Source organism: Streptosporangium sp. NPDC050855, from assembly GCF_044456585.1.
Lineage (GTDB): Bacteria > Actinomycetota > Actinomycetes > Streptosporangiales > Streptosporangiaceae > Streptosporangium > Streptosporangium longisporum.
The window spans coordinates 1-57671 of sequence record NZ_JBITFY010000024.1 but is presented as its reverse complement, the minus strand read 5'-3'; the positions used below and the strand labels follow the sequence as shown (position 1 = coordinate 57671).

37 protein-coding genes and 4 tRNA genes (1 of these 41 running past the window's edge) are annotated in these 57671 nt (G+C 73.2%); 16 read left to right on the top strand and 25 right to left on the bottom strand.

From position 1 onward, the window contains the following. The 4 genes in view from ACIBCT_RS34760 to pgsA are tightly spaced (at most 12 nt apart) and all read right to left on the bottom strand, a layout consistent with a single transcriptional unit that may run on beyond the window. Positions 1 to 160, bottom strand: partial view of a hypothetical protein gene (locus ACIBCT_RS34760; RefSeq protein WP_399196018.1) — the start only. 377 nt of this gene lie to the left of the window's left edge; 160 of the gene's 537 nt are visible here — the first part of the coding sequence; the start codon lies at positions 158 to 160; its stop codon lies beyond the left edge, outside the window. Further along, positions 157 to 1473, bottom strand: a complete 1317-nt coding sequence (locus ACIBCT_RS34755; RefSeq protein ID WP_399196016.1) for a glycosyltransferase family 4 protein — start codon at positions 1471 to 1473, stop codon at positions 157 to 159. The genes ACIBCT_RS34760 and ACIBCT_RS34755 overlap by 4 nt, the downstream gene beginning before the upstream one ends. Continuing rightward, positions 1470 to 2384 (bottom strand): phosphatidylinositol mannoside acyltransferase, encoded by a 915-nt coding sequence (locus ACIBCT_RS34750; protein WP_399196014.1) that lies wholly within the window; start codon positions 2382 to 2384, stop codon positions 1470 to 1472. The genes ACIBCT_RS34755 and ACIBCT_RS34750 overlap by 4 nt, the downstream gene beginning before the upstream one ends. Positions 2385 to 2396: 12 nt before the next feature. Next, positions 2397 to 3014 (bottom strand): phosphatidylinositol phosphate synthase, encoded by a 618-nt coding sequence (gene pgsA / locus ACIBCT_RS34745; RefSeq protein ID WP_399196012.1) that lies wholly within the window; start codon positions 3012 to 3014, stop codon positions 2397 to 2399. Positions 3015 to 3426: 412 nt separating this feature from the next. On the opposite strand from pgsA, the gene ACIBCT_RS34740 reads away from it, so the two are divergent. From ACIBCT_RS34740 to ACIBCT_RS34730, 3 genes are all read left to right on the top strand, one after another. Further along, positions 3427 to 5559 carry an elongation factor G-like protein EF-G2 gene (locus ACIBCT_RS34740; RefSeq protein WP_399196010.1) on the top strand — a complete coding sequence of 711 codons (2133 nt, stop codon included), beginning with the start codon at positions 3427 to 3429 and terminating at the stop codon, positions 5557 to 5559. Positions 5560 to 5723: 164 nt separating this feature from the next. Continuing rightward, on the top strand, positions 5724 to 7355 hold the full coding sequence (locus tag ACIBCT_RS34735) for a glycoside hydrolase family 10 protein (RefSeq protein ID WP_399196008.1): 1632 nt from the start codon (positions 5724 to 5726) through the stop codon (positions 7353 to 7355). 92 nt (positions 7356 to 7447) lie between these two features. After that, complete coding sequence (locus tag ACIBCT_RS34730; protein ID WP_399196006.1) at positions 7448 to 9574, top strand: hypothetical protein; 2127 nt, start codon at positions 7448 to 7450, stop codon at positions 9572 to 9574. On the opposite strand, the gene ACIBCT_RS34725 is transcribed toward ACIBCT_RS34730, so the two are convergent. Continuing rightward, on the bottom strand, positions 9517 to 10068 hold the full coding sequence (locus tag ACIBCT_RS34725; RefSeq protein WP_399196005.1) for an HIT family protein: 552 nt from the start codon (positions 10066 to 10068) through the stop codon (positions 9517 to 9519). The genes ACIBCT_RS34730 and ACIBCT_RS34725 overlap by 58 nt on opposite strands. A gap of 182 nt (positions 10069 to 10250) precedes the next feature. On the opposite strand from ACIBCT_RS34725, the gene ACIBCT_RS34720 reads away from it, so the two are divergent. Further along, a complete protein-coding gene (locus ACIBCT_RS34720; RefSeq protein WP_399196003.1) occupies positions 10251 to 11102 on the top strand; it encodes an Asp23/Gls24 family envelope stress response protein in 852 nt (283 codons plus the stop codon). A gap of 131 nt (positions 11103 to 11233) precedes the next feature. Here ACIBCT_RS34720 and thrS read toward each other — a convergent pair whose 3' ends face one another. After that, entirely contained in the window at positions 11234 to 13201 is a 1968-nt protein-coding gene (thrS, locus tag ACIBCT_RS34715) for a threonine--tRNA ligase (protein ID WP_399196001.1), read from the bottom strand. 154 nt (positions 13202 to 13355) lie between these two features. Here thrS and dapD point away from each other — a divergent pair, with 154 nt between their 5' ends. Next, positions 13356 to 14333, top strand: a complete 978-nt coding sequence (gene dapD / locus ACIBCT_RS34710; RefSeq protein WP_399195999.1) for a 2,3,4,5-tetrahydropyridine-2,6-dicarboxylate N-succinyltransferase — start codon at positions 13356 to 13358, stop codon at positions 14331 to 14333. Positions 14334 to 14422: 89 nt separating this feature from the next. Beyond that, positions 14423 to 15127 (top strand): hypothetical protein, encoded by a 705-nt coding sequence (locus tag ACIBCT_RS34705; RefSeq protein WP_399195997.1) that lies wholly within the window; start codon positions 14423 to 14425, stop codon positions 15125 to 15127. Between the two features lie 105 nt (positions 15128 to 15232). Here ACIBCT_RS34705 and ACIBCT_RS34700 read toward each other — a convergent pair whose 3' ends face one another. The 4 genes from ACIBCT_RS34700 to ACIBCT_RS34685 form a co-directional block, all read right to left on the bottom strand. Further along, positions 15233 to 16132: a TIGR03564 family F420-dependent LLM class oxidoreductase gene (locus tag ACIBCT_RS34700; RefSeq protein ID WP_399195995.1), complete on the bottom strand. Its 900-nt coding sequence runs from the start codon at positions 16130 to 16132 to the stop codon at positions 15233 to 15235. 106 nt (positions 16133 to 16238) lie between these two features. Next, complete coding sequence (locus tag ACIBCT_RS34695; protein WP_399195993.1) at positions 16239 to 16901, bottom strand: potassium channel family protein; 663 nt, start codon at positions 16899 to 16901, stop codon at positions 16239 to 16241. A gap of 132 nt (positions 16902 to 17033) precedes the next feature. Beyond that, complete coding sequence (recQ, locus tag ACIBCT_RS34690) at positions 17034 to 18980, bottom strand: DNA helicase RecQ (RefSeq protein ID WP_399195991.1); 1947 nt, start codon at positions 18978 to 18980, stop codon at positions 17034 to 17036. Positions 18981 to 19271: 291 nt separating this feature from the next. Beyond that, on the bottom strand, positions 19272 to 22868 hold the full coding sequence (locus ACIBCT_RS34685) for a CARDB domain-containing protein (RefSeq protein WP_399195989.1): 3597 nt from the start codon (positions 22866 to 22868) through the stop codon (positions 19272 to 19274). A 433-nt stretch (positions 22869 to 23301) separates the two neighbouring features. On the opposite strand from ACIBCT_RS34685, the gene ACIBCT_RS34680 reads away from it, so the two are divergent. After that, complete coding sequence (locus tag ACIBCT_RS34680; protein ID WP_399195987.1) at positions 23302 to 23496, top strand: hypothetical protein; 195 nt, start codon at positions 23302 to 23304, stop codon at positions 23494 to 23496. A 16-nt stretch (positions 23497 to 23512) separates the two neighbouring features. Here ACIBCT_RS34680 and ACIBCT_RS34675 read toward each other — a convergent pair whose 3' ends face one another. The 4 genes from ACIBCT_RS34675 to ACIBCT_RS34660 form a co-directional block, all read right to left on the bottom strand. Then, positions 23513 to 25096 (bottom strand): S1 family peptidase, encoded by a 1584-nt coding sequence (locus tag ACIBCT_RS34675; RefSeq protein WP_399195985.1) that lies wholly within the window; start codon positions 25094 to 25096, stop codon positions 23513 to 23515. Positions 25097 to 25414: 318 nt separating this feature from the next. Then, a complete protein-coding gene (locus ACIBCT_RS34670; protein WP_399195983.1) occupies positions 25415 to 26941 on the bottom strand; it encodes a S1 family peptidase in 1527 nt (508 codons plus the stop codon). 358 nt (positions 26942 to 27299) lie between these two features. After that, positions 27300 to 28223, bottom strand: coding sequence for a S1 family peptidase (locus tag ACIBCT_RS34665; protein WP_399195981.1), 924 nt, complete (start codon positions 28221 to 28223; stop codon positions 27300 to 27302). A 522-nt stretch (positions 28224 to 28745) separates the two neighbouring features. Further along, positions 28746 to 31649, bottom strand: a complete 2904-nt coding sequence (locus ACIBCT_RS34660; protein ID WP_399195979.1) for an AAA family ATPase — start codon at positions 31647 to 31649, stop codon at positions 28746 to 28748. Between the two features lie 217 nt (positions 31650 to 31866). On the opposite strand from ACIBCT_RS34660, the gene ACIBCT_RS34655 reads away from it, so the two are divergent. Beyond that, a complete protein-coding gene (locus ACIBCT_RS34655) occupies positions 31867 to 32274 on the top strand; it encodes a hypothetical protein (RefSeq protein WP_399195977.1) in 408 nt (135 codons plus the stop codon). A gap of 195 nt (positions 32275 to 32469) precedes the next feature. On the opposite strand, the gene ACIBCT_RS34650 is transcribed toward ACIBCT_RS34655, so the two are convergent. Then, positions 32470 to 32541 (bottom strand) — tRNA-Val (locus ACIBCT_RS34650). 460 nt (positions 32542 to 33001) lie between these two features. Here ACIBCT_RS34650 and ACIBCT_RS34645 point away from each other — a divergent pair. Then, complete coding sequence (locus ACIBCT_RS34645; protein ID WP_344903725.1) at positions 33002 to 33418, top strand: SsgA family sporulation/cell division regulator; 417 nt, start codon at positions 33002 to 33004, stop codon at positions 33416 to 33418. A gap of 156 nt (positions 33419 to 33574) precedes the next feature. Here the strand turns inward: ACIBCT_RS34645 and ACIBCT_RS34640 are convergent, their stop codons facing one another. Beyond that, on the bottom strand, positions 33575 to 34213 hold the full coding sequence (locus ACIBCT_RS34640) for a DUF305 domain-containing protein (protein WP_399195975.1): 639 nt from the start codon (positions 34211 to 34213) through the stop codon (positions 33575 to 33577). Between the two features lie 70 nt (positions 34214 to 34283). Here ACIBCT_RS34640 and ACIBCT_RS34635 point away from each other — a divergent pair, with 70 nt between their 5' ends. Further along, positions 34284 to 35687, top strand: a complete 1404-nt coding sequence (locus ACIBCT_RS34635) for an LVIVD repeat-containing protein (RefSeq protein WP_399195973.1) — start codon at positions 34284 to 34286, stop codon at positions 35685 to 35687. An 18-nt stretch (positions 35688 to 35705) separates the two neighbouring features. Here the strand turns inward: ACIBCT_RS34635 and ACIBCT_RS34630 are convergent, their stop codons facing one another. The 3 genes from ACIBCT_RS34630 to ACIBCT_RS34620 all read right to left on the bottom strand — a co-directional run bounded on the left by ACIBCT_RS34630 (position 35706) and on the right by ACIBCT_RS34620 (position 39029). Continuing rightward, positions 35706 to 36596 carry a class I SAM-dependent methyltransferase gene (locus ACIBCT_RS34630; protein ID WP_399195971.1) on the bottom strand — a complete coding sequence of 297 codons (891 nt, stop codon included), beginning with the start codon at positions 36594 to 36596 and terminating at the stop codon, positions 35706 to 35708. A gap of 106 nt (positions 36597 to 36702) precedes the next feature. Continuing rightward, positions 36703 to 37305 carry a helix-turn-helix domain-containing protein gene (locus ACIBCT_RS34625; RefSeq protein ID WP_399195969.1) on the bottom strand — a complete coding sequence of 201 codons (603 nt, stop codon included), beginning with the start codon at positions 37303 to 37305 and terminating at the stop codon, positions 36703 to 36705. A 128-nt stretch (positions 37306 to 37433) separates the two neighbouring features. Next, positions 37434 to 39029 carry a PLP-dependent aminotransferase family protein gene (locus ACIBCT_RS34620; protein ID WP_399195967.1) on the bottom strand — a complete coding sequence of 532 codons (1596 nt, stop codon included), beginning with the start codon at positions 39027 to 39029 and terminating at the stop codon, positions 37434 to 37436. Between the two features lie 47 nt (positions 39030 to 39076). Between ACIBCT_RS34620 and ACIBCT_RS34615 the strand changes: the two genes are divergently transcribed. Further along, entirely contained in the window at positions 39077 to 39529 is a 453-nt protein-coding gene (locus ACIBCT_RS34615; RefSeq protein WP_399195965.1) for a carboxymuconolactone decarboxylase family protein, read from the top strand. Positions 39530 to 39636: 107 nt separating this feature from the next. Further along, positions 39637 to 40830, top strand: coding sequence for an MFS transporter (locus tag ACIBCT_RS34610; protein WP_399195964.1), 1194 nt, complete (start codon positions 39637 to 39639; stop codon positions 40828 to 40830). A gap of 90 nt (positions 40831 to 40920) precedes the next feature. Here the strand turns inward: ACIBCT_RS34610 and ACIBCT_RS34605 are convergent, their stop codons facing one another. The 3 genes from ACIBCT_RS34605 to ACIBCT_RS34595 are packed head-to-tail and all read right to left on the bottom strand — an operon-like array spanning position 40921 to position 43689. Beyond that, the gene (locus tag ACIBCT_RS34605; RefSeq protein ID WP_399195962.1) at positions 40921 to 41751 is read right to left on the bottom strand and encodes an aminotransferase class IV; all 831 of its coding nucleotides are present in this window, start codon (positions 41749 to 41751) and stop codon (positions 40921 to 40923) included. Further along, positions 41748 to 42797: a chorismate-binding protein gene (locus tag ACIBCT_RS34600; RefSeq protein ID WP_399195960.1), complete on the bottom strand. Its 1050-nt coding sequence runs from the start codon at positions 42795 to 42797 to the stop codon at positions 41748 to 41750. Before ACIBCT_RS34600 ends, ACIBCT_RS34605 begins: the two co-directional genes overlap by 4 nt. Then, entirely contained in the window at positions 42790 to 43689 is a 900-nt protein-coding gene (locus ACIBCT_RS34595; protein ID WP_399195958.1) for a LysR family transcriptional regulator, read from the bottom strand. Before ACIBCT_RS34595 ends, ACIBCT_RS34600 begins: the two co-directional genes overlap by 8 nt. A 73-nt stretch (positions 43690 to 43762) precedes the next feature. Between ACIBCT_RS34595 and ACIBCT_RS34590 the strand changes: the two genes are divergently transcribed. After that, on the top strand, positions 43763 to 45001 hold the full coding sequence (locus ACIBCT_RS34590) for an NAD(P)-binding domain-containing protein (protein ID WP_399195956.1): 1239 nt from the start codon (positions 43763 to 43765) through the stop codon (positions 44999 to 45001). 102 nt (positions 45002 to 45103) lie between these two features. Here the strand turns inward: ACIBCT_RS34590 and hutH are convergent, their stop codons facing one another. Beyond that, positions 45104 to 46660, bottom strand: a complete 1557-nt coding sequence (gene hutH / locus ACIBCT_RS34585; RefSeq protein WP_399195954.1) for a histidine ammonia-lyase — start codon at positions 46658 to 46660, stop codon at positions 45104 to 45106. Between the two features lie 152 nt (positions 46661 to 46812). Between hutH and ACIBCT_RS34580 the strand changes: the two genes are divergently transcribed. The 3 genes from ACIBCT_RS34580 to ACIBCT_RS34570 all read left to right on the top strand — a co-directional run bounded on the left by ACIBCT_RS34580 (position 46813) and on the right by ACIBCT_RS34570 (position 47069). After that, positions 46813 to 46884: transfer RNA gene (locus ACIBCT_RS34580), tRNA-Gly, on the top strand. Between the two features lie 26 nt (positions 46885 to 46910). Beyond that, a tRNA-Cys gene (locus ACIBCT_RS34575) sits at positions 46911 to 46981 on the top strand. A gap of 13 nt (positions 46982 to 46994) precedes the next feature. Beyond that, positions 46995 to 47069 (top strand) — tRNA-Val (locus ACIBCT_RS34570). Positions 47070 to 47309: 240 nt separating this feature from the next. Here the strand turns inward: ACIBCT_RS34570 and ACIBCT_RS34565 are convergent. Together ACIBCT_RS34565 and ACIBCT_RS34560 are read right to left on the bottom strand one after the other, a co-directional pair. Continuing rightward, positions 47310 to 52991, bottom strand: coding sequence for a type I polyketide synthase (locus ACIBCT_RS34565; protein ID WP_399195952.1), 5682 nt, complete (start codon positions 52989 to 52991; stop codon positions 47310 to 47312). An 84-nt stretch (positions 52992 to 53075) separates the two neighbouring features. Further along, positions 53076 to 57671 (bottom strand): SDR family NAD(P)-dependent oxidoreductase (locus ACIBCT_RS34560; protein WP_399195950.1); only part of this gene is annotated, 4596 nt, incomplete at its 5' end.

Genomic DNA, 57671 nt, shown 5'->3' with positions numbered 1-57671 from the left:
GCTCCAGGCTGACGGCCGTCCGCCGCACCAGCGCGGCGTCCAGCGACTCGCGGGCCAGCTCCAGCCGGATGTGCAGCCGGTCCAGCCGGCCCGCCCGCCAGGAGACGTAGACGGCGAGGAGCACGACGAACGCGCCCGCCACCAGGATCGTGGTCGTCACGCCGTGCCGTCCCCTTCGGTCGCCGTGCCGACCAGCGCGGCGCCCGCGGGCTGTCCGGCCCCGCCGGACCGGGGAGCGGCCACCGCCACGCCACCGGGACCGGCGGTGCCGCCGATGCCGTCAGGGCCGGTCGCCTCGCCGGTGCCGCGGGCGTCGGGGGCGTCCCCGAGGCTCTCGGCGTCCTCGGCGTCCTCCTCGACGCCGGTCGTGCTCGCCGTGCTCGCGACCGTCTCGTAGACCCTCAGCACGTCGCGGGCGACGGTGGACCAGTCGTACTTGCGCACGGCCTGGCGGGCCTCCCGCGAGAGCGTGGCCCGGCGCTCGGGGTCGTCCAGCAGGGCGGCGGCCTCGCGGGCCAGCGACGCCGCGTCGCCCGTGGTGAACAGCGCCCCGGCCCGGCCCTCGTCGAGCACCTTGGCGAAGGCCGGGATGTCGCTCGCCAGGATCGCCGCCCCCGCCGACATCGCCTCGGTCAGCACGATACCGAAGCTCTCGCCGCCCAGGTTGGGCGCGCAGAAGACGTCGACCGTGTGGTAGGCGCGGACCTTGTCCTCCTCGCTCACCATGCCGAGCAGCCCGATCCGGTCGTGGTAGGCGGCCGGGACCCGCTCCAGCACCTCGGCGGCGTCCCCGGGGCCGGCCAGTAGCAGGCGCAGCGCCGGTCGTTCGGCGGCCAGCAGGGTGAAGGCCTCCAGCAGCACCGGCAGGCCCTTGCGCGGCTCGTCCATCCGGCCGAGGAAGCCGATCACCTCGCCCTCGTCCCAGCCGGGCAGCGGCTCGCCCTCGGCGTAGCGGGCGACCGCCACCCCGTTGGGGATCAGCACGGCGTCGCCGCCCATGAACTCGACCAGGGTCTTCCTGGCCGCGTCGGAGACGGCGATCCGGCCGGTGATCTTCTCCAGCGCGCTCATGATGATCGCCACCCCGGCCGAGAAGGACCGGGAGTTGCCGTAGGAGGCGTGGAAGGTGGCCACGATCGGCCCCTTGGCCACCCAGCAGGCGAGCAGCCCGAGCGACGGGATGGCCGGCTCGTGCACGTGCAGCACGTCGAACCGGCCCTCGCGCACCCAGCGCCGTACCCGGTTCGCCGACAGGAACCCGAACGACATCCTGGCCACCGACCCGTTGAAGGGCACCGGGACGGCGCGGCCGGCCGAGGTCACGTACGGGGGCAGCGGGGCGTTGTCCGCCGCCGGGGAGATCACCGAGACGTGGTGGCCGTCGGCCATGAGCGCCTCGGCCAAGTCGCGGATGTGCACTTGGACGCCGCCGGGAACGTCCCAGGTGTAGGGGCAGACGATGCCGATCCTCATGCCCGGGGCTCCAGGTCCTCGAGCCAGAGGCGCTGCAGCATGTGCCAGTCCTCGGGGTGCTCGGCTATGCCCTTCTCGAAGACGGTGGCCAGGCTCTGCATCGCCGCGGCCACCCTCTCCTTCCTGTCGCCCTCGGCCGGGATCGCGATCTCGTCGTAGAACTGCAGGCCCCAGCCGGACTCGGTGAAGTAGGGCAGGGCCGGGATGAGCGGGGCCCCGGTGTGCACGGCCAGCAGGCCGGGTCCGGCGGGCATCCGGGTGGCCGCGCCGAAGAACTGCACCTGGACCCCCTTGGCGGTCAGGTCCCGTTCGGCCGGCAGGGCCACCGGCAGGCCGGCGCGCAGGCGCTGCGCCAGGGTGCCGAAGGTGTGGCCCTCCCCGCCGGTGAGCGGGAGCACCTCCATGCCCAGGCCCTCGCGGAAGGCGGTGTAGCGGTGGAAGAGCGACTCGGGCTTGAGCCGCTCGGCGACCGTGGTGAACGGGTGGCCCGTCTTGGCGAACCAGGCGCCGGCCTGGTCCCAGTTGCCCGTGTGCGGCAGGGCCATGACCACTCCCCTGCCCGCGGCCAGGTGGTCGTAGACCGTCTCGGCCCCGACCACGTGCATCCGGGAGACGATCTCCTCGATGGGCATCGAGGGCAGCCGGAACACCTCGTGGAAGTAGCGGAAGTAGGAGCGCATGCCGGCGCGGCTGAGCTCCCGGATCGCCGGGTCCGAGGGCGAGGTGCCCTTGACGCGGGCGAGGTTGGCCTCCAGCCTGAGCACGGACTTGCCCCGGCGCTTCCACAGCCGGTCCGCGGCGACGCGGAAGGCGGCGGCGGTGAGCCGCTCGGGCAGGCGGGGAACGACCGTCCAGCCGGCGCCGAACGCGGCCGCGACGAGACGATCCTGGAGGGAGGGCGTGTCGGTCATCGATCTTTCCGATCAGCGGAGGGTGCGGGGCGGGGCGGAGACGGCCTGCCGGCGCACGTGCAGCAGGCGCTGGCCCACGGTGACCGCGCTGGCCACGGCGAGCAGCCAGAGTCCCACGGGCAGGACGTACGGCACGCCGAGACCGCCGAGCCCGGTCGAGACCAGGCCGACGACCAGGCGTTCGGGCCGCTCGGCGAGGCCGACGTCGCACGTCATGCCGAGCGCCTCGGCCCTGGCCTTGACGTAGGAGACCACCGCGCCCGCCGCGAGGCAGAACAGCGCGACCCCGGCCAGCACCGGCTGGTCGCTCACGATGAACCAGCACACCAGCCCGGAGAAGATCCCGGCGTCGCCGACCCGGTCGAGGGTGGAGTCCAGGAAGGCGCCCCAGACGCTCCCCGGGCCCGTCATCCTGGCCATCACCCCGTCCAGGAGGTCGGCCAGCACGAAGAAGGTGATCACCACCGTGCCGACGAACAGCTGGCCCCTGGGGTAGAAGAACAGGGCCGCGGCGACGGTCCCGAGCGTGCCCGCCGCGGTGACCGCGTTGGGGCTGACCCCATGACGGGTGAGGGCCCGGCCCAGCGGGGTCAGGACTCGGGTGACGGCGGGGCGCAGAAGTTTCAACATCGCGCTCCGATCGTAGGCCAACCGGCCTGCACCCGCGCTACGGCCACCCGATGATCACGCACCGCTCGCGCGCCGTCCCGGCGACGGCCGCACGGGCGGCGACACGGGCGGCGACACGGGCGGCGGCACGGACGGTCATACGGTGACGGCACGGGTGACGGCCGCGGGACGGCCGCGCGGGTGACGGCGCGTCGGCCGGGACGCGCGCCGGAGTCGCCCGGCCATCCGTACGAACCGGATCAATAGCGATTCGATCTTCTTCTCGCAAGAGGATCGCCTCACCCCTCTTGTGATATTCGCCACATGGGTATTTGGTGAACAGACCGCGTCCGTCGGCGTACGGGCGCGGCTGCGACCCCCGGGGTGTGGCCCCACCGGGCCGTGCTCCTTCGGCAACGACGCGGGAGGCGATGTGGCGGAGAGAACATCCGGCGGAGCAGCGGGAGCCGCGGGGAGGGCACCCGCGGCCGACCGGCCGGACATGATCAGAAATGTCGTGCTGGTCGGCCATTCCGGTGCCGGGAAGACCACGCTGGTGGAGGCCCTGCTAGAGGCGACACGGACCGTCTCGCGGCCGGGCCGGGTCGAGGACGGAACCACCGTGAGCGACTTCGACGAGGTCGAGGTGCGCCAGCAGCGCTCGGTGAACCTCACCGTGTCCCCGGTGGTGCACAACAGCATCAAGATCAACCTCCTGGACACCCCCGGCTACGCCGACTTCGTCGGGGACCTGCGCGCCGGGCTGCGCGCGGCCGACGCGGCGCTGTTCGTGGTCTCGGCCTGCGACGGCGTGGACGGCCTGACCAGGATGCTCTGGGAGGAGTGCGCCGCGGTCGGCATGCCGCGCGCCGTGGTGATCACCAAGATGGACCACCAGCGGGCCGACTTCGAGGCCGCCCTGGCGGCCTGCCAGGACGCCTTCGGCGACGGGGTGTCCCCGCTGTACCTGCCGGTGGTGACCAACGGCCGGGTGAACGGCCTGATCGGGCTGCTGAGCCAGAAGTTCTACAACTACGCGACCGGCACCCGGACCGAGAACGCCCCGGGCCCGGCCTACGCCGACCAGATCGAGCTCTACCGCGGCGCCCTGATCGAGGGCGTCATCCAGGAGAGCGAGGACGAGTCCCTGATGGACCGCTACCTCTCCGGCGAGGAGATCGAGACCAAGGCCCTCGTCGAGGACCTGGAGAAGGCGGTCGCGCGCGGCGGCTTCCACCCGGTGCTGGCCGCCGGGGCGGGGGTGGGCGCGACGGAGATCCTGGAGCTCGTCACCCAGGGGTTCCCCTCGCCGCTCGAACACCCGCTGCCCGAGGTCGTCACCCTCGACGGCACCCCCGTCCCCGGCATCACCTGCGACCCCGAGGGCCCGCTGGTCGCCGAGATCGTCAAGACCACCAGCGACCCGTACGTGGGCCGGATCAGCCTGGTCCGGGTCTTCTCCGGCACCCTGCGCCCCGACATGACCGTGCACGTCTCCGGGCACGGCCTGGCCGACCGCGGGCACGAGGACCACGACGTGGACGAGCGCATCGGCGCGCTGTCCTGCCCGCTGGGCAAGCTCCAGCGCACCGTCGGCACGTGCGTGGCCGGGGACATCGTCGCGGTCGCCAAGCTGTCGCGCGCCGAGACCGGCGATACCCTCTCCGACCGGGAGAACCCGCTGCTGATGACGGCCTGGACGATGCCGGAGCCGCTGCTGCCGGTCGCGATCCAGCCCCGGTCCAAGGCCGACGACGACAAGCTCGGCCAGGCGCTGCAGCGGCTGGTCGCCGAGGACCCGACGCTGAGGCTGGAGAACAACCCCGAGACCCGCCAGCTCGTGCTCTGGTGCATGGGCGAGGCCCACGCCGACGTGCTGCTCGACCGACTGAGCAGACGGCACGGCGTGGAGGTGGAGAAGGTCGAGCTGCGGGTGCCGCTGCGGGAGACCCTGGGCGGCAGCTGCCGCGTCCTGGGCCGCAACGTCAAGCAGACCGGCGGCCACGGCCAGTTCGCCGTCTGCCACCTGGAGGTCGAGCCCCTGCCCTCCGGCGGCGGCTTCGAGTTCGTGGACAAGATCGTCGGCGGGGTGGTGCCGCGCCAGTTCATCCCCTCGGTGGAGAAGGGCGTGCGCACCCAGATGCAGCGCGGGGTCGTCGCCGGCTACCCCATGGTGGACGTGCGGGTGACCCTCTACGACGGCAAGGCCCACTCGGTCGACTCCTCCGACATGGCCTTCCAGATCGCCGGGGCGCTCGCGCTCAAGGAGGCCGCGGCCAAGGTGCCCACCCTGCTGCTCGAACCGGTCGACGAGGTCGGCGTGCTGGTCGCCGACGAGCACGTGGGCGCGGTGATGTCCGACCTGTCCTCGCGCCGGGGCCGCGTGCTGGGCACCGAACCGGTGGGCGCGGGCCGCACCCTTGTCAAGGCCGAGGTGCCCGAGCTGGAGATCACCCGCTACTCGATCGACCTGAGATCGATGTCACACGGCACCGGCACGTTCCGCCGGACCTTCCTGCGCTACGAACCACTCCCGTCCCACCTGGTGGAGAAGGTCACCGCCTGAGACCGCGGGAGGCGTGCGCCGGACGGGGGCCGACCGGTTCCGGGCCGGGAACGCGCCCCGCCGGGCACACGCCTCCCACCCCGCACTTCCGTAACGAAGTAATCACGAAACGATTTCTTTTTTCTGGCCGGAGCACACCGGTCCGGATGCCAGACTGAGGAATCATGCGAAACGGACGCCCTCTGCTGGCCGCTACCGCACTCGCCGTTCTGACCACCGGCGCCGCCTACACGTTCGGCCCCGACGCCCCGCCCGGCAAGGCCGAGACCGCCGGGCGCGCACCGGCCCGGACCGGCGCGGACGGCACCGCCGACACGAAGGAGACCACCGGCGCCACCGACGGTGCGACGACCACCGCCTCGGCCTCGGCGCGCTGCGACGTCGACCCCAGGTATCCCAAGCGCCAGCTGCGCGGGGTCTGGATCGCCACGGTCAAGAACATCGACTGGCCCTCGCGGACCGGCCTGTCGGTCGCCCGCCAGCAGGCCGAGTACGTCAGGATCCTCGACAACGCGGCCAAACGGCGGTTCAACGCGGTGTTCGTCCAGATCCGCCCCGCCTCCGACGCGCTGTACCGATCGTCGCTGGAGCCCTGGTCGCAGTACCTGACCGGCACCGCGGGCAAGGACCCCGGCTGGGACCCGCTCCCCTTCCTCATCGCCGAGGCCCACCGGCGCGGCATGGAGTTCCACGCCTGGTTCAACCCCTACCGGGCCTCCTACGACGGGAACCTCGCCGCGCTGCCCGCGGGTCACCCCGCCCGGCGGCACCCCGGCTGGATCGTCAAGTACAACGGCCTGGCCTACTACAACCCCGGCCTGCCCTCGGTCCGCGAGCACGTCACCAAGGTCGTCACGGACGTGGTAACGCGCTACGACGTCGACGGCGTCCACTTCGACGACTACTTCTACCCCTACCCCGTCGCGGGCGCCACGTTCGACGACCGCGCCGCCTTCGCGAAGTACGGCAACGGCAGGAAGCTGGCCGCCTGGCGCCGCTCCAACGTCAACACGCTGATCGCCCAGGTCGACAAGGCCGTGCACGCGACCAGGAACAGCGTGAAGTTCGGGATCAGCCCGTTCGGCATCTGGCGCAACAAGGCCCAGGACCCCACCGGCTCGGCCACCGGCGGCATGTCCGCCTACGACTCCATCTACGCCGACGCCCGGCACTGGATCCGCAAGGGCACGGTCGACTACGTCATCCCGCAGCTGTACTGGCCCCGCGCCTTCGCCGTCGCCGACTACGACGTGCTGATGCCGTGGTGGGCGAACGAGGTCAAGGGCACCGGCGTCCAGCTCTACATCGGCCAGGCCCTGTACCGGGTGGGCACCACCGACACCCCGGCCTGGACCAGGCCCGGCGAGCTGCCCTCCCACCTGGCCCGCAACCGCGCCTACCCGCAGGTCTCCGGCGACGTCTACTTCAGCGCCAAGCAGCTGTCCACCAACCCGCTGGGGGTGCTGGACCGCCTCGTCAAGAACCACTACTCGCGCCCGGCGCTGCTGCCGCTGATGAAGGACCGCGGCGGGCAGGCCCCGCCCAGGCCCTCCGACGTGCGGCTCCAGGGCACCTCGCTGGGCTGGAAGGGCTCGGCCGGGGCCCGCTCGTACGCGGTCTACCGGATCGCCTCGGGAAAGCCCGGCGAGTGCGCCACCGCCGACGCCCGCAACCTGATCGCGGTCGTGCCCGCGGCCGCCGGGGAGCGCCAGACCCTCGCCGTGCCCGGTGGCGGTTCCTACCTGGTCACCTCGCTGGACCGGCTGCAGAACGAGAGCGAGCCGGGCGGGACCTGAGCCCGGCCGCCGCCCGGCCCGCCCCGGCTGGACCCGGACGCGATCTTCCCCTACGGTGCCAGCCTTGACCGAAGCTGAAGGGGAGGTCGTTCGTGAAGCGGACGCTTGTCGCGTTTGCGGTGGTACTGGGCATGTTGTGGCCGGGGGCCGCGCACGCCGCCACGCAGGCGGACGAACGGGTGATGCTGATCGGCGTCCCCGGCCTGCGGTGGAGCGACCTCGATCCCGACACCACCCCGAACCTGTGGCGGCTCGCCGGGCGGAGCGCCGTCGGATCGCTCTCGGTGCGCACCGTCGGGCGGGTGACCTGCCCCTACGACGGGTGGCTGACGGTCTCGGCCGGGGTGAGGTCGGCGGTCGGCTACGGCTGCGGCCTGCCGCCGGTGCCCGAGCCCTCCGGCACGGGCGCGGCCATCCCCGAGTACGGCTACCTGCACGAGGTCGCCGGGCAGCGCTACGCGGGCGCCCTGGGCGAGGCCGTGCGCGTCGCCGGGCAGTGCACGCTGGCGATCGGCCCCGGCGCCGCGCTGGCCCTGGCCGACCGGGCGGGCCGCGTCGGCGTGTACGCCCCCTCCCCCGAGCAGATCCCCTCCGGGGCGCTGACCAGGTGCCGGGTGATGGCCGCCGACGTCGACGACCTGATCAGGCCGTACGTGACCGGCGGGCGGCTGCCGGCGGACGGGGAGCCGCTCGGGCCGCAGCAGCGGGCGGCGGCGCTGCGGCTGGCCGACGCCAAGGCCGGAGCGGTGCTGAGCGTGCTGCCCCGGGAGACGACCGTGCTGCTGGCGGGCCTGTCCGACCACGGCGGCGACCCGCACCTGCGGGTGGCCATGATGAGCGGCGAGAACGGCGGGCGGTTCTCCGGCCACTTCCTGGGGGCGGCCTCCACCCACCGCGACGACATCACGATCCTGCCGGACGTCACCGCGACCATGCTCTCCCTGGCCGGGGTGGCGACCCCTCCGACGGTGATCGGGGTGCCCTGGCAGGCGAGCGAGCGGCGTACCGGAGGCGTCGAGGCGGCGCGGGTGGAGCTGGACCGGGCCGACGTGGCCGGGCAGACGATCAGGCAGGCGGGCGGGGTGTTCTTCACCACGGTCGCCGTGCTCCAGGTCGCCTTCTACCTGGCCGCCTTCCTGCTGCTGCGCCGCGGGCGCGGCCTGACCGGCATCCGGGTGGCCGCGGTGGCGCTGGCCTCGGTGCCGGTCTCGACGTACCTGGTCAACCTCGTCGGCTGGCACCGCACGGGGACCCCGGTCGTGGCGCTGGCCGGTGGGATCGTCGTCTCGGCGCTGCTGCTGACCGCGGTGGCGCTGGCCGGTCCCTGGCGGCGCGCCCCGCTCGGCCCCCTGGCGGTGGTGGCGGGCGTGACCGCGGCGGTGCTCGCCGGTGACCTGCTGACCGGGACGACGTTGCAGCTCAACAGCGTGATGGGCTACAGCGCGGTGGTCGGGGCCCGCTACTACGGGCTGGGCAACATCCCCTTCGCGCTCTTCGCCACCTCGGTGCTGCTGCTGGCGTCCACGATCGCGCACCGGCTGACGCGCCGGGGCCGCAAGGGCGCGGCGGTCGCCGTGGTGGCGGGCCTGGGCGGCTTCGCGATGATCCTGGGCGGCTGGCCCGGCGTGGGCAGCGACTTCGGCGGCGTGATCGCGTTCGTGCCGGGCATCGCGGTGACCGCGATGCTGATCGCGGGCAGGCGGGTCTCGATCGTCAGGCTGGGCGCGCTCTGCGTGGCGGGCGGCGTCACCGTGATGGCCATCGCCTACCTGGACTACCTGCGCCCGCCGGGCTCGCAGACCCACCTGGGACGTTTCGTCGGCCAGGTGTTCACCGGCGAGGCCCTGGAGGTGATCGGCCGCAAGTTCGGCGCGATGATCGGCACCCTGCTCAACCCCAACCTGATGCCGGTCGTGATCGCCGCGGTGGCCTTCCTGGTGTACGCGCTGCTGCGGCCCGAGCGGGCGACCGCCGGGGTGCTGCCCGCGGCGTTCACGCACTCCCCCGCGCTGCGGGCCGGGCTGATCGGCACCCTGATCAGCGGCGTGGTCGGCATGCTGGTCAACGACTCGGGCGCCGCGGTTCTGTCGATGGCCCTGGCGCTGGCGGTCCCGCTGACGCTCTCGGTGGGGATCAGGGCCCTGGGCGCCGGCGACCCGCCCTACGAGGAGGCGGGCCAGGACCCGGCGAGCAGCTCCCTGGTGTCGCGCAGCAACTGAGGCAGGACCTTGGTCTGGCCGACCACGGGCATGAAGTTGGTGTCGCCGCCCCACCTGGGGACCACGTGCTGGTGCAGGTGGGCGGCGATGCCGGCGCCCGCCACACCGCCCAGGTTCATGCCCACGTTGAAGCCCTGCGCGCCACTGGCCTTGCGCAGGGTGACCAGGGCCCTCCGGGTGAAGTCGGCCAGTTCGGCGGTCTCGGACCCGTCCAGGTCGGTGTAGTCGGGGACGTGCCGGTAGGGACAGACCATCAGGTGGCCGGAGTTGTACGGGTAGAGGTTGAGCAGCGCGAAGACCGACTCGCCCCGGGCCACGACGAGCCCGTCCTCGTCGCTCATCCGGGGGATCTCGCAGAACGGGCAGCCGTCCTCAGGACCCGAGCCGCTCGGCTTGCTGGCCCCCTTGATGTACGCCATCCGGTGAGGAGTCCAGAGTCTCTGGAACGCGTCCGGTGTCCCCGCCCCGTGCTGCGCCTCCGGCTCGTTGCTCATGGCCGCCAGCATATTGCCACGCCGATCCGGCCCGGCTCGCGCCTCCCCGCCTTCCCTGCACGGTCGCCCCGCCTCCGCGGAGCCCGGGAGGCCCCTTCCCGCATGTCCCGGTATCGGCGAACGAATACGGGGAATTTCCGGCAGAATCCCCCTGCACCACCAACGACAGCCGAGGAGTACCCATGACCGACGTCTCCGTCGAGGAACCGACCGAGAAGACCGCGTCTCCCGCCGAGGCGAGCGGCAGGGCCGCCCGCCCGTTCTCCCTGAGCCTGTCCCTGTCCACCCCGGAGCCGTCGCAGCCGTCCCCGGGCGGGCCCGCGTCCTTTCGGGACGAGCCGGACGCCTCCCCGGACGAGCCCGTCCTGACCGTGGTCGAGGAGGACCCCTCCCCGGCGCCCTCGACACCGTCCTCCCTGTCCCCCATGTCCCCCGTGTCGCAGGGGTCCCCCGCGTCCTCGACGTCCCCCGCGCCTTCCGCGTCCTCGGTGTCCTCGGTGTCCTCGGTGTCGTCGGCTTCGTCGGGCGCGTCTGACGAGCCGCTCCCCCCGTCCCCCGGCGACGACGCGGACGTCCCGGAGACCCCGCCCCAGTCGGTATCGGTGATCTCCGCGGCCCCGCCGGCACCCGCGCCCTCCCCCGTGGCCGGGGCCGTGGTGAAGGGCCGGATCAAGGTGGCCGACGAGGTGGTGGAGAAGGTCGCCGCCCTCGCCGCGCTGGAGGTGGCGGGCGTGGCCGAACTCTGCGACGAGGCCGCCCTGGCCGCGGAGACGGTACGCCACCGGGCCGGCTCCGGCCCCGGCGTCAGACGTGGCCCGCGGGGCGTCAGCGCGCACGTGCAGGACCGCACGGCCGCGGTGGACGTGACGATCGTGACCGAGTACGGGCACGTGGTGATGGACGTGGCCAACGAGGTCAAGACCAACGTGGCGCGGACGATCAGCAGGATGCTGGGCATGCGGGTCGTCGAGGTCAACGTCACCGTGGACGACGTCCGCCTGCCCGGTGAGACCGGCCGCACGACACCGGCCTGACCCGGCCGTCCGGGACGGCCGGGGATCCGGGACGGCCGGGACGTCCCGGCCGTCCGGGGGCCCTCCCGGCGAGGGCGTCGAGGGCCGGAAGGATCAGACGTGGCAGGGAGGATCAGACCTGGGCGGGAGGGTCAGACCTGGGCGCGGCGCTCGATCGCGTCGACGATCTCCGCGAGCGCCTCGTCGACCGGCACCCCGTTCTTCTGCTCGCCGTTGCGGAAGCGGAAGGAGACCGCACCGGCCGCGATGTCCTCGTCGCCCGCCAGCAGCATGAACGGCACCTTGGACTTCTGCGCGTTGCGGATCTTCTTCTGCATCCGGTCGTCGGAGGCGTCCACCTCGATCCTGATGCCCCGGGCGCGGGCCTTCTCCGCGAGGTCCTGGAGGTAGGACACGTGGGCCTCGGCGATCGGGATGCCGACCACCTGGACCGGCGCGAGCCAGGGAGGGAACGCGCCCGCGTAGTGCTCGACCAGGACGCCGAAGAAGCGCTCGATCGAGCCGAACAGCGCCCGGTGGATCATGACGGGCTGCTGCCGGGAGCCGTCGGCCGCCTGGAACTCCAGGTCGAAGCGCTGCGGCAGGTTGAAGTCGAGCTGGATCGTCGACATCTGCCAGGTCCTGCCGATCGCGTCCCGGGCCTGGACGGAGATCTTCGGCCCGTAGAAGGCCGCTCCGCCCGGGTCGAGGACCAGCTCCAGGTTCTCCGACTCGGCGACCTCGCGCAGCGTCGCGGTCGCCTCCTCCCAATCCTCGTCGCTTCCGACGAACTTGACCGGGTCCTTGGTCGACAGCTCCAGGTAGAAGTCGTCCAGGCCGTAGTCGCGCAGCAGGTCCAGCACGAAGCGCAGCAGCGACGCCAGCTCGTCGCGCATCTGCTCGCGGGTGCAGTAGATGTGCGCGTCGTCCTGGGTGAGGCCGCGCACCCGGGTCAGGCCGTGCACCACGCCGGACTTCTCGTAGCGGTAGACCGTGCCGAACTCGAACAACCGCAGCGGCAGCTCGCGGTAGGAACGCCCGCGCGCCCGGAAGATCAGGTTGTGCATCGGGCAGTTCATCGGCTTGAGGTAGTACTTGGCGCCTTCCAGCTCCATGGGCGGGAACATGCCGTCGGCGTACCACTCCAGGTGGCCGGAGGTCTCGTACAGCTTCTGCTTGGTGATGTGCGGGGTGTTGACGAAGGAGTACCCGGCCTCCTCGTGGCGGGCGCGTGAGTAGTCCTCCATGGCGCGGCGGATCACGCCGCCCTTGGGGTGGAAGACCGGCAGGCCCGAGCCCAGCTCGTCGGGGAAGGAGAACAGGTCGAGCTCGGCGCCCAGCTTGCGGTGGTCGCGCTTCTCGGCCTCCTCCAGCAGGTGCAGGTACTCGTCCTGCTTCTCGCGCGACTCCCAGGCGGTGCCGTAGATCCGCTGGAGCTGCGGGTTCTTCTCGCTGCCGCGCCAGTAGGCGCCACCGGAGCGCATCAGCTTGAACGCCGGGATGGACCGGGTGGTCGGCACGTGCGGGCCGCGGCACAGGTCCTTCCAGCGCAGCTCGCCGCTCTTGGCGTCGAGGTTGTCGTAGATGGTCAGCTCCGCGCCGCCCACCTCGACGCTCTCCTCGTCGGCCGCCCCGCCCTTGAGGCCGATCAGCTCCAGCTTGTACGGCTCGGCGGCGAGCTCGGCGGTGGCCTCCTCGTCGGAGACGGGCCTGCGGGAGAACAGCTGTCCCTGCTTGACGATCTCGCGCATGCGCTTCTCGATGCGCTTGAGGTCCTCGGGGGTGAACGGGTCCTTGACGTCGAAGTCGTAGTAGAAGCCGTTCTCCACCGGCGGGCCGATGCCCAGCCTGGCCTCGGGGAAGATCTCCTGGACTGCCTGGGCCATGACGTGCGCGGCGGAGTGGCGGACGATGGCGCGCCCGTCGGGGCTGCCCGCCTCGACCGGCTCGACCACGTCGCCGTCGGCCACCCGGGCCGCGAGGTCCTTGAGCTCGCCGTTGGCGCGGGCGGCGACCACGGAGCGCCCGTCGGCCTCCAGCGCCTCGCCGTACGTCGTGCCCTCCGCCACCACGCGCGCGGTTCCGGCGAGGGTGATCTGAAGTTCTGGCACGGCGGACACGGTTGCTCCCGAGAGGACGTCGTCGGATGTGACGAAAGCTGTAGGGAGTCGATGCTACCGGTGCCGGGGACGCCTTTTCCCGGCCCTGCCGCCGTGGCGCCGGCGCTCCCTCGGCGTACCGCCGTGGCGGTGGCTCTGGCTAGGCTTGGCCGATGTGAACGCAGCAGCCCAGACCTCCGGCGCGCACGCGGCCGGCATCGCGACCATCACCTCCGGCGGGACCGTGCTCGACACGTGGTTCCCGTCCCCGCAGCTGGGCGAGCCCCCCTCCCCCGGCACCGTGCGGCTGACCGAACGGGAGGCCGCCGAGGAGCTCGGCTCCGGGGTCGCCGCGCTGCTCGGTCCCGACGAGGACCGCGGCGTGGAGGTGGTGGCCGTACGGACCGGCATCACCAAGCTGTCGGAGGCCCCCGCCGACGCGCACGACGCCTACCTGCGCCTGCACCTGCTCTCGGCCCGTCTCGTCCAGCCGCACGGCCAGAACCTGGACGGGTTGTTCGGCCTGCTCAGCAACGTGGTGTGGACCAACCACGGCCCGTGCGCGGTGGAGGGCTTCGAGGAGGTACGGCTCCGGCTGCGCGCCCGGGGCCAGGTGACCGTCTACGGCGTGGACAAGTTCCCCCGCATGGTCGACTACGTGGTGCCCACCGGGGTCCGGATCGCCGAGGCCGACCGGGTCCGTCTCGGCGCGCACCTGGCGAGCGGCACGACCGTGATGCACGAGGGGTTCGTCAACTTCAACGCAGGGACGCTGGGCGGTTCCATGGTCGAGGGCCGCATCTCGGCGGGCGTCGTCGTGGGCGACGGCTCCGACGTGGGCGGCGGCGCCTCGATCATGGGCACCCTGTCCGGCGGTGGCAAGCAGGTCATCTCCATCGGGCGGCGCTGCCTGCTGGGCGCCAACAGCGGCATCGGCATCTCCCTGGGCGACGACTGCGTCGTGGAGGCGGGCCTGTACGTGACCGCCGGGACCAAGGTGGCCCTGCCCGAGGGGCGGACGGTCAAGGCCGCCGAGCTCTCCGGCGCCTCGGGGCTGCTGTTCCGGCGCAACTCCACCTCCGGAGCGGTCGAGGTCGTGCCCCGCCATGGCACGGGCGTGGAGCTGAACAGCATCCTGCACGCCAACGACTGAGCACCGCGACCCGTGCCGCGACCCGTGCGGGCCCGCACGGGCCGCACGGGCCGCGGTGAGAACACCATCGGGACGCCGGAAGGGCGGAGATGACCGATCGACGGACCGCCGAGGACGCCGAGGGCGTCCAGGGCGCCGAGGGCTCTGAAAGCACCGAGGGCTCTGGAAGCGCCGGGGCCGCTGAGAGCCGGAGCCGCGCGGGGGGCGGGAACCGCGCGGACGCGACGGCGCGGCTGATCACCGGGCTGTTCGCGCCGCAGGTGCTGGTGATCGTGCTGCCCCCGCTCGTGGGGCTGACGGCCGACGGCCCGGCCGGCGCGGCCTGGGGTTTGCTGGCCTCGGTCCTGTGCGGCGGGGTGCCGGCCGCGGTGATCCTGGCCGGGGTCCGTGCCGGGCGCCTGGACTCCCACCACCTGGTCGACCGGGCGAGCCGGACCGGGCCGTTGCTGGTGGCGGTGGCCGGGGTGGTCGTCGCGCTGGTGCTGCTGGTCCTGCTGGGCGCGCCCCGGCTGCTGGTGGCCACGGTGACCGCGATGCTGGCCGCGCTCGCGGTGACGGTCCCGATCACGCTCAGGTGGAAGATCTCCTTCCACGCGGCCGTGTCGGCGGGCACCGTGGTGGTGCTCGCCCGGGTGCTGCCCGCGGTGCCCACCCTGGTCGTGGGCGCGCTGGTGGTGGCGGCGATCTGCTGGGCGCGGGTCCGGCTGACCCACCACACGCCCGCGCAGGTGGCCGCCGGAGCCGCCGTCGGCGCCGGGACGGCCTGGGCCGCGCTGAGCGCCTTCGGCCTCTGAGCGGGCCGGTCCCGCGGGACCGGCCCGTGTCACCCCCGGATCACCGGGGGCCGGACCTCGGGCCCGTGCCACCCGGGGTCGAACCCGGGCCGCGGGGACCCGGCCTCACAGCAGGCTCTTGAGGAACTCCCGCGTCCGGCCGTCGCCCGAGGAGTACTCGGAGGCGACGAAGTCGGTGACCCCGGCCTTGGCGAGCTCCTCGATCCGCGCCGACACCGCGTCCTCGTCGCCGACGATCGCCACGTCGGCGGGTCCGGCCACGCCCTCCCGGTCGAGCACCGCCCGGTACGACGGCAGGTGGCCGTAGACCTCGAAGCGCTCGGCGGCCAGCGCCCTGGCCGCGTCGGCGTCGTCGGTGACGCAGACGGGCAGCGCGCAGACGATCCTCGGCGCGGGCCGTCCGGCGGCCCGGGCCGCCTCGGTGACCGCGGGCGCCACGTGCTCGGCCACGGTCCTGGGACCGGTCATCCACAGCACCGTGCCGTCGGCCACCTCCCCGGCCAGCCTGAGCATCCTGGGGGCCAGTGCCGCGATGAGGACGGGCATGTCCCTCGGGCCGGGCGTGGTCAGCCCGAGCTTGCCGGTGAGGGTCTCGCCCTCGAAGTCGGCGTTCTCGCCCCGTACCAGCGGCATCAGGATCGACAGGTACTCGCGCATGTGGCGGGCGGGCCTGTCGAAGCTGTAGCCGTACATGCCCTCGATCACGATCTGGTGCGAGAGCCCGATGCCGAGCACGAGCCGTCCGTCGAGGGCGGCGTTGGCGGTGAGGGCCTGCTGGGCGAGGGCGGCCGGGTGGCGCGGGTAGGTCGGCACGACGCCGGTGCCCAGCTCGATGCCGGGCACCTGGCTTCCGGCCACGGCCAGCGCGGTCAGCGCGTCGAGACTGAAGATCTGCGACATCCAGACGGAGGAGAAGCCGTCACCGGCCGCGCGGGCGATGCGCTCCCGCAGTCCGCCGAGTACGTCGGGTCCCTTGGGCTCGTTGATCATCAGTCCGAATCGCATCGCTACCGAACTCCATTCTAGTCGAGTCCGCCCAGTGTAGATCGAGGGGGGCGATCACACACCACCGCCGGGTCACCGGCCGTGCCCGCGACCGGCGAGGGGGGCGTCACAGGAGCTCGGTGAACCGCTCCACCTTCTCGATCCTGCCCGCGATCACGATGATGTCCCCGTACCCCAGCACGGTCCCGGCGTCGGCGTAGGTGAACTCCTCGTGCTCGCCCTTAACGCAGACGACGGTCACCTGGTACTTGCGGCGCAGGTTGGACTCACCCAGGGGCACGCCGACGTACTCGCGGGGAGGACGGGTCTTGACCAGCGCGTAGTCGCCGTCGACCTCCATGTAGTCGAGCATCCGCCCGTTGAGCAGGTGGGCCAGCCGCTCCCCCATGTCGTGCTCGGGCAGGATCACGTGGTGGGCTCCGACCCGCTCCAGGATGCGGCCGTGATCGCGGCTGGTCGCCTTGGCCCAGACGTCCTCGATCTCCAGCTCGACGAGCAGGGACGTGGTGAGGATGCTGGACTCCAGGTCGGTGCCGATGGCGACGACCGCCCGGTAGAAGTCGGGCACCCCGATCTGCCGCAGCGCCTCGATGTCGGTGGAGTCGGCGACGACCACGTGGGTGAGCTTCGCCGCCATGCTCTGGACCACCTTGGGACGGTTGTCGATGGCGAGCACCTCGGTCCCCCGGCGGCACAGCTCCATCGCCAGGGAGCCGCCGAAACGGCCGAGCCCGACGACCACCACCGGATCGTTCCTTCTGTCAGCCAACGACCGTCCTCTTCCGGGAGTCCGCAGCACGGCGGTCCGTCAACGAGAGAAGCCCGGAGGCCGACGTCCGCCTCCAGGCTCCCACCTGCGCACCGCTTCGGGCCTCCAGACCCGGATTGCCCCGATTCTACCTCAGGGGAACACCGGCAGACCGTCGTCGTGCTCCTGGGGCTCCCGGTCGGGACCGGCCCCCGGGGCGTCCGGGTCCGGATCGGTCTCTCCGGCCTCCCGCCGCGAACCGGCGAGGGTCTCCAGCACCTGGTCACCGTACTTGGCGAGCTTGTTCTCGCCGACCCCGCTCACCGTGCCGAGCTCCTGCAGGGAGGTGGGGGAACGGGTGGCGATCTCGCGCAGGGTCGCGTCGTGGAAGATCACGTACGCGGGCACGCCCTGTTCCTTGGCGGTGGCGGCCCGCCAGGAGCGGAGCAGCTCGAACACGCCGGCCGCCTCCTCGGGCATCTCGACCGGGTCGGCCTTGCGGCCGGTGGCGGTCTTCGCGGCCCTGGAGGCGCGCGCCGGTCGTTCCGGCTCGCGCCGCAGCGGGACCTGGCGTCGGCGGCCCAGCACCTCGGCGCTCGCCTCGGTCAGCACCAGGGTGCCGTAGTCGCCCTCGACGGCCAGCAGCCCCTGGGCCAGCAGCTGGCGCACCACGCCGCGCCATTCGGCCTCGCTCAGCTCCGTGCCGATGCCGAACACCGTCAGGGTGTCGTGGTCGTGCTGGATGACCTTGGCCGTCTTCTTCCCCAGCAGGATGTCGATGATCTGGCCCGCGCCGAACTTCTGGCGGCGCTCGCGCATGAGGCGGAACACCGTCGACAGGACCTTCTGCGCGGCGACCGTGCCGTCCCAGGCCTCGGGCGGCGACAGGCAGGTGTCGCAGTTGCCGCAGGCCGTTCCCTCCTGGCCGAAGTAGGCCAGCAGCCGCGCGCGGCGGCACTCGACCGCCTCGCAGAGCGCGAGCATGGCGTCCAGGTGGGTGCCCAGGCGGCGGCGGTGGACGTCGTCGCCCTCGGAGGTGTCGATCATCTTGCGCTGCTGCACGACGTCCTGCAGGCCGTAGGCGAGCCAGGCCGTGGAGGGCAGGCCGTCGCGCCCGGCCCGGCCGGTCTCCTGGTAGTAGCCCTCGATGGACTTGGGCAGGTCCAGGTGGGCGACGAACCGCACGTCGGGCTTGTCGATGCCCATGCCGAACGCGATGGTGGCGACCATCACGAGACCGTCCTCGCGCAGGAACCGCGCCTGGTTGGCCGCCCGGGTGCGCGCGTCGAGCCCCGCGTGGTACGGCAGCGCCGGGATGCCGTTCGCCACCAGGAACTCCGCGATCTTCTCGACCGAGTTGCGGGACAGGCAGTAGACGATGCCCGCGTCCCCGGGGTGCTCGGCGCGCAGCAGCTCCAGGAGCTGCCGCTTGGGCTCGTTCTTGGGCACGATGCGGTACTGGATGTTGGGGCGGTCGAAGCTGGCCACGAAGTGCCGGGCCCGCTCCAGGTCGAGCCGGGAGGCGATCTCGGCGTGGGTGGCCCTGGTGGCGGTCGCGGTCAGCGCGATGCGCGGCACGTCGGGCCAGCGCTCGTGCAGCGCGGACAGCGCCAGGTAGTCCGGCCTGAAGTCGTGCCCCCACTGGGCCACGCAGTGCGCCTCGTCGATGGCGAACAGCGAGATCACCCCGCTGTCCAGCAGCCGCATCGTCGCGTCGACCCTCAACCGCTCCGGGGCCAGGTAGAGCAGGTCCAGCTCGCCGGCGAGGAAGGCCGACTCCACCCGGCGGCGCTCGTCGAAGTCCTGGGTGGAGTTGAGGAAGCCGGCCCGTACGCCGAGCGTGGTGAGGGCGTCCACCTGGTCCTGCATGAGCGCGATGAGCGGCGAGATCACCACCCCGGTGCCCTTACGGACCAGCGCGGGGATCTGGTAGCACAGCGACTTGCCGCCACCGGTCGGCATGAGCACCAGGGCGTCCCCACCGGCCACCACGTGATCGATGATCTCCTGCTGCCCGGCCCGGAACGAGTCGTAGCCGAAGACGCGCTGCAGGACCCTCGACGCGTCGCTCACCTCGGGGCCGTTCTCGGGGGAGATCATCGGATCAGTGTACGAGGGATCCTCCCCCGGATGACGGGGAACCCGGGGTCGACCGGCCGCGAAGGCCGGGCCCGGACACGGCCGGGCCCGGACACAGGAGGCGCGACGCGGCACGGCGGAGGTCACGGGAGACGCGACGCCGCCGGGCGCGCACCGCGGGGAGGCGCGACGCGGCCGGGCGGGGACGCGGGACACCGCCGGGAGGCGGGGCCTCCCGGCGGTGCCGGGCCGTCACCGGTCCCGCGGTCGCCCGCGGGTCACCGGCCGTCGGTGATCACCCGTGAACGGTGATCACGGGTTGACGTTGATCGTGAAGGTGGACGTGGTGTTCCTGATGTTCTGGGCGTTGTTGCTCATCTGGAGGTTGTTGAAGGTCGCCGAGCCGACCGCGGGCCCCTGGCCGGGCTCGGGCATCTCGTTGGCCCAGATGGCCCAGCCGGACTTGGCGTCGAAGGCGTCCCCGCTCTTGCGGGCACCGGTGATCGTGACGTTGGTGAAGATCGTGTCCTTGACCGGGTTCTGCGGCTGGCCCCCGACGTAGTTCGTCTGGAACATGATGCCGCCGTAGGTCGGGTCCACGATGTCCACGTTGCTGACGCGGATGCCCTGGAAGACCTTGGAGGCGGAGAACACCCAGATCGCCGGGAAGACCTGCTGGCCCCAGAAGTGGCCGCCGGCGCGGACGATCGAGATGTTCTCGAACCGGGTCGGCGGGCTGGCGCCGAAGCCGTTCATCGGGTAGCCGAAGTCCAGCGAGCTGATCGTGATGCCCGAGTAGACCAGCGTGTCGGCGATGTAGATGTTGCGGAAGACGTTGTCGTACCCGCCGTAGACCGCGACGCCCGCGGCCCGCCAGGTCAGGATGGAGGTCAGGTTCTCGTAGACGTTGCCCTTCATGTCGGCCCCGCCGGCGTCGATGGCCGAGAACAGCGCGAAGCTGTCGTCACCGGTCGCCCGGGCCTCGTTGTTGCTGACCAGGTTGTCGGTGCTGCCGTTGGTCATGTTGATGCCGTCGGCGAACATGTTGCGGATCCGGGAGTTCTTGATCGTCACCCGGTCGGTGTTGGCGCCCCAGTAGAGGCAGATCATGTGCTCGTTCCAGATGTTGTCGATCACCACGTCGGCGACGTTGGCGAAGTCGAACACCTTGCCGGGACCGTCGATGCGCGAGGTGTAGTTGCCGAAGTAGGCGAAGTTCGCGAACGACGAGCCGTTCGCGGTCCCCTCGGCACGGAACCCGATGTCGGTGTTGTCCTGGTTCGAGGGAGCGCGGAACTGGGTGTACCAGGGGCCCGCGCCGACCACCTTGACCGGCTTGCCGTAGACCTGGAACTTGCTCGCGGTCTGGTAGGTGCCCGCCGGCAGGTAGACGCCGACCAGCGTGCCGGTGGTGTCCATCCGCACCTTGTCCAGCGCGTTCTGCACGTCCTGGTGGGTGAACCCGGCCGGGACGGTGTAGCGGGCGGGGTCGGGGTTGGCGACCGGCGCGACCTGCTCGGTGTTGATGAAGTCGATCGCGTACGTGGTGGTGTTGGCGGGGTCCTTCTGCAGCCTGATCCTGCTGCCGGCCGGGACGGTGGTCCCGAGCATGAGATTGGCCTCGTCGTAGATGTGACGCGGCGGGCCTGCGCCGGGCGAGTTGCCCGGGGACGCCTCGGCGCCGTACAGCCAGGCGTACCTGGACGTCAGGTTGATCGCCTTGAGGAAGGTGTTGTCGACGTAGACGTTCAGCGTGGAGTCGATGCCGCCGCCGCCCGGGGCGTCGGGGATGGAGAAGCGGGTGACCAGGGTGTTGGTGCTGGCCTTGGTGGTGAACTCGACGTAGCTGCCGGTGGTGTTCAGCGTCACCGCCCTGCGGCCCGACGCCTCGCCGGCCACGTCGCCGATGGTGCGGTTCGGGCCGACCACGGCCGCTCCGCCGCCGACCACGGCGTCCTCGGCCTCCAGCATGTCGTACGGCATGTTGGCGCCGCGGCCGACGAAGAACGGCCGGGTGGAGGTGTTGTTGGCGCGCTTGACCGGGAGCTCGTTGGCGTCGTCGGCCAGGACCGTCCTGACGGTGTACCTGCCGTTGCCGGCCGTCCAGGTGCCCAGGGTGACGGTGCCCGCGGTGGCGCCCGCGGCGATCACGCCGGTGTGGGAGCCGGTCAGGGTCCGCACGACCGTGCCGGACTCGTTGAGCACGGTCAGCGTGATGCCGTGGGCGCCGCCGGCGGAGGCCGCGGTGCCCTGGTTCTTGATCGCCACGGAGAAGGTGACGACGTTGCCCGCCGACGGGTTGCCCGGGGTCCAGCTCGTCGTCGCCACCAGGTCGGCGGTGTCGACGGGCCTGACGACGAGCGGGGAGGAGGCCGAGAAGGTGTTGTTGGACTCGTTCTGCTCGTTGACGCTGCCGCCCTCGTCGACCTTGGCGCTCAGCGGGTAGCTGCCCGCGTCCCGGGGACCGGCGCTCGCCGAGACGGTGACCGACGCCCCCGCGGCCAGCGCGCCGACCGCGGCGGTGCCGACCTTGGTGGTGCCGAGGTAGAAGTTGACGTTCGTCGCGCCGGAGGCCGCGGTGCCGCCGTTCCTGACCGTCGCCGAGAGCGTGACGGAGTCGGTCTCGACCGGGCTCGCCGGGGACGCGGTCAGGCCGGTGATCGTCAGGTCCGGGTTCGGCGCCGGGGTGCCGAGGACCTGGAACTCCGCGACCTGCCCGGACGGGGCGCCGGAGTTGGAGGTGATCTTCAGCTGGACGTCGGCGGCGGTGCCGGAGACCGGGATCGTCACGGTGTTGGCCGTGGCCGGGTCGAAGGTGTGCTGCGCCGCCGGTGACAGGGTGGTGTACCCGCTCGCGCCCTGCCCGCGGCCGAGGACCTCGATGGTCTGGGTACGGGTGGCCCAGGCGCTGTCGGGGTTGAGCTTCACCACGACCGAGCCGAGGGTGGCGTTCGACCCCAGGTTCACCGTGAGGGTGGCCGGGTATCCGCCGCCCTCCCAGTAGGTGGCGGTGTTGTTGTCGTTGGCGTTGGCGGCCACGAACGTGAAGATCGAGGAGGAGGCGCTGATCGGCTTGCCCAGGGCCAGGTTGGTGCCGCCCGGCGTGGAGCCGTTGCGGGTCACGGTGTTGCTGTCGCCCGACCGGTTGCCCGCGGCGTCCCTGGCCCTGACGCGGTAGGACACGGTCGCGGTGTCGGGCTGGTTGTCGGTGTAGGTCAGCACGTTGCCCGCCACGCTGGCGCGCAGGGTGCCGTTGGCGTACACCTCGTAGCCGGTCACGCCGACGGCGTCGGTGGAGGCGTTCCAGGTGAGCCTGATCTGCCCGGCGGCGGGCTGGGTGTAGGCCAGGTTCCCCGGCGCGGTCGGCGGCGTGGTGTCACCGCCAGTGCCCTCCGGCCCGTAGATCTCGAACTCCGAGAGCTGCCCGGCGGGCCATCCGGTGTTGGCGGTGATGTTCAGCCGCACGTACCGGGTGCCGGCCGCGGTGAAGTCGATCGTCACCGTGTTGCCGGTCGCCGGGTTGAAGGTGCGGCCCGCGGAGGCGGCGAGGGTGGAGAAGGACGAGCCGTTCGTGCTGCCCTGCACCGACAGGGTCTGGGTCCTGGTGGCCCAGTCCGTCGCCGGCGGCAGCTTCAGCACGACCCTGTTCACGGTGGCCGTGGCCCCGAGGTCCACCTGGACCCACTGCGGGAAGGCGTTGTTGGGGCTCTCCCAGTAGGTGGAGGCGTTTGTGTCGTTGACGTTGCCGGCCACGTAGGGGGCGTTGGAGCCGGAGGCCGAGGCCGCCTTGCCCGCCGCCAGGTTCGGGGCGGCCGCCGCCGTGGCCGGTGTGACCGCACCGGCCAGGGCGAGCAGGCTGGTGGCGGCCATCGCCGCCACCAGCCTCAGCGCCAGGTACTGCTTTCTCATTGTTCCTCTATCTCTCGTCTGGAACGACGGGGACGGGGAGAGGCTGGGGGGTGCTGGTCGCCGTGTACGCCGGGATGCCTGCGGGGGGACGGTCGGCGGGACGAGCGGTGCGCAGCGCAACGCTGGCAGAAGTTGCGAAGTCAGGAGAAAATTTAACAGTCATTTGCAATATTTTTGCATTGCGCTGGCCAAATGTTACATACGTGCTACGGGCACGTCAACGGGTCGAGACGGGGGGACGGCCGGAATACGCCGGAAAGACACCGCGGGCGCGGCCAGCCCGCTTGCTGGTGGTGGACCCGGTGACTCGGCGCGGCGGGTTCGATCGGCCGAAGGACGTGGCCGGGGCCGCGTCGCCGAGCGAGTTCAAACAGCGGCCGGCGCTGCCGGCGGACTCGAGGCGATCGGGCCGACCCGGGTCCGGCTGGGGGGCGTGCCGCCGGGGAAGGTCGGGCACTTCGCAGGAAAGGCGCACGTCACCGACGTCGCCGGCATGCGCAGGGTGGGTACCGGCAAGCAGCCGACGTCGTCGGCCGGCTTCGTGCACACGGCCGCGGCCGGGGCCCGCGACGACGTGGTGACGATGTTCTGCAAGCGGACCGCGGCCGTCCACGGGTCTGTCCAGTGAACGGCTCTGGCACGAGTCACGGCGACGTGTAGCTCAACGTGTAGGGGCCGGCGCCTTTGTAGGAGAGCAGCAGGTAGCGGTAGAGGCCGGGTGGGCCCCAGTAGCCGAGCTCCTCGAAAGGGCTGGGGGTCTCGGCGACCGCAACGGTTCTCCAGGTGGAGCCGTCGTGTTTTTGCAGGTGGAGATCGAAGTCACCGCTGGGACTGGCCTCCAGACAGCCGTAGTGGTTGCCTGCGACGGTCGTACGGTAGTGCAGGCCGCCGGGCTGGTAGACGGACTGGCCGCTGCTCAGCGCGCCGGTGGCGGAGTCGGGGTAACCGCTGCAGGAACCGGTGCTCGCCCGAGCCTTCGTGTAGGTCAGCAGGGTCAGACCGTAGGCGGTGAGGATGTCGTTGATCGGCTGGACATAGGTGACGCCGCCGGTGGCGCAGGTGCCGGAGCCGCCCGAGACGATGCCCTGGGCCTGGCCGATCGAGAGCATGGACGCGCCCGCGTTGCCGGGGTTGCCGCAGGCACTGGTGCGCATCACGTGCTCGACGACGCCTTCGGGGTAGGTGACGTCGGCCTCGCGCTGGGTGATGGTGCCGCAGTGCCAGTCGGGGCCGGCGGCGGAGGACCCGGCCAGGCAGACCGAGCTGCCCTCGATGGCCTCCTTGGCGCCGTAGACGTTCATGGTGCCGCCGCTGTCGTTGCCCACCAGCGGCCGGGGCGTCCAGGTGTCGTCGAGGGCGACCCAGGAGTGGTCGCCGCCGGGGAACGTCGAGGCCTGCACGGTTCCTTGGGTGAGGCGGTTGAAGCCGACGGTGGCGGTGTGCGGGGTGCCGCAGTGCCCGGCGCTGACGAAGCCCTTCCGGGTTCCCCTGGTCACGGCGAAACCGACCGAGCAGCGGGTCGTGGCGCCGGCGTAGTAGGCCTGGCCGCCCACCAGATCGGTGGGCGGGACGCCAGGCGGGTAGGTCTGCGGGTTGACGGGCGTGCCGGCCTGCAGGAGCCGAGGCTGCTCGGCCGAAAGGACCACGCGCACCGCGGCGGGGGAGACTTTCGCGGCCTTGATCGAGCTCGCGGTGGCCCTGGGCGTGCTCGACGAGATGACGACCTTGTTGGCCCTGACGTCGATGTAGCGCACGCCGCTCACCTCCGCGAGGGCCGGCCGGGCGGTGGTGAGCTTCTCCTTGACCGCCCGCAGTCTCGCCAGCGATCGGCCGACGACGAGGGGCCGGGCGCCCGCGGCGGTGATCTGGGCGGCGTCGGCGCGGCCGGTGGTGGCCACCACCAGCGTTTGCCCGGTGGACCCCTGAAGCCAGGCACCGGCGAAACGATCCTCAAGTCCTGTGCGTAGCTGCACCGCGATCGAGGTCAGATGAGACTCGTTGAGCAGACGGCTGTGGGCCTGGTCCGCGGTGAGCCCCAGATCCCGCTGCATGGCCGCCAGCATGCCCATCGGAGGTTTCCGCGCCGCCGGTCCCCGCTCGGCGGGCTTCACCCCTGAAACGGCGGGGACCGCCTGAGCTGGATGGGCGGCCATGACCGGGGCCGTCATCGAGGCAAGGATGGTGATCGCCAGGGAACATCCCATGGCGGCGGCACGCGTGCGGAACATGACGATCTCCTCGGCCTGGGCTGCGATGAGCGTGAGGGGAGATCGCCGTGCGACACCGATCGATCCGCTATACCGGCGAATGCCACCCTAACCAGGCCGTTGCCGCCTAACTCCGCGAAAGCTCCCGACACACCGATGACGACCTCCGGACACCGGTCATCATCCCCGGGGCGTTGTCGGGGATGGGAGGAACGCGCTCCCGCGTGCGCGGGCTGATCGGCGCCCTGTCAGAGGCCGCGTCCCTGGCGGGGATTACCCCGCCTCCGTTCCCGCAGAGACCGGAGGCGGGGCGTTGAAGGTAGGGGGACCTGGGCGGGGTCAGGGCGCCTTGTAGCCCAGGACATAGGTGCCGGCGCCGCTCGCGGCGGTCACGCGGTAGCGGTAGAAGCCGGGTGCGCCCTGGTAGCTGATCGTCTCGTCAGGATTGGGACCATCAGCGCTGACGACGGTGAGCCATTTGGTGCCGCTGCGCTTTTCCAGGTGCAGGTCGAAGTCGCCGCCGTCGTTGCTGTCGAGGCATCCGGAGTGAATCCCGGCGGCGGTCGTGCGGTAGAAGAGGGTCCTTGGCTGGTAGACGGACTCGTCGACGACCAGGGCGCCGTTGGTCTTCTGCGGGTAGCCGGTGCAGGTTCCCGTGGTCGGCGGGGTGGTGGTGCCGTCGGTGGCCAGGGTCAGACCGTAGGCGGCGAGGATCTCGTTGACCGGCTGGAAGTAGGTGGTGCCGCCGCTGCTGCAGTCACCTGAGCCGCCGGAGGTGACGCCCTGGGCTTGGTTGAGGGAGATGAAGGAGCCGCCCGAGTCTCCGGGTTCGGCGCAGACGTTGGTGCGGACCAGCTCGTAGACGGTGCCCTGAGGGTAGGTGACACTGGTGTCGAGTTGCTGGATGGTGCCGCAGCGCCAGCCGGTGGTGGAGCCGGATCGACAGACCGAGGCGCCCTCGATGGCGGGGCGGGAACCGCTGATCGACACCACGCCGCCGGTGCCGTTCTTCACCGACGGGGTGGTCGACCACTTGGGGTTGGTGAGGACGAAGGTGTAGTCGCTGACCGGGAAGACCGAGGCCTGGAAGATGCCTTGGGGGGATCGGTTGAAGCCGGTGGTGGTGTTGCCGATCTTGCCGCAGTGGCCCGCGCTGACAAAGCCCTTCTCGGTTCCCCTGGTCACGGCGAAACCGATCGAGCAGCGGTTCGAGGCGCCGATGTAGTAGGGATCACCACCTGTCAGGTCGCCCAGCGGGCGGGGTTTCTCGGTGGAGGCGATGACTCTGATTCCCACCGGGTCCACGCCGGCATCGAAAAGGGAGGCCGTGGTCGCGTTGACCGTCGTGGACAACACGACGACCTTGTTGATCTTGGTGTCGATGTAGCGCACGCTCCCCGGTTGCGGAGCCGACGACAAGGGGTTCTGCTGTATGTTCGGCAGGGCGACGTCGACGTGTGCTTTGATCTCTTTCAAGTCCGCGAGCGATCGGGTGACGACTTCGGCCCGGGCGCCCTGGGCGACGATCAGCGGAACGTCGGCGGGAGCGGTGGTGGCCACCACGAGGTTTTGCGCGATCTCCCCGGCGAACCAGGAGCCGGCGAAGCGTTTGCCCAAAGTTCTGCGCAAGTTCGCCTCAACCGGCACCAGACGGGCCTCGTTCAGCAGGCGGGTCTGGGCCTCCTCCCTACTGAGGAACAGATCACGCTGCAGTGCCTGGAGCATGCCCGGCGGCGGTTTGAGAGCGAACTGGGCATAGGAGGCGCTCGCGGAGGTCGCGCCTTGGGCGATGGCGGGAAGGGCCGCCGTGGTGAGTACGCCGACCAGCAAAGCGCGGCCGGCCAGGACGATGTTTCTGCGGGACATGGGTCTCTCCTCGACCTCGGCTTTTACAGCGTGAGGGGGGAGATCACCGCGTATCGCTGACGATCACGCGATATGGGCAGCCTCACTCTAAGACCACCGATGCCGCTTCACGCCCTAAAAGCCGCACGCCACGCGGGAGATGATCGCACCTGCAACGCAGCAGAACATGTGCGGCGGCGAATCATCCCGGTTTGGATATGCGCACCAGCCGAAGGCGGTCAACGTGTCCCCGCGCCAGGGTCGGCCGCAGGCGCCTGCCCTTCCTCGTTCCGACGGTGATCGCTCCCCATCCCTCGACCGGCTTCAGCCGGCGATCACCCATGGCGCTCCTGGTGCCTCCTTTGGCCCAGAAGGTGAGTCAAGGGGCGCTGAAGCCCAGGGTGTAGGCGCCGGAACCGGCCGTGGCACCCACCTTGTAGCGGTAGCGGCCCGCCGTTCCGGTGTAGCCGATCTTCTCGTCCGGGCCGGGGCCGTCGGCGGTGGCGACGGTCTGCCAGGTCGCGCCGATCAGCTTCTGCAGGTACAGGTCGAGGTCGGCGCCCAGGGGGCCGTCCAGGCAGCCGGCGTGAAGCCCTGTGATCTTCGTCGTGTAGGAGAGCCCTTGCGGCTGGTAGGCGGACTTCCCGGCCTCCAGGGTGCCGTCGTAGGTGCTGGTGTAGCCGGTGCAGGTGCCGGTGGTCGGCGGCGGGGGGTTGCCCGCGGTCGTCCTCAGCTCCAGGCCGTAGGCGGACAGGACCTCAAGGATCGGCTGGAAGTAGGTGACGCCGCCCAGGTTGCAGTCGCCCGAGCCGCCCGAGGCGATGCCCTGGGCCTGGTCGGCGGAGATGAACGCCCCGCCCGAGTCGCCGCCCTCGGCGCAGACGGTGGTACGGGTCAGCCCGAAGACGGTGCCCTGGGGGTAGGCGATGCTGGCGTCGTGCTGCTGGATGAGACCGCAGTGGAAGTCGGTGGTGGAGCCGGCCCGGCAGACCGAGGCGCCCTCGATGGCGGGCTTGGCCCCGGCGACGGGGACGGTGCCGCCCTGACCGTTGTCCACGGCGGGGGTGGCCGTCCAGGCGGGGGTGACACTGACCCAGGCGTAGTCGTCGGCGGGGAAGTCCGACGCCTGGAAGACCCCTTGGGCGACGCGGTTGAAGCCGGTGGTGGACATGCCCTTCGCGCCGCAGTGGCCGGCGGTGACGAACCCGGACTGCGCGCCCTTGAGGACGGGGAAGGCGATCGAGCAGCGGCGGGTGACGCCGATGTAGAAGGCGTTGCCGCCGACCAGGTCATGCAGCGGCAACGGGACCTCGCTGGAGGGCAGCACGATCACTGCCGCGCGGAGGCCGGCATCAGCCCCCGATCACAAGGTGGTCCTGGCCTCGGTGAGGGTCTTGTGGACGACGCCGGCCGATACCCCCACACCGATGGCGATGGTGCGGACGGACTCGCCGCGCTCACGGCGGGCCAGGATTCCGGCCGCCCCCGAGGCGGGCCGCTTACCGGATGTCGAAGGGCCCGCAGAAAGGCTCGGCGGAGGGTCCGCGAAGCCGCCGGTGGACGCGGCGATCCCCCCGTTCCGGGCCTGCCGGGCCGTTCTGGAGAGCCGCCCGAAAGGTTCCGGCACCGGGAACGGCCGGGCACGAACGGGTGCGGGCAAGCACGGGCGGCACGGGCGGCATGGCGGGTGCGGGCCGGCATGGGCAGGCACGGTTGGGCACGGCTGGCCACAGACGGGCGCGCGGAGATCATTTGATCGCGGAAGAGGGTGAAAGATCCTCGCGGCAAGTGCGATCCGGCGAACGACAACCGGAAAAACGGGCCCCTACCGTTGGACCAAGTGCAGCCGGTGCGCGGTGGCCGCCGCCTCCCCGCGCGAGGCGACGCCCAGCTTGGCGAGGATGTTCGAGACGTGCACGCTGACGGTCTTCACCGAGATGAACAGCTCACCGGCTATCTCCCGGTTGCTGCGCCCGGCCACCACCAGGGCCAGCACCTCGCGCTCACGCGCGGTGAGCCCGAAGCCCGCCATCCGGGGGGCCGGGACCGCGGCGAGCGTCCGCGCCGGCTCCGCCCCCTCGGCGATCGCGATCCGCGCCCGTCCCGCCAGGGACTCGATCTCGGCGGCCAGCGGCGCCGCCCCCAGCCCGGCCGCGAGCCGGGCCGCCTTCGACAGGTCACCGGCCGCCGCGTCGCGCTCCCCCGCCGCCGCCGCGGCCCCGGCGGCACCGAGCAGGGCACGGGCCTCGGCATAGGGCTGGCGCAGCCCGGCCCAGGCCGAGGCGACCGTCCGCCACCGCCCGTGGTCGTCCGTGCCGTCGAGCCGGCCCAGCTCGGCGGCGAAGGTGAGGCCGTGCGCCCGCTGGAGGTCCCCCTCCGCGGCGAGCTTCTCCGCCAGCCTCCGCAGCCGGTCCACGGGCGCACCCGGCACCCGGACGGCGGTCAGCAGCAGGGGCCAGGCGTAGCGGGGCGAGACGGTCAGGTCGCGCTGGTCCAGGATCCGCCCGACGAGCGCGCACGCCTCGTCGTCCCGGCCGTGGGCGGCCAGCGACCCGATCTCCCTGCGCAGGGTGGGCAGGACCGCCTGGTCCTTGTGCGTCCCCTGGTGGAACACCGCCCGCGAGGCCGCGAGGAGCACCCCGGCCCGGTCCAGGTCACCGCGGGCCAGCGCGACGTCGACGGCCAGCCCCTGCAGGCTCGCGCGGAACGGCGCGGGCGGGGAGACCTCCAGGGCGTGCTCGATCACCTCCAGCGCCTCGTCCCAGCGCCCCAGCGAGACCAGGGGCTCGGCCAGGTTGATCGCCAGGAAGGCGCCCGAGGTGCGGGCCAGGCCGTACGCCTCGGCGTCCGCGACGCCACGGCGGGCGACCTCGGCGGCCCGCTCGTGCCAGCCGGCCCCCTCGAAGGCGTCGGACTCGGAGATGACGGCCCGCATCAGCGCGCCGTAGGTGCTGGCCCGCCCGGCGACCTCGCGCACTCGCGCGAAGGCGTCGAGCTGACCCTCCATGTCCGCGTAGCGGCACCCGCCACAGGTGAGCGTGATGAGCGCGTGGGCCTCGGTGTCGGTGTCGCCCACCTGGCGGGCGATGCGCATCGCCTCCTCTGCCAGGGCCTCCCTCTCCCCCGAGTGCCCGGAGTGATGGAGCACCCGCGCCAGTTTCTCCACGACCTGGGCGCGCAGGCCCGTCGGCGGTTCGGCGGGGACCAGCGCGACGGCGGCGCGCAGGTCCTCGACGGAACCGGGCCGGCCGAGGTCGTACCTGACCAGGCCGCGCTGCCGCAGCAACCGGGCGGCGCGGGTCGGGTCGGCCTCGGTGTCGATCTCGCGCAGCGCCGCCTTGGCCAGGGAGAGGCCCCGCTCGAACTCCCCCGCCAGGTGGGCCGCGGTGACGGCCTGCCGGAGCACCTCGACATGGTCGGTCTCGATCCGCCCGGCGGCGTCGGGCACCGTCTCCCACAGCTCCAGCACCCGGTCCAGCATCCTGAGCTGCTCGTCGTAGGCGGCCGCCCTCCTGGCCGCCGCGGCCGCGCGCCAGGCGCTCATCAGCGCCCACAGGTGGTCGCGCGCGGCGTACCAGTGGTGGGCCAGCTCGACGGCCCCGCGCGGGGCCGGCAGCAGGCCGGGGTCGCGCTCCAGCGCCTCGGCGAAACGGGTGTGCAGCCGGATCCGCTCGCCGGGCAGCAGGTCGTGGTGGACGGCCTCGCGGATCAGCGCGTGCCTGAACGCGTACGCCTCGCCGTCCACCACCAGGACGTTGCCCGCCACGGCGGGGCGCAGCAGGCGGGAGAGCTCGGCCTCCCCCGCACCGGCGACCGCGGCCAGCATCGCGTGCTCGACCCTCGCCCCGCCCGCGGCGGCCAGCCTCAGCAGCTCCTGGGTCTCCTCGGGAAGGCGCTCGACGCTGGCCAGCAGCAGGTCGCGCAGGGACTCGGGCAGCGCCTCGCTCCCGTCACCGCTGAGCAGCGCCTCGACGAAGAGCGGGTTGCCCTCGCTGCGCGCGTAGACCAGGTCCATGTCGGTCTCGGGGACGGCACCGGGCCCGGCGCCCAGGATGCTCGCGGCCTGCTCGTCCACCTCCCGCCGGCTCAGCCTGCCCAGCTCCAGGCGGCCGACCCCGTCGACCCGGCCGAGCTCGGCCAGCAGTGGGCGCAGCGGGTGGGTGCGGTGGATCTCGTCGATCCGGTACGTGACCAGGGTCAGCAGCCGGGTGTCGGCGCGCCGGTAGCGGACCAGGAACGACAGCAGGTCACGGGTGGAGCGGTCGGCCCAGTGGGCGTCCTCGACGACCAGCACCGTCGGCCGGCGCTCGGCGAGCCCCTCCAGCAGCCCCAGGACCTGCTCGAAGAGCCGGGCGCGCGCCTCGGCGCCCTCCCTGTCGGGCTCGCCGAACTCCGGCAGCAACCGGGCCAGCTCCCGGGTCGTGCCGCCCGGCAGCAGGGCGGCGACCCCGTCGTGCCCCAGGTCGCGGGCGAGCGTGCGGAGCACCGCGGTGAAGGGGGCGAAGGGCAGGCCGTCGGTGCCGAGCTCCAGGCACCCGCCGATGAGGACCAGGGCGTCGCCCGCGCGCCGGGCGAACTCGCGCACGAGGCGGGTCTTGCCCACCCCGGCCTCGCCGCCCACGAACACCGTGGAGGCCGATCCGGCACGCGCCCTGTCGAGCGCGCGCTCCAGGACGGCCAGCTCGGCCGCGCGCCCGATGAACCGGGGACTGACGGTATGGGCTCTCACGCCCCCAGGATGCCACCCCCTGCCGACATTCACGTGTCCGACCGCCTTTACGAGGTAGATCAGAAATTCGGGCACGCCCGCGCTCCGGGCACGGACGGGGCCGCGTGAAGGAGGGCCGGCCCGAACGCCGCGCTCATGATGCGGAGGTCCCGGGTCCGAGTCCAGGCGCAGGTACGTTCCGGCGCCGTCCGGTGCCCGTATTGGGCACGATGGAGCCATGATCGAACGCCCCGAGCCCTCCGACCCCCGCGACGACCACGCTCCGCTGCTGGAGACGGTCGGACTGCTGACCGTCTCGGCGGTCGCGATCACGCTGCTGACCCGGCTGCTGGGAGCGCAGGACGGCGACGGGGCCGGCTCGCTCAGGCTGCTGTTGCTCGGGCCGGTCGCCCTCGTCTTCTTCGAGGTGATGGTTCACGAGATCTGGTGGCGTCGCTGGTGGGGCGCGCTGCCCGGCGCGGTCGTGGGCCTGGCCGTGTACTTCGAGGGCCGTACCGCGCTGGAGGACGTCATCGGCGCCTCCTGGGCCGCGTCCCTCGCCTATGTCCTGGCCTGGGCCGGCTTCGGGGTGATCTTCGCCCTGGCCAGCCGCGTCCCGATGGGACGGCACGTCCCGAACTCGTAGCGGCCGCCACGGGCGCGGGCGCGTTCGCCGGTCGCTGCGTGCCGCCGCCACGAAGGCGGGGCCGGACGCGGAGAAACGGCGAGGCAGGGAGGCGGGGAAGCGGTCGTCGTGAGAGATGCGTCACGGCTTCGCCCGGACGCGGAAGAGCCCCCGGCGGGTGTCCGCCGAGGGGCTCTGACCTGGGTCTTGCTACTGTGGGCGATACTGGGATCGAACCAGTGACCTCTTCGGTGTGAACGAAGCGCTCTCCCGCTGAGCTAATCGCCCGCCCTGTGCGGCGCCTCACGGTGCCGACGTGGAAAACCATACAGCAATCCGGGACCGCTCGCGAAGCGGTTACGGCCCAAAAAAGATCTTGAGAACGACACGGCCGGGAGGCAAAGGTCCGAGGATGCATCCGGCGGAGGGCTACGGTGTCATAGCATCGTCCTGATCCGCAGAAGCACCGAACGACCCAGGCTCGACCCGAATCACCCTAGACGCCCCGCCGGGGAGTCGACGGTGACCAAAACGATACGCAAAACCCTTGCAAATACGGCCCTGTTGGTGATGTTTAGCCAGGTAGATGCCCAAATGTCTCGCTGTGATCTGTGTTACAGAAGGGCGTGGAGGCGGAATCTTTCCTACAGGTTCCTTCGTTCCGCGTGAGAGCTCACGCGGAACGAAGCCGTTCAGAGCAGTGAAAGCCCCGCAGAGGGGACCGACGACGAAAAAGGTTTGGCTGACGATGAACAGCGCCACCGTCTCTGCCGAGCTAGGCCTTCGGCTTGTGGTCCCCGACCGTACCACCGTCCCTCTTCTCGCCGGCCTGGGCTACACGGCCGGCGATCCGTACGCGATCCGCATGGCGTTCCATGTCGGGAACGACGAGCCGGTCGAGTGGATCTTCGCTCGCGAGCTGCTGACGGTGGGCATCGTGCGACGGGTGGGCGACGGGGACGTCCAGGTGTGGCCCGCCCGCGCCGAGGGCGAGCGCACCCTGCACATCAGCCTCACCTCACCGTTCGGCCAGGCCCTGTTCGAGGTGCCGCTGGCCCCGCTCACGGAGTTCCTGCACCGGACGTACGAGCTGGTCCCGGCCGGTCGCGAGACCGACTTCATGGATCTGGACGCCGAGCTGAGCAACATGCTCTGGAGCTCCTGACCCGCCACGCCCGCCGTGTCCGCCGGATGGCGGACCCGCGATCCCCGTCCCGGCATCGGCCGTGACGGCCGACGTGCGCGGGACCGTCGCTGGACCGTCACGGTCCCGCACGCCGCGCCCGTGTCACGCCGCGCCCGTGTCAGGCCGGGGCCCGTGTCAGGCCGGGGACGTGAGCAGCCGCCGCATCCTGGCGATCTCGATGCCCTGGCCGGAGACGACGTCCTTGGCCGTGGCCAGCATGGCCCGGTCGGCGCCCTCGCGGAGCTGGCGCCCGGCCATCGTGACCGCGGCCTCGTGGTGGGCGATCATGAGGGTGAGGAAGAGCGTGTCGAAGGCCGCTCCCCTGGCCGTCCGCAGCCGGTTCATCTGCTCCAGCGTGACGACGTCCTCGTGACCCTCCTGCCCCGCGTGCCCGTCCGGGGACCGTCCGGCCGCCCTGAGCCACGACGTCATGGCGGCGATCTCCGGACGCTGCGCGGCGGTGATCCGCTCGGCGAGCCCGCGCAGGACGGGTGAGGACGAGCGGGACGGCACCAGACCGGCCATCTCCAGCGCCTGCCGGTGGTGCGGGATCATGTCCTCGGCGAACCTCACGTCGGCCGCGGTGACGCGAGCCTCGGACTCGCCGAGGTTCTCGCCCGGTGCGGCCGTGCGCCCGGCCTCACCGGGCCCGCCCGGGATGATCACGGGCGCGCCGCCGTCGGCGACGAGCGGCGCCGCGCGCTCCGGCTCGGCCCCCGCGCAGCCGCCGACCGCCGATATCGCCATGATCATCGCGATAACCTGACCCGGCATACGCATCCTCCACATACCTTCAATAATGGGGCAAGTGGAACAACGTAATGGGGGCACCGTGCGACCGACCGTGGCATTCGGACTGGCAGCGCTACTTCTGGTGGCCGGATGCGGGGCGGATCCGGCCTCCTCGGCTCCACCGGCCGCGGCGGGCTCGTCCGCCCCGGCCGCTCCCGCGCAGAGCCCGAGCCCGGCCGGAGGGTCCTCCCGGACCCCCGCCCCGGGCATCTCCGGTGACGGCGTCCACAGCGACAACGTCACCCACCTGGCCAACGTCCCGCTCGGCGCGCCGCTCAACGGGCCGCAGGCGTGGGGCACCGACCTGGCCTTCCAGGGGGACTACGCGTTCGTCGGCAACTTCGACGGTTTCAGCATCTTCGACATCTCCGACCCGGCCCAGCCCTCACCGGCCAGCCAGGTGCTCTGCCCAGGCGAGCAGAACGACATCTCGGTGAGCGGGGACCTGCTGTTCCTGTCGATCGACTCCGCCCGGAACGGTCCCGAGTGCGAGGCCCAGCGCGGCGAGCCCGAGTCCGACGGCTGGGAGGGCATCCGGATCTTCGACATCAAGGACAAGGCCCACCCGAAGTTCGTCTCGGCGGTCCGTACCGACTGCGGCTCGCACACCCACACCCTCGTCCCGGGCGAGAAGGCCGACCGGCTCTACCTCTACATCTCCTCCCCCGGCCCCGAGCCCACGTCGTCGACCTGCCCGGCCCCGCACAACAAGATCTCCGTGGTCGAGGTGCCGGTCGAGACCCCGGAGAAGGCCAAGGTGGTCTCCACGCCGGCGCTCTCCGACTCGGCGGGACAGGGCGGCATCGGCGGCTGCCACGACATCACGGCCTACCCGGAGAAGAACCTGGCCGCGGCCGCCTGCTTCGGCGACGGGATCCTGCTGGACATCACCGACCGGGTCAACCCCACGGTGCTCCAGCACGTGAAGGACGAGGAGAACTTCGCCATCTGGCACTCGGCGACGTTCAACAACGACGCCACCAAGGTCGTCTTCGGTGACGAGCTGGGCGGCGGCGTGGCCGCGACCTGTGACGCCGACACCCCGAAGACCAAGGGCGCCAACGCCGTGTACGACCTCACCTCCGAGCGCAGGCTGGAGCTCCGCGGCTACTTCAAGATCCCGAGGGAGCAGACGGCCGAGGAGAACTGCGTCGCGCACAACGGCTCGCTGCTGCCGGTGCCGGGCAAGGACATCATGGTGCAGGCCTGGTACCAGGGCGGGGTGTCCGTCTGGGACTTCACCGACTCGACCGCCCCCAAGGAGATCGGCTTCTTCGAGCGGGGCCCCGTCCAGGGGGTCGGCGGTTCGTGGTCGGCGTACTACTACAACGGCCACATCTACTCCAGTGACATCACCAGGGGCCTGGACGTGCTCCGCATCGACGACCCGCTGACCGACCCGGCGTCCAAGGTCAGGATCAGGGAGCTGAACGCGCAGACCCAGGTGTCCTACTAGGGTCCGTGCGGGCGAGGATCAGGAGCGTGCCGCCCAGACGGTGCGCTCCGTGCGGACGACGAGGTCGTCGCGGCGCAGGATGCTGCCGGGGCCGTCCGTGTCGAGCAGCCGGTCGAGCGCGGCGAGGTCCGCGGCGTCGAGCGTCTGCGCGGCGGCGCCGCGGATGCGGAGCAGGCCGCCGAGCGCGTAGCGGCCGACGGCCTCGTCGTGGGGGCCCTCGATGTTCACGGTGACGGTGCGCTCGCCCTCGAGGGTGAATCCGGCGGCGACCAGCATCGGTCCCCAGTCGGCGCCGCGGTGGGGCATGCGCTCGGCGTGGAAGCGCTCGGTCGCGGCGTGGCAGCGGTCCTCCAGGCCGGGCCGCTCCTTCGGGGCGTCCTCGGGCAGGAAGCGGGGGAACCCGGCCAGCTCGACGACGGCGAGCAGGCCGCCGGGCGCGAGCAGGCCGCGGACGGTGCGCAGCGTGCGGACGGGGTCGGCCAGGTGGTGCATCGAGGCCGAGGCCCAGACCAGGTCCGGCGTGCCGAGGTCGGGCCAGTCGGCGGCGTCGAGGTCGGCCTGCACGGTGCGCACGCGGTCGTCCGCGTTCCGGGCGCACGCCTTCCTCCGCAGGCGCTGCAGGTGTCCGGGAGAGGCGTCGACGGCCGTGACGTGCGCCTCGGGGAAGCGGTCGAGGAGGGCGAAGGTTCCCGCCCCGGTGCCGGAGCCCAGGTCCACGATGTGGCGCGGGCCGGTCTTCAGCGGCAGCCACGCGACGATGGACGCGATGTGCTCGCCGAGGACCTCCGCGTCCAGGTCGAGGATCTCCGCCAGGTCGGTGTCGTCCTGCGGGTGGTGGTCGTGCCGCGCGTCGTGCCGCGTCCGGTGCGGCGCGTCGTGGCCGTGGGTGTGCGGGTGTGCGTTGGTCATGCCGTCACCGTAGGCCCGTTTTGCCGGTACGGCAGGACCGCTCCCGGTATACGCAAGATGTCGGCGCGCTGTGGGGCCCGACGCGCAAGACGCGGCCGCGTCGGCGTCATCCGCGGGTGCCGGAGGTGTCGCCGTCGCCGTCGTCGGCCTGGTGCCCTCGGCGGGCGTCCCGGTCGAAGATCCCTAGGATCTCGCACGGCCCGCCCTCGGCGCCGATGGCGTGCGGCATCATGGTCGGGAACTCGGCGGCCTGGTTGGTCTCGAGACGGAAGCGCCGGTGGCCCAGCATGAGGATCGCGGTGCCGGAGAGCACGACCAGCCACTCCCGGCCGGGGTGGGCGCGCATGCGGGAGGGGTTGTCGGGCGGCGGCTCGGTCACGCGCTGGCGTATGACGCTCATGCCGGGGTCGCTCTTGACGGGCCAGCGCATCCGGCCGTGGACGCCGTCGATCGTCGGGCTGGTCACGACGTCGTCGGCGGCGGTCTCGACGAGCTGGTCGAGGGTGGTGTCCAGGGCGCGGGCGAGGGTGACGAGCTGGTCCAGGGCGAGGCGGCGCCGGCCGTTCTCGATGCGGCTCAGCGAGGACTGGCTGAGGTTCGCGCGACCGGCCAGTTCCTCCAGGGACCAGCCCTGGGCGACCCTCAGGGCACGGATGCGTCTGCGGACGAGGCTCTCCATGTCCTCAATGTCTTGCGTCATGGACAACATCGTATGCCCGTGGTGCAAGCCGGGCGGGCCCCCACGCGCGACGGCGGTGGGGCCGCGGAGGCGTGCCCGACCGGCGGCACGCGTACCCGCGCCCGGCCGGGGGCTCGACCGGCGGCTCGGCCGGGGGCTCAGCCGGGGGCCGGGGGCAGGGCCAGGCACAGGGCCTGCAGCGCTCCGGCGAAGGAGTGCTCGGGCGGGGTGCCGTAGCCGATGACGAGCCCGTCGCGGGCGGGCATGGCGCTGCGGGGATGGCGGTACGCGCCGAGCCCGTCGAGGGCCAGTCCCAGTCGTCCCGCCGCCCGCAGCGCGTCCCGCTCGGTACCGGGCGGCAGGTCGAGGACGGCGTGCAGGCCCGCGGAGATCCCGCCGACCCTGATGTGCGGGGCCCGCTCCGCGAGGACGGCGAGGAGCTGGTCGCGGCGGCGCCGGTAGGTCGGCCGCATGCGCCGCAGGTGCCGGTCGTAGGCGCCGCAGGCGATGAAGTCGGCCAGGGTGAGCTGGTCCAGCGCTCCCGACCACAGCTCTCGGGGACCCTTGACGGCCAGGACGGCGTCGACGAGGCGCTCGGGCAGGACCATCCACCCCAGGCGGAGCGCGGGAGACAGGCTCTTGCTGGTGGAGCCCAGGTAGACGACGCGATCCGGGTCCAGGCCCTGCACCGCGCCGATCGGCTGGCGGTCGTAGCGGAACTCGCCGTCGTAGTCGTCCTCCAGGACCAGCCCTCCCGAGGCGCGGGCCCAGTCGACGACGGCCGCCCGGCGCTCGGAGTGCAGGGGCCCACCCGTGGGGAACTGGTTGGCAGGGGTGAGCAGGACGGCCCCGGCCCCGGTGCCGGGCAGCTCCTCGATCCTGGCGCCGCGCGCGTCCAGCCGCAGGGGCACCGTGTCCCGTCCCGCCGCGGTGAGCAGGGACCGGTGGAAGTCCAGGCCGTACGACTCGACGGCCACCGTCCCGTCCAGCACCTCGCCCAGGATCCTCAGGGCGTGGGCGAACCCGGCGCAGACGACGATCCGGTGGGGCGCGGTCCGCACCCCGCGGGCACGGGCGAGGTACTCGGTGAGCGCGACGCGCAGCTCGACGCGGCCGCGCGGGTCGCCCACGCCGAAGGCGTCGCTGGGGGCGGCGGCGAGCGCGCGGCGCGACGAGGTCTGCCAGGCCCGCCGGGGGAACGCCGAGGCGTCCGGGGAGGTGGGCATCATGTCGTAGGAGGGTCGGCGTACGGGCGGCGCGGAGCGGCGGGGAGCCTCGGACGCGAGCGGGGAGCTGCGCCGGGCCACGCGGGTGCCCGAGCCCTGTCGCGCCGTCAGCCACCCCTCGGCGACCAGCTCGCCGTAGGCCGCCGCGGCCGTGTTGAGGGCGACGCCCAGGTCCCTGGCCAGGCTCCGGTACGGGGGGAGGCGGACGCCCGGGGCCAGCCTGCCCGAGCCGATCGCCTCCCGCAGCGCCCGCATCAGCTGCTCGCGCCGGTTCCCCTCACCGGTGAGCTCCAGGTGGATGTCCGTGCCGATGCCGGTGCCGGTGTCCGGATCCGCGCCCGGATCCGCGCCCGGGTCAGGGCTCGGATCAGGGCTCGGATCAGGGCTCGGGTCCGGGTCCGGGTCACGGGTCGCGGCCGGGTCCGGGCTCGCGGCCGGGTCCGCGGCCGGGTCCGCGACCGGGTCCGCGGCCGGGTCGGGTGCGGGTGCGCCGTGGTCCTCCGGTGAATTGCACCATCGATCCGACATGAAAATGCACCATACCCTGGGGCTAATGTCCCCGTAGGTTTCTGGACATGACAGCAGTCGAGATCGCCCAGCGCATGAACTTCGCCACCGCAGCACCCGCCGTCTTCAAGGCCGTGTTCGCCCTCGACACCGCGGCCCGCCAGGGTCTCGACCCGGTCCTGGTCGAGCTGGTGCAGATCCGCGCCTCGCAGATCAACCGGTGCGCGTACTGCATCGACTACCACACCGGTGACGCCCGCAAGGCGGGCGAGAGCGAGGACCGGATCTACCAGCTCTCCGCCTGGGAGGAGTCCAGCCTCTACACCGCGAGGGAGCGCGCCGCGCTCGCCCTGACCGAGGCGGTCACGCGGCTGCCCGAAGGGGTCTCGGACGAGGTGTACGACGAGGCCGCCCGGCACTTCGAGGAGCAGGAACTGGCCCGGCTCATCGCGCTGATCTTCACGGTGAACACCTGGAACCGCATGAACGTCACCACCCGCAAGACCCCCGGCACCCGGTAGCCGGCTCTCCCCTCCCCCTCGCCCCTCGGGCGGTGGCCGGCTCGCGGGCCGGCCACCGCCCGAGGCGTGTCCACCCTCATCCCGCACCCGAACGGACGGATGGCGCAATGAGCGCAGTCACCACCGGCCCGTCCACCGCCACGGAGCCCTCCCCCCTGCGGGGCTGGCTCGCCGTGCTCGCGGTGACGCTGGGCATCTTCTCCCTGATGACCTCGGAACTGCTCCCCGTGGGCCTGCTCAGCCCGGTCGGAACCGACCTGGAGGTGTCGGCGGGCACCGCCGGGCTCATGGTGACCGTGCCCGGCCTGGTCGCCGCGGTCTCGGCACCGCTGATCACCGTGGCCACCGGCCGGGTGGACCGCCGGCTCGTCCTGGTCCTGCTCGTCGGGCTGGTCGCGGCGGCGAACCTGGCCTCGGCCTTCGCCACCTCCTTCGCCCTGGTCCTGGTGGCCCGGTTCCTGATCGGCGTCAGCGTGGGCGGCTTCTGGTCGATCGCGGGCGGCATCGCGCTGCGGCTCGTCCCGGAGCGGCACGTCCCGCGGGCCATGGCACTGATCTTCGGCGGCGTGGAGACCGCGTCGGTCCTCGGCGTCCCGGCCGGTACGTTCATCGGCGACCTCAGCGGCTGGCGCGTCGCGTTCGCGGCGGTCGGCGTCCTGGGCCTGCTCGCCCTGATCGGGCTGGTCGTCCTGCTGCCCGCCCTCCCACCGGTGCGGGCCATCACGCTGGCCGACCCGCCGAGGCTGTTCCGGGCCAACGCCGCCCTGCGCGCGGGCCTCGCGCTCACGTTCCTGCTCATCACCGGCCACTTCATCGCCTACACCTTCGTACGCCCCCTGCTGCAGGGCCGTGGCGTCGAGGACGCCCTGGTCAGCCCGCTGCTGATGGTCTTCGGCGTGGCCGGGATCTGCGGCAACTTCCTGGCCGGCGCCTTCGTCGCCCGGCACCTGCGGCGGACCGTCACGGCCGTCGTCGCGGCCCTGGTGACGGCCATGGCGCTGCTCGCGCTGGTCCCCGCGGGCACGGCCGTGTCGGCCTGCCTGCTGGTCGTGTGGGGCCTGGGCTACGGCGCCGTCCCGGTGACCCTGCAGACGTGGATCACCCGGGCGGCCCCCGTGGCCACGGAGGCCGCCTCCTCGCTGTACGTGTCCGCCTTCAACCTGTCCATCGCCCTGGGCGCCCTGTCCGGCGGCCTGGCGGTGGACTTCCTGGCCCTGACGAGCGTCCTGTGGATCGGGTGCGGGCTCGTCCTGCTCGCCCTGCTCCCCGCCGGGCGACCCGCGGAGGGCGTCGGCGACTGACGTGCGGTCCCGGGACCTCCGGCGATCTCCCGGGACCTCCGGGGATCTCCAGGTGTCCCCGGGGGATCTTCCGGGGTCTCCCGGGATCCCTCAGGGGTCGAGGTCCGCGGCCGCGCGCTCGGCGAAGACCCGCATCGCCTTGGCCGTGACCGGGCCGGGGGCCGCGGGCAGCACGGTCCCGTCGACCGCGCGGATCGGCTGGACGTCCCGGGTGGTGGAGGTCAGGAACGCCTCCTCGGCCTCGTACAGGGCCGAGAGCGGCAGGTCCTCCTCCACTCCCCCGCACCACTCCAGCGCGAGCGCGCGGGTGACCCCGGCCAGGCAGCCCGAGGCGAGCGTGGGGGTGACCGGCCGGCCGTCGCGTACGACGAAGACGTTGCTGCCGGTCCCCTCGCACAGGCCGCCCACGGTGTTCTGGAAGATCGCCTCGCTGCCGCCCCTGGCCTTGGCGTAGAACAGGGCCTTGGCGTTGTCGCCGTAGGAGGTGCTCTTGACCCCGGCGAGCACGCCGCGCTCGTTGCGCGGCCAGGGCACCACGGTCACGTCGGAGACCGGCGGGAACGGCTTCTGCTCGTCCACGATCACCACGGTCGTGCAGCCCTGGTCGCCCCGGTCGGAGCCGAGCGGCCCGGGACCGCTGGTGTAGGTGACGCGGACGCGGCCGAGCCGCCAGGGCGGGGCCTCGGCCAGGCAGGCGCGGATCCCCTCGGCGATCGCCTCGGTGTCGGGGTCGGGCAGGTCCATCCGCCGCGCCGAGAGCGTCAGCCGCTCCAGGTGGCGGGTGAGCGCGAACGTGGAGCCGTTCACGCACTTGATGGTCTCGAACACCCCGTCCCCGACCATCAGCCCGTGGTCGAAGACCGAGACGACGGCCCGGTCCGGGGCGAGAAGCGCTCCGTTGAGCCATACGGGTACGTTCATGGGACTCCCTCTGAGCCTGGTGTCGATGCGAGTGCGATGAGCCGGGACGCCTTCAGCTCGGTCTCGTCCCACTCCTGGCGCGGGTCGCTGCCCCACGTGATGCCCGCGCCCGTGCCGAAGCGGATCTCCCCGTCCGACAGCCAGAACGTACGGATCGCCACGGCCAGCGACGCGCGCCCCCGATCGGCGTCGACCCAGCCCACGGTTCCACAGTAGGGCCCCCGGGAGGTGGGTTCGAGCTCGTCGATGATACGCAGCGCCGAGGATTTCGGAGCGCCGGTCACCGAACCGGGAGGAAAGGTCGCCGAGAACAGCTCGGGCCAGCCGTACCCGGGTGCCAGCCGCGCCCGGACCGTGGAGACCAGGTGCACCAGGCCGGGGTGCTCCTCGACCTCGCACAGGGCGGGCACGCTCACCGAGCCGACCTCGGCGACCCTGCCCAGGTCGTTGCGGACCAGGTCGACGATCATCACGTTCTCCGCCCGGTCCTTGTCGCGCAGCCCGGCCGGGGTGGCCGCGGTCCCCTTGATCGGCCTGGACTCGACCACGTCGCCGTCCCTGGACAGGTACAGCTCCGGTGAGGCCGAGACCACGCTCACCCCCGGCAGGCTCACCGTCGCGGCGTAGGGCGCCGGGTTGCCGCGCGCCAGCCGCAGGGCCAGCGCGGGCAGGTCCGCCTCGCGCCCGGCGGGCAGCGGCGCGCCCAGCACCCGGCACAGGTTGGCCTGGTAGACCTCGCCCCGCCCGATCAGGGAGCGGATCTCGCGCACCCGCTCCTCGTACCCGGCCCGGTCCAGGGAGCTGCGCCAGGCCGACGGGCGCGGCCCGTGCCAGGGGCCGCGCGGCGCGGGCGGCGGGGCCGGGCGGACGCGGTCGAACCGGGCACAGGTGGCCTTGCCCTCGTAGTCGACCACGACGGCCCACCAGCCCTCGCCGTCCAGCGCTCCCAGGTCGGTGGTGACGTCGCGCAGCCCGGTCGCCAGGAGGCCGGGGCCCGCATGACCGGAGGCCGGGTGGCCGGTGACGTGCGCGAAGGAGTCATGCACCGCCCCATTGTCCCGCCTGCCGGGCCAGCAGCCTCACCAGGGTGCGGGCCGCGGGCAGCGGGGCGGGCGGCAGGGCGGCGTAGACGGTCCTGCGCGGGGCGAGGTCGCCGAGGGAGCGGAGCACCAGGTCGGGCGGGACGGCGTGCGCGGCGATGGCGGGCACGAGCGTGATCCCGAGCCCGGCCGCGACGAACCCGAACTTGCCCGTCCACTCGCCGATCCTGACCGAGGCGCGGGGGGTGAACCCGGCGCGGGCGCAGGCGGTGGCCAGGGCCGTGGTCCGGCCCGGCGGGGGCGCCTCGATCCAGGTCTCCTCCCGCAGCTCGCGCAGGTCGACGATCTCCCGTCCCGCCAGCCGGTGGTCGCGGGGCAGCGCGACGAGCAGCTCGTCCACGGCCAGCTCGATCAGCTCGGCCCCCTCCTCGTCGGGCAGGTCGGCCGGATAGTCGCTGACCACGGCGAGGTCGAGGCCGCCCTCGCGCATGCGGCGCAGCAGGCTCCGGCTGGGGCCCTCGACGGGGACCAGCTCGACGTCGGGGAAGTCCTCGCGGAACGCGCGCAGGGCCCCGGGCACGAGCGCGACGTTGGCGGTGGCGAACGCGCCCACCCGAAGCCGCCCCCTGTAGCCGCCGTGGATCCCGGCCAGCTCCTCCTCGGCCCTGGTCAGCCGGTTCAGCACCACCCGGGCGTGGTGGTGGAGCGCCTCACCCGCGGGGGTCAGCCGCACCCCGCGCGGCAGCCGCTCGAACAGCGGGCCCCCGGCGCGCTGTTCGAGGACGGCGATGCGCCGGGAGACCGCGGACTGGGTGTAGTTCAGGCTCGCCGCGGCCGCGGTGAACGAGCCGGTCCGGGCCACGGTGTCCAGCAGGCGCAGGCCCTCGACGTCGAACACATTCCCTCCTCGCATGGCTCACATGCAATCTAGTCGCTGGTGGAATGCCTCGGGGGTGCCTAGCGTGGCAGGCATGATCTCCTTTCTTGGTCTGGGACGCATGGGCGTCCCGATGGCCCGGCGGCTCGTGGCGGCCGGGTACGAGGTGACGACCTGGAACCGCACTCCCCGCACGGTCGAGGGGGCGGCCTCGGCGGCGTCGCCCGCCGAGGCCGTGGCGGGCGCGGAGGTGGTCGTCACGATGCTGAGCCACCCGGCGGCGGTACGGCGGGTGCTGTCGGACGCGGCACCGGGCCTGGGGGCCGGGACGGTGGTCGCGGAGATGTCGACGATCGGGCCCGAGGCGGTGGCCGGGCTGCGCGACCTGCTCCCCTCGGGGGTGGGGCTGGTCGACGCGCCGGTCCTGGGCAGCGTGGGACCGGCGGCCGACGGCACGCTGACCGTGCTGGCCGGCGGCCTGCCCGGGGACCTGGCCCGCTGCCGGAAGGTGCTCGGGGCGTTCGGCCGGGTGCTGGAGCTCGGCGGGCCCGGGTCCGGCGCGGCGATGAAGGTGACCGTGATGGGCGCGCTGGTGCCCGCCCAGGTGCTGCTCGCCGAGACCGTGGCGTACGCCCGCGGGACCGGCGTGGACACCGCCACCCTGCTGGACGTGCTGGCCGCCACGCCGCTGGGGCCGCTGGTCGAGCGGGTCCGCCCGGCCGTCGAGCACGGCCCGTCCGAGACGCGGTACGCCCTCGGGCTGGCGGCCAAGGACGTGGCGCTGGTCTCGCACGGGACGGGAACGATCGCCGACGCGGCCGGGGCGAGGCTGGCGGAGGCGGTCGCGGCCGGGCTGGGCGGGGCGGACCTGACGGCGATCTTCGCGCACCTCTCCCCGTCCGGTCCCACAGGGGCGGACCCGGACGGGGCGGGCCGGGCCGGGGTGCGGAGGCTGAACCCGGCCTCGGTGCCCGCGACCAACGGGTACTACTCCCACGCCACCAGGACCGGGAACCTGCTGTTCGTCTCCGGTCAGGTGGCGGTGGACGAGGACGGGAACGTGGTCGCCGAGGGGGACATGTCGCGCCAGTCCGCGTACGTGATGGACCTGGTCGCGCGCATCCTGGCCGACCAGGGGTGCACGTTCGACGACGTGACCCACATCCGGACCTTCCTCACCGACATGTCGCGGCTGCCGGAGTACGCGGCCGAGCGCGTGCGCCACATCACCGGCGAGCCCCCGGCCAGCACGACGGTGGAGGTGTCCCGGCTGTTCCGGCCCGGCCTGGTCATCGAGGTGGAGGTGGTCGCCGCCGTCCCGGCGGGGCGCTGACCGAGGGGCGGCGCCACGGCCCGTGCGGCCGGGTGGGGCCGGTGCCGGACCGGGGGGATCGGCACCGGCCCGGGGGGTGACGCCGGGCCGGGGACGCCGGGGTCAGGCCAGGGGGCCGGTGACGGTCTCGGCCGCGGCGACGACCGCGCCGGTCGCGACGAGCCGTACCGTCGCCTCGATCTCCGGGGCCAGGAAGCGGTCCGGGCCGGGGCCGGGGACGGCCTGGCGCAGGGCGTCCACCACGGCCGCGGTCGCCGGGGCCGGCCGGAGCGGGCCGCGCAGGTCCAGGGCCCGCGCGGCGGTGAGGATCTCCACCGCGAGCACCCGGGTCAGGCCGTCCACCGAGCGGCGCAGCTTGCGCGCGGCCGACCAGCCCATGGAGACGTGGTCCTCCTGCATGGCGGAGCTGGGGATGGAGTCGACGCTCGCGGGCACGGCCAGCCGCTTGAGCTCGGAGACGACCGCGGCCTGGGTGTACTGGGCGATCATGTGGCCGGAGTCGACGCCGGGGTCGTCCGCCAGGAAGGCGGGCAGGCCGTGGTTGCGGGACACGTCCAGCATGCGGTCGGTGCGGCGCTCGGAGATGCTCGCCAGGTCGGCGGCCGCGATGGCGAGGAAGTCGAGCACGTAGCCGACGGGGGCGCCGTGGAAGTTGCCGTTGGACTCCACCCGGCCGTCGGCCAGGACCACCGGGTTGTCGATCGCCGAGGCGAGCTCCCGCCCGGCGACCGCGGCGGCGTGCGCCAGGGTGTCGCGGGCGGCCCCGGCGACCTGCGGGGCGCACCTGAGGGAGTACGCGTCCTGGACGCGGGTGCAGGTGCCGTCCCGGTGCGACTCCATGATCTGCGAGCCCGCCAGCAGGGCCCTGAGGTTGGCGGCGCTGGCCGCCTGCCCGGGGTGCGGGCGCAGGCCCTGCAGGTCGGCGGCGAAGACCCGGTCGGTGCCGAGCAGGGCCTCCACGCTCATGGCCGCGCCGATGTCGGCCGCCTTGAACAGGCGGGCGAGGTCGTCCATGGCCAGGATCAGCATGCCGAGCATGCCGTCGGTGCCGTTGATGAGCGCGAGCCCCTCCTTGGCGGCCAGCTCGACGGGCTCGATACCGGCCCGCTTGAGCGCCTCGGCGGCGTCGGTGCGCTCCCCTGCGGCGTCCCGGACCACGCCCTCCCCCATGATCGTGAGGGCCACGTGGGAGAGCGGCGCGAGGTCGCCGGAGCAGCCGAGGCTGCCGTACTCGTGCACGACCGGGGTGATGCGCGCGTTGAGCAGGTCCTGGAGCACCCTGGCCGTCTTCGGGCGTACGCCGGTGTGGCCGGTGGCCAGGGTGTGCAGGCGCAGCAGCATCATCGCCCGGGTGACCTCGGCCTCCACCTCGGGGCCCGATCCGGCGGCGTGCGAGCGGACCAGGGAGCGCTGCAGCCGGGCGCGGAGCGAGGGGTCGATGTGCCGGGTGGCCAGGGCGCCGAACCCGGTCGAGACGCCGTAGGCGGGGACGGGGCTCTCGGCCAGCTCGTCCACCCGGGTGCGGGCCGCGGCCATGGCCGCCACGGCGTCGTCGGAAAGGCGCACCGGGAGGCCGTGCCTGGCGACCCCGACGACCTCCTCGAAGCTCAGCGGATCCGGCCCGATGGTCACGACCTCGTTGTCGCGGTTGCCGCGCATGCTGTCTGCTCTCTCGCGTAGGTGAAGCGATGGTAACCGGTGAAAGCGGTCCCCGCTCCTTACATCTCACGATAGCGGTCTATTCGGTTTGGGGAGTCGCCGGGTATTCGCTAGAGTTCTCACCGTGAGTCCGGGCCCGTTCCCGGGGGCACGCGGAAGTGGCTCAGTGGTAGAGCATCACCTTGCCAAGGTGAGGGTCGCGGGTTCGAATCCCGTCTTCCGCTCGGAAAGGGGCTCCGGCCCCCCACTCGGTGGAGTGGCCGAGAGGCGAGGCAACGGCCTGCAAAGCCGTCTACACGGGTTCAAATCCCGTCTCCACCTCTGGTTTCGACGAGGACGATTAGCTCAGCGGGAGAGCGCTTCCCTGACACGGAAGAGGTCACAGGTTCAATCCCTGTATCGTCCACCACCACCCCCCGGGGTGATCGAAGCAGACGCCGTCGGGCCTCCCGTGGGAGGCCCGGCGGCTTTTTCTTTCCCGGGGCGCCCCGGTGCCCCGGACGGCCCGCGGGACCCGGCGGCCCGCGGGCCCCGGGCGGCGTGCGGGTCCCGGTGACCCGGATCCCCCGGACGGCCCGCAGGACCCGGTGACGCGGACCGCCCGGGCGCCCCGGGCCCCGGGGTCCGGGGCGCCCGGGCGGTTCCGGGGTCAGCGTCCTTCCGGCAGGGACTCCAGCCAGCCCTCGATGGCGCGGGCCATCGAGGGGGCCCGGTCCTCCAGCATCGTGAAGTGGTCGCCCTCGACCTCGCGGGCGACGTGCTCGGTGTGCCAGGAGGCGCGCCAGTCCGGGGTGGCCGTCGGCACGCCGTCGGGGCCGGGCAGCGGGGTGTCCGGGCGCAGGAACAGGATGGGCGCCCGCACCTGCCCCAGCGTGCACTCGCGGAACAGCTTGTAGTAGCGGCCCATCGCCCCGAGGCGGGCGCTGGTGAACGGGCCGAACGAGGCCTCCCGGTCGAACATGCCCTGGACCATCTGCGTCCCGAGGTCGTCGATGACCTTGTCGTCCGGCAGGAAGGTGTCGAGCAGGACCAGGCCCGCGGGCCGGACGCCGAGGCTCTCCAGGTGGGTGACGGCGGCGTGCGCGAAGATCCCTCCCGCGCAGTAGCCCAGGACGACGAACGGCTCGTCGCCCGCGGCCCGCCGTACCGACTCGGCCCAGACGCGCACCGCGGCGTCGACCGTGCCCGGCAGGCTCTCCTCGCGGGCGAAGCCGAGCACCGGGAGCGCGTACAGGTCCCGTACGCCGCGGAAGTTCGCCGCCAGGCGGGCGAACTGGGTCGCCCCGCCCAGCGCCATCGGGGTGCTGAAGCAGAACAGGGCGGGCCCGCCGGGGCCGGAGGCCAGCTTCACCGGCGGCGGGATCTCCCCGAGCTCCTCGGGCGAGGAGAACGAGGGGCGCAGGTCGGCCATGGCCCGCAGCAGGGCCATGCCCTCGTGCATCCTGCCGGACAGGGCGGCCTCGTGCAGCAGGGCGCTCGGGGTGTCCGAGGGGTCGGCCCCGGTGCGCGAGGGCCGGTCGCCGGTGCCCTCCAGGCGGCCGGCCAGCTCGCCCAGCAGGTGCTTGGCCAGGTCGGAGGGGTTGGGGTAGTCGAAGACCACGGTCGCGGGCATCCGCAGGCCGGTTGCCTTGATGAGGCCGTTGCGCAGCTCCATCGAGGTCAGCGAGTCGAACCCGGCCTCCAGGAAGTTCTGGTCGGGATCGACCGCCTCGGGGCCCGGGTGGCCGAGCACCCGGGCGGCGTGGGCCCGCACCACCTCGCGCAGCGCGTCCAGCCGCTCCTGTTCGGCCAGGCCGGCCAGCCGCTCCGCGAGCGGCGACCCGCCGTCCTCCTGCTCGGCGGCACCGTCACCGCCGCCGTCCAGGACGGCCTCGACCTCGGGCAGGGCGCGCAGCAGCGGGCGGGACCTGGCCAGGGTGTAGGCCGGGGCGAACCGGGTCCAGTCGATGTCGGCCACCACCAGGTGGGACTCGTCGTGGTCGAACGCCTGGCCGAGCGCGATCGTGGCCGCGGACGGCGCCATGGCGCGCACGCCGAGGCGGCGCAGCCGGGCGCCGATGGAGGCGTCCACCATGCCGCCGCCGTCCCAGGCTCCCCAGGCCACGCAGGTGGCGGCCAGGCCGCGCGCGCGGCGCCGGGCGGCCAGCGCGTCGAGGAAGGCGTTGGCCGCGGCGTAGGCGGCCTGGCCTCCCTGTCCCCACACGGCCGCCCCGGAGGAGAACAGCGCGAACAGCTCCAGCGGGTGGTCGCCCAGCAGCTCGTCCAGGTTCCGGGCGCCCGCGACCTTGGCCCGTCCGACCTCGGCGAACTCCTCGACGGTGGTGCCGGCCAGCGTCACGTCGTCGTGGACGACACCGGCCGCGTGGACGACGGCGCGCAGCGGCAGCCCCTCGGGCAGCGCGTCCAGCAGGCGCCGCAGCTCCTCGCGGTCGGCGACGTCGCACGCGGCGACGGTGACCCGGACGCCCAGCGCCTCCAGTTCGGCCTCCAGCTCGGCCGCTCCCGGGGCGGTACGGCCCCGGCGGCCGGTCAGCACGAGATGCTCCGCGCCCCGTCCGGCCAGCCAGCGCGCCACGTGCGCGCCGACCCCGCCGGTGCCGCCGGTGACGAGCGCCGTCCCGCTCAGGCGCCGGACCCCGGATTCCCGGGACTCCCCGGATGCCTCGGGTGCCTCAGACGTCCCGGCCTCGCCGGTACGCGGGGCGGGCACCGCGGGGGCGGCGGAGGGGGGCTCGCCGAGCGGGGCCCGTACCAGGCGGCGGGCCAGGATCCCGTCCTGCCGGACCGCGAGCTGCTCCTCGCCGCCCAGCCCGGCCAGCACCCCGCACAGCCGTGCCAGGGCCCGCTCGTCCGGGGCCGGGGGCAGGTCGACCAGGCCGCCCCAGGTGTCGGGGTGGTCCAGCGCCAGCACGGTGCCGATCCCCCAGACCTCGGCCTGGAACGGCGCCGCGTCCCCTGCGGTGGAGAAGTCGGCCGTGCCGGTGGCGCCGGTGTGCACCGCCCCGCAGGTGACCGCCCACAGCGGGGCGGTGACACCGGCGTCGGCCAGTGCCTGGACCAGCGTGACGGTCGCCGCCGTGCCCCGCGAGAGCGCCGGGTGCAGCGGGTGGGGGCGCTCGTCCAGGGCCAGCAGGCTGAGCACTCCCGCCGGCGGGTCGTCGGGGAGCCGGTCGCGCAGGGCGGCGGTGAGCGCGGCCCGGTCGTGCCCGGCCACCTCGACGATCACCGCCCGGGCGCCGTGCCGGGTCAGGCCGGCCACGACCGCGTCGGCCGCCGCCACCTGGCCGTCCGCGGGCAGGGCGACCAGCCAGGAGCCGGTCAGCTCGGTGCTCACCGGCTCACCGACCGGCCGCCAGGCCACCCGGTAGCGCCAGGAGTCCACCGTGGCCCGCTCCCGCCTGCTCCGCCGCCAGGAGGCCAGCGCGGGCAGCACCTCGGCCAGCGCCGCGGGGTCCACCCCCCGGTCGGCGGCCAGGCTCGCCACGTCGCCGCGCTCGACCGCCTCCCAGAAGGCGGTGTCCACCGGGTCGGTGCCCGGGGCCGCGGGCGGCGGCGCGGACCTCAGCCAGTAGCGGCTCCGCTGGAACGGGTAGGTCGGCAGGTCCACCGGCCGGGCACCCGGGTACAGGGCGGGCCAGTTCACGCCGACGCCCCGCACGTGCAGCTCGGCGGCGGAGGTCAGCATCCTGAGCGGCCCGCCGTCGTCGCGGCGCAGGGTGCCGGTGACCACGGCGTCGAGGCCGAGGGCGTCGAGGGTCTCCTGCAGGCCCATGGTGAGCACCGGGTGCGGGCTGCTCTCGACGAACACCCCGTACCCCTGCCTGGCGAGCGCGCGGACGGCGGCGTCGAAGCCGACGGTGCGGCGCAGGTTGGTGTACCAGTACCCGGCGTCCAGGGTGGAGGTGTCGATCCACTCGCCGGTCACCGTGGAGATCATCGGTACCTCGCCCCGCCGCGGCCGGATCGGGCCGAGGTCGCGCAGCAGGCGCTCGCGCAGCTCCTCGACCTGCGCCGAGTGCGAGGCGTAGTCCACCGGGATCCTTCTGGCCCGTACGCCGTCCGCGGTCAGCTCGGCGGTCAGGTCGTCGAGGGCGTCCGGGGCGCCGGAGACCACGACCGAGCGGGCGCCGTTGATCGCGGCGACGGAGATCCGGTCGCGCCAGGACTCCAGCCGCGCCGACAGCTCCTGCTCGGACAGCCCCACGGAGAGCATGCCGCCGCGTCCGGCGAGGACGTCGCCGATGGCGCGGCTGCGCAGGGCGGCGACGCGGGCGCCGTCCTCCAGGGAGAGCGCGCCGGCGACCGTGGCGGCGGCGATCTCGCCCTGGGAGTGGCCGATCACGGCGTCGGGACGGACCCCGTGGCCCTCCCACAGCCGCGAGAGCGACACCATGACCGCCCACAGCACCGGCTGGACCACGTCCACCCGCTCCAGCGAGGGGGCGCCGGGATCGCCGCGCAGCACCCCGGTCAGCGACCAGTCCGTGAACGGCGCCAGGGCGCGCTCGCAGTCGGCGACGTGCGCGGCGAAGGCGGGAGAGGACTCCAGCAGCCCGGTCGCCATCCCGGCCCACTGGGAGCCCTGGCCGGGGAAGACGAACACGGTCTTGCCCGGGGAGGACGACGCCGTCCCGGTGACCGCTCCGGCGGCCTCCTGTCCTGCGGCCAGCGCGCGCAGCCCGGACAGCAGCTCCTCGCGGTCGCGTCCCACCACCACGGCGCGGTGCCCGAAGGCGGCTCGGGAGGCCAGCGAGAGGCCGATGTCGCCGGCCGCCTGCCCGGGGTGGTGCTCGGCGTGCTCGCCGAGCAGGCCGAGTTGGGCGCGGAGCGCGGACGCGCTCTTGGCCGACAGCACCCACGCCGTGGCGGCGCCGTCCGACAGGAGCGGGTGCTCGCCCCGCTCCCCGGCGGGCGGCTCGCCGGGCGACGCGTCGCCGGGCGTGCCGTCAGGGGCCTGCTCGATGATCACGTGGGCGTTGGTGCCGCTGACGCCGAAGGAGGAGACACCGGCCCGGCGCGGCCGGTCGGCGTCGGGCCAGGCGACGGGTTCGGTCAGCAGCCGGACGTTGCCGGCCGACCAGTCCACGTGGGAGGAGGGCTCGGACACGTGCAGGGTCCTGGGCAGCAGCCCGGCGCGCAGCGCCATCAGCATCTTGATGACGCCGGCGACCCCGGCCGCGGCCTGGGTGTGGCCGATGTTGGACTTGATCGACCCGAGCCAGAGCGGCCGCTCGCCGGGCCGGTCCTGGCCGTAGACGGCCAGCAGGGCCTGGGCCTCGATCGGGTCGCCCAGGGTGGTGCCGGTGCCGTGCGCCTCGACGGCGTCCACGTCGAACGAGGCCAGGCCCGAGTTGGCCAGCGCGCGGCGGATGACGCGCTGCTGGGACACGCCGTTGGGCGCGGACAGGCCGTTGCTCGCGCCGTCCTGGTTGACCGCGGAGCCGCGGACGACGCCGAGGATCGGGTGGCCGTTGCGGCGCGCGTCGGAGAGCCTCTCCAGCAGCAGCATGCCGGCCCCCTCGCCCCAGCCGGTGCCGTCGGCGTCCTCGGAGAACGCCTTGCACCGGCCGTCGGGCGCCAGGCCGCGCTGGCGGCTGAACTCGACGAAGGTCTCGGGCGTGGCCATCACGGTCACCCCGCCGGCCAGCGCGAGCGTGCTCTCCCCGCGCCGCAGCGACTCGCACGCCCAGTGCAGCGCCACCAGCGAGGACGAGCACGCGGTGTCGACGGTGACCGCGGGCCCCTTGAGGCCGAACACGTACGCCACCCGGCCGGAGATCACCGCGGTGGAGCTGCCGGTCAGCAGGTGTCCCTCGACCCCCTCGGGCAGTGACTCCAGGCCGGTGCCGTACCCGCTGGAGAAGGCGCCGACGAACACCCCGGTCTGGCTGCCCTTCAGCGAGGTCAGGTCGATGCCGGCCCGCTCGAACGCCTCCCAGGACACCTCCAGCAGCAGCCGCTGCTGCGGGTCGGTGGCCAGCGCCTCCCGGGGGGAGATGCCGAAGGAGACCGCGTCGAAGTCCCCGGCGTCGTAGAGGAACCCGCCCTCGCGGGTGTAGCTGGTGCCCGGCCGGGACAGGTCCGGGTCGTAGAGCCCCTCCAGGTCCCAGCCCCGGTCGTCGGGGAACGCCGAGACGCCGTCACGGCCCTCCGCGACGAGCCGCCACAGGCCCTCGGGGTCGCGTACGCCTCCGGGGAAGCGGCAGCCCGCGGCGATGACCGCGATCGGCTCGTGGTCCCTGGCCTCCGCCTCGCGCAGCCGCTGCTGGGCCTGCTGGAGATCGGCGGTCACCCGCCGGAGATAGCCGAGGAGTTTCTGCTCGTCCGCCACGTCACGTCACCTTCTTCCCCACATGTCGCGCGGCCCCTCGGGCACGCACGGAAAGATCGTTCTTCACCGGAGAGCACGATGGGCTCACAGGCCCTTGTCGATCAGCGCGAACAGCTCGTCGGCGCTCGCCGACCCGACGTCCTCGCCCGCGGGCACGTCGTCCGCCTCCCGCTCGGGCCGGTCGCCGCGCCATCGGGTCAGCAGTCCCTGCAGCCGGGTGGCGATGGTGAACCGGGTCTCCTCGTCGGGCGTGAGCTCGCCGAGCACCCGGTCCAGCCGGTCGAGCTCCCGCATGACCTGCGTGTCGGTGGGCGCCTCGTCGGGCGCCAGCTCCGCGCGCAGGTACGCGGCCAGGGCGGCCGGGTTGGCGTAGTCGAACACCAGGGTGGCCGGCAGCCGCCTGCCGGTCGCGGCGTTCAGCCGGTTGCGCAGCTCGACCGAGGTGAGCGAGTCGAACCCCATGTCGTCGAAGGCGCGGTCGGCCTCCACCTGGTCGGCGGAGGAGTGGCCGAGCACGGCCGCGACCTCGGTCCGTACCAGGTCGAGCAGGGCGCGGTCGCGGTCGGCGGCGGGCAGCGCGGCCAGCGTGGCCCGCAGGTCCGCGGCGGAGCGCCCGCCCCCGGCCGACGTCGCGGTACGGCGGGCCGGGGCGCGCACCACGCCCCGCAGGATCGGCGGGAGCCGGTCGCCCCTGGCGGCCAGCGCCTTGGCGTCCAGGTGGATCGGCACCAGCACGGGCTCGGACCGGCCGGTGGCCGCGTCGAGCAGGGCGAGCCCCTCCCGCGCGTCCAGCGGCACGACGCCCTCGCGGGCCATCCGGGCCAGGTCGGCGTCGGTGAGGGTGCCGAGCATGCCGCCCTCCTGCGACCAGGGTCCCCAGGCCAGCGAGAGCGCGGGCAGTCCCTGGGCGCTGCGCGCGTCGGCGAGCGCGTCCAGGAAGGCGTTGGCCGCGGCGTAGTTGCCCTGCCCGGTGCTGCCGAACGTGCCGGCCACCGAGGAGAACAGCACGAAGGCCGACAGGTCCAGCTCGCGGGTCAGCTCGTGCAGGTTCAGCGCGGCGTCCGCCTTGGGACGCAGCACCCGGTCCACCCGGTCCGGGGTCAGGGAGGTGATCGCGCCGTCGTCCAGCACCCCGGCCGCGTGCAGCACGGCGGTGAGCGGGCGGTCGGCGGGCACCTTGGCGATCAGGTCGGCCAGGGCGGCCCGGTCCGCCGCGTCACAGGCGACGATCTCCACGTCCGCGCCCAGCCCGGCCAGCTCGGCCCGCAGCCGCTCCGCGCCCTCGGCCGCGGGGCCGCTGCGGCCGGCCAGCAGCAGGTTGCGGACGCCGTGGACGGTCACCAGGTGGCGGGCGACGAGCCCGCCCAGGCCGCCGGTCCCGCCGGTCACCAGCACGGTGCCGTCCGGGTCGAGCGCGACCGGCAGGGTCAGCGCGACCTTGCCGACGTGCCTGGCCTGCGACAGGAAGCGGAACGCCTCGGGGGCGCGGCGGATGTCCCAGCCGGCGACCGGCAGCGGCCGGATCGCCCCCCGCTCGAACAGCGCGACCAGGTCGCGCAGCATCTGCCCGATGCGGTCGTACCCGGCCTCGACGAGGTCGAAGTCGCGGTAGCGGACGCCGGGGTGCGCGGCGGCCACCTCCTCGGGGACGCGCACGTCGGTCTTGCCCATCTCCACGAACCGGCCGCCGCGCGGCAGCATCCGCAGCGAGGCGTCGACGAAGTCGCCCGCCAGCGAGTTGAGCACGACGTCGACGCCGTCACCGCCGGTCGAGGAGAGGAACCCGCCCTCGAAGTCCAGGGTGCGCGAGGAGGAGATGTGCTCCTCGTCCAGTCCCATGGACCGCAGGACGTGCCACTTGCCCGGCCCGGCGGTGCCGTAGACCTCGGCGCCGAAGTGCCCGGCGAGCTGTACGGCGGCCATGCCGACGCCGCCCGCCGCGGCGTGGACCAGCACCTTCTCGCCCGCCTTCAGCCCGGCCAGGTCCACCAGCGCGTAGTACGCGGTCAGGAAGGCGACCGGGGTCGAGGCGGCCTGGGCGAAGGTCCAGCCCTCGGGGACGGAGACCACCTGGCGGTGGTCGGTGACGGCCAGCGGGCCGAACGCCCCGCCGTCGAACATGCCCATCACCCGGTCGCCCGGGGCGAACGCGGTGACACCCGGCCCGACCTCCACGACGCGGCCCGCGCCCTCCAGGCCCATCGCGCCCGCCTCGCCCGGGTACATGCCGAGCGCGTTGAGCACGTCACGGAAGTTCACCCCGGCGGCGCGGAGCGCGACGCGGACCTGTCCCGGCCGCAGCGGGGCCACGGCCTCGGGGGCGTCCAGGAAGGTGAGGTTCTCCAGGGTGCCCTTGTCCAGGCTGTCCATCCGCCAGGAGACCGCGCCCGGGGGCGGGGTGAGGACGGGGCCGGTCGCGCGGACCAGCCGGGCCGCGAGGACGCCCCTGCCCTCCCGTCCCTCGCGCAGCGCGACCTGCGGCTCGCCGGTGGCGAGCGCGGCCGGGAGCCCCGCGGCCGAGGCGGCGTGGCCGTCGAGGTCGGCCAGGACGAACCGGCCGGGGTTCTCCGCCTGCGCGGAGCGGACCAGGCCCCACACGCCCGCGCCCGCGAGGTCGCGGACGGTGTCGCCGGAACCGGTTGAGACGGCACCGCCGGTGACGAAGAGCAGCTTCGAGTCGCCGAGGCGGTCGTCGGCCGCCCACGCCTGCACCAGGTCCAGGGCCCGGTTCACGGCCGAGCGGACGGCCGGCGCCGTGCCGCCCGCGTCGGCGAGGGTGCCTTCCGTACCGGGGACGACGGCGTCCAAGCCGGTGGTCGGGTCGGTGAGGGTGTCCGTGCCGGTGGCGCCGGTGAGCGTACCGGGGTCGCGGCCGTCGTCGCCGGACGGCCAGGTGGCGCCCGCGGTCACGACCACGACCTCGGGGACGGGCGCGCCCGCTTCGAGGGCCGCCAGCAGCGCCGCCGGGTCGTCGTAGGACGCCGTGGAGACCCCGGCCGCGCGCAGTGCCGCGCCGGTGCCGGAGGCGTCGCCGCCGAGCAGCGCCCACTCCCGGGCCTCGGCCCCGGACTCGGCCTCGACCGGCGTCCACTCCACCCGGTACAGCGAACGCTCCGCCTCGGGGCGGGCGCCGCCCGCCAGGTCCGCGGTGTCGATCCGGCGCAGCACCAGCGAGCCGATCGACACCACCGGCCTTCCCGCCCGGTCGGCCGCCTCCAGGCGCAGGGAGTCGCCGCCGGTCGGGACCACGCGGACCCTCAGGTCGGACGCTCCCGCGGCGTGCAGGTTCACCTGCGACCAGGTGAACGGCAGTGCGGCGTGCTCGGCCGAGGCCCCGCTGAGGGCGAGGGCGTGCAGCGCGGCGTCCAGCAGGGCGGGGTGGATGCCGAAGCGCGCGGCGTCGGCGCCGACGCCCTCGGGCAGCGCGATCTCGGCGAACACCTCGTCGCCGTGCGTCCAGGCCGCCTTCAGCCCCTGGAAGACGGGGCCGTAGTGCAGGCCCATACCGGCGAGCCGGTCGTAGAGCCCGTCCACCGGCACCGGTTCGGCGCCGGGCGGCGGCCACTGGGCCAGGTCGAAGTGACCGGGCTCGGCGGACGGCGTCAGCAGGCCGGTGGCGTGCCGGGTCCAGGGCTCGTCGTCGGGGACGTCCTCCGGGCGCCCGTAGACGGTGATCGTCCGGGCGCCGGACTCGTCCGGGGCGCCCACCACGACCTGCACCTGGACGCCGCCCCGGTCCGGCAGGACGAGCGGGGCCTCCAGGGTGAGCTCCTCGATGCCCGCGCAGCCGACCTGGTCACCGGCGCGGACGGCCAGCTCGACCAGCCCGGTCCCGGGGAACAGCACGGTCTCGCCCACCGTGTGGTCGGCGAGCCAGGGACGCGTCCGGGCCGAGAGCCGGGCGGTGAACAGGTGCCCGCCGGAGTCGGGAAGCTCGACCGCGGCGCCGAGGAGGGGGTGGTCGGGGGTGCCGAGGCCGACGGACTCGGGGTCACCGGCGCTGGGGACGTGCAGCCAGTAGTGGCGGTGCTGGAAGGCGTAGGTCGGCAGGTCCACCGTGTGCGGCCTGACCACGGAGCCGGTCCCGGTCGCGGCGGTGGCGGCGTCGGTGAAGAACGTCTCCCAGTCCACCGTCACCCCGCGGGTGTGCAGGGTGGCCAGGGCGGTGACCAGCTCGGCGGGTTCGTCACGGTCGCGCCGCAGCACCGGCACGAACGCCGCGTCGTCCCCGCCGGCAGGGCCGAGGCCGACGCCGTCGAGGCCGTTCCCGGTGCCGTCGGACGCCGCGGGCGAGGGAGTGAGGGGGGTCTGGAGGCATTCCTGGCCCATCGCCGACAGCACCGCGTCCGGACCCACCTCCACGAACGTGGCAACCCCGGCCTCACGCAGCGTCGCCACCCCGTCGGCGAACCGCACCGCCTGGCGCACATGACGCACCCAGTACTCCGCCGAGAGCATCTCCTGCCCCGCCACCCGGCCGGTCAGATTCGACACCACCGGAACCGCCGGAGGCTGGAAGGCGATGCCGTCCAGCACGCGGCGGAAGTCCTCCAGCATCGGCTCCATCAACGGCGAATGGAACGCATGACTGACCCGCAGCCGCTTGCGCCGCACCCCCCGCTCCACCAGAGCCGACACCACCTGCTCCACCACCGACTCCACCCCGGAGACCACCACCGA

Bases quoted from the DNA above. Each gene is read 5' to 3' on its own strand.
- ACIBCT_RS34755 (WP_399196016.1), bottom strand. From the start codon at position 1,473: ATGAGGATCGGCATCGTCTGCCCCTACACCTGGGACGTTCCCGGCGGC.
- ACIBCT_RS34750 (WP_399196014.1), bottom strand. From the start codon at position 2,384: ATGACCGACACGCCCTCCCTCCAGGATCGTCTCGTCGCGGCCGCGTTC.
- pgsA (WP_399196012.1), bottom strand. From the start codon at position 3,014: ATGTTGAAACTTCTGCGCCCCGCCGTCACCCGAGTCCTGACCCCGCTG.
- ACIBCT_RS34735 (WP_399196008.1), top strand. From the start codon at position 5,724: ATGCGAAACGGACGCCCTCTGCTGGCCGCTACCGCACTCGCCGTTCTG.
- ACIBCT_RS34725 (WP_399196005.1), bottom strand. From the start codon at position 10,068: ATGAGCAACGAGCCGGAGGCGCAGCACGGGGCGGGGACACCGGACGCG.
- ACIBCT_RS34720 (WP_399196003.1), top strand. From the start codon at position 10,251: ATGACCGACGTCTCCGTCGAGGAACCGACCGAGAAGACCGCGTCTCCC.
- ACIBCT_RS34705 (WP_399195997.1), top strand. From the start codon at position 14,423: ATGACCGATCGACGGACCGCCGAGGACGCCGAGGGCGTCCAGGGCGCC.
- ACIBCT_RS34700 (WP_399195995.1), bottom strand. From the start codon at position 16,132: ATGCGATTCGGACTGATGATCAACGAGCCCAAGGGACCCGACGTACTC.
- recQ (WP_399195991.1), bottom strand. From the start codon at position 18,980: ATGATCTCCCCCGAGAACGGCCCCGAGGTGAGCGACGCGTCGAGGGTC.
- ACIBCT_RS34685 (WP_399195989.1), bottom strand. From the start codon at position 22,868: ATGAGAAAGCAGTACCTGGCGCTGAGGCTGGTGGCGGCGATGGCCGCC.
- ACIBCT_RS34675 (WP_399195985.1), bottom strand. From the start codon at position 25,096: ATGTTCCGCACGCGTGCCGCCGCCATGGGATGTTCCCTGGCGATCACC.
- ACIBCT_RS34670 (WP_399195983.1), bottom strand. From the start codon at position 26,941: ATGTCCCGCAGAAACATCGTCCTGGCCGGCCGCGCTTTGCTGGTCGGC.
- ACIBCT_RS34655 (WP_399195977.1), top strand. From the start codon at position 31,867: ATGATCGAACGCCCCGAGCCCTCCGACCCCCGCGACGACCACGCTCCG.
- ACIBCT_RS34645 (WP_344903725.1), top strand. From the start codon at position 33,002: ATGAACAGCGCCACCGTCTCTGCCGAGCTAGGCCTTCGGCTTGTGGTC.
- ACIBCT_RS34640 (WP_399195975.1), bottom strand. From the start codon at position 34,213: ATGCCGGGTCAGGTTATCGCGATGATCATGGCGATATCGGCGGTCGGC.
- ACIBCT_RS34630 (WP_399195971.1), bottom strand. From the start codon at position 36,596: ATGACCAACGCACACCCGCACACCCACGGCCACGACGCGCCGCACCGG.
- ACIBCT_RS34625 (WP_399195969.1), bottom strand. From the start codon at position 37,305: ATGTTGTCCATGACGCAAGACATTGAGGACATGGAGAGCCTCGTCCGC.
- ACIBCT_RS34620 (WP_399195967.1), bottom strand. From the start codon at position 39,029: ATGTCGGATCGATGGTGCAATTCACCGGAGGACCACGGCGCACCCGCA.
- ACIBCT_RS34615 (WP_399195965.1), top strand. From the start codon at position 39,077: ATGACAGCAGTCGAGATCGCCCAGCGCATGAACTTCGCCACCGCAGCA.
- ACIBCT_RS34610 (WP_399195964.1), top strand. From the start codon at position 39,637: ATGAGCGCAGTCACCACCGGCCCGTCCACCGCCACGGAGCCCTCCCCC.
- ACIBCT_RS34605 (WP_399195962.1), bottom strand. From the start codon at position 41,751: ATGAACGTACCCGTATGGCTCAACGGAGCGCTTCTCGCCCCGGACCGG.
- ACIBCT_RS34590 (WP_399195956.1), top strand. From the start codon at position 43,763: ATGATCTCCTTTCTTGGTCTGGGACGCATGGGCGTCCCGATGGCCCGG.
- hutH (WP_399195954.1), bottom strand. From the start codon at position 46,660: ATGCGCGGCAACCGCGACAACGAGGTCGTGACCATCGGGCCGGATCCG.